This window comes from Peribacillus frigoritolerans, assembly GCF_001636405.1.
GTDB lineage: Bacteria > Bacillota > Bacilli > Bacillales > DSM-1321 > Peribacillus > Peribacillus frigoritolerans.
Genome location: NZ_KV440950.1, coordinates 4,349,551 through 4,407,221, shown reverse-complemented (window position 1 = coordinate 4,407,221; position 57,671 = coordinate 4,349,551). Strand labels below are relative to the sequence as shown.

The following is a 57,671-nucleotide window of genomic DNA, read 5'->3' as shown; positions in this document are numbered from 1 at the left end:
AGCCGGAAATCGCCTTCATGCCCAAAAGGCGGTCCTTGTGGACTTAATGTCTTAACCAAAAAAGCTTACCTCAGAGATCAGTCACTCAGTTTGTAGAAAAAAAGGTTTCGGAATGGTCTCATTCCGAAACCTTTTTGATTTTATCTGTAGCAGTTAGAGAATAATAACTGGATCAATACTTGGGCACCCTACCTCTAAAACATATCTCCCATCAAGATTAAATGAAAAAGACACTAATTGTTGCCTTCATTTTACGAAACCAATGGTTCTATGGTACCAGTTGATTTAAAGTAATCATTTCAAATTGATCTCGCTAAAATAGAACCATGGTTAGAAAAGCATCTCTATACCTCGAGTTTTAATCCATCTATATTAAAACAAAAAAGACTGCAGGTTAAAACAAAGTTGATTGGAGCGGGTGCTCGAGATTCCTGCGGGAAAAGCGCGTCCAAGGGAGACTCCGCAGTCGCAATGGCGCCGAGGGCGGACCGCCCCGGAAAGCGAGTGCCCTACGTTCCAATCGACGGTCAATTTTTAAAAACTTAAAAAGACGTCTGCTCAGAGAACAGACGCTTTTTAATTCAGCCGAATTTCCTGTATGTTCCTAATTTTTCTGACATGAAAGGTAGGAACCTGGTAATAATAACAGGGAAAGCATGTAAAGGGGTGAAATCTATGGGGCAAAATCGTCAATTTAAGCCAGGTCAGAAGGCACCGAATAATGGGACATACGTAGAAATCGGTGAAACGGGCAGCACGGTAGTGAATCCGAAAATGGTAAAGCTGGATGCAGGGGATTCTTTTCCTGAAACATCCAATCATAATCGGATATGGACCTATAAGCGAAAGCCATGAAACATCAAAAAGCAGGAAAAAGGAATGGTCGCCATCCTTCTTCCTGCTTTTTTTCTATTCAGCGGAATAACCGAATATATTCGAGATTTCCAAACAGCTTTTCCTTAAATAGACGCTTAAAGGATCTTCATAATGATCAGGAATGTTTTCGGTGAACCCAACGGCAGTGATTGCTCCCAACAATTCCGAATTATAATTAAAAACCGGAATGGACATGGAGGAAACGGATGGTACAAGAGGCTCTTTGGCAAAAGCTATTTTGTATGTCCGAATTTCATCATATTCATTCGTTTCATTAAGGAACGAGCCCGTAACATTACGATCTTTTTCAATCCATTCCGCCGTCAAGGAAGGATCCTGAAATACAGTGAATACCTTTCCGGAAGAGGATGATGGCGGAAGTCGTGTACCTAACTGTGCCCCAATGTTTAAGTTTTGATTGGAATTCCATATTTTTGCCGTGATTGGTCCATCATATGTCCAAACGGAAAAAAGGACCGTGCAGGAAGTATGATGACTGATTTCCTGTAAATAAGGAGTTATTCTGCTCGTTATATCCTCATTTCCTATCGCTGCCATTCCGTATTGAATCAATTTGCTCCCAAGGTGATACATACCGGTTGTCTTATCGCGATATAGTAACTCTAGTTGAGTCAAAGTATTCAAATACTTATAGAGGTTACTTTTCGTTATCTCCGTTAATTCCTGAATATCAGAGAATCTTAAAGGAGTTCTGTGGGAAGCAAGTAAATCTATGATGCTCATCCCTATTTGTAATGATTGAATCGTCGAACCGGATTTTACGATTTCCATAAATCAATCTCCCTAATCTGTTTTAATTTAGGTCTAGTATATCAGAATATGTAAAATATACATGAAAATCAGCAGAAAAACGGCCGGATGCTTGAAGCTATCAATATACGTTCCTATTAAATGAATAACGAACTTTTTGATTCCGCAGTACTGATAATGGTGTAGATGATAACATTTGCACAAAAATTTGCAATACTTTCTTGACAATATTCCGAAAATTAAGTTATCATTTATATAAATAGTGAACAAAGTTATCTATTAGTGAAATTAATAAGGTGTACAACCATTCAAATTCTGGTTTGCGAAGCGAGCCCAGCATAATTAGGATGTTGGCATCAAAAAGAGGTTTTAAAAAAATCCAGATTAATAAAGGAGAATGAATATGAAATTAGTAACGTTCAGCAGTCAAGGATTTAAACGCATCGGTGCAATTTACCCGGAAAATGTAGTCGTTGACTTGAACTATGCCTATCAAGCGCTACTTCAAAGCGAAGGGAAACTTCGCAGTGAACAAATTGCTGACGCTTATGTCCCTGCAACAATGGAGGAGTTTTTACAGGGAGGGAATGAAAGCCTTTCCATCGCGCAAAAGGCTGCGGACTACGCTATTAACAATCGTGATTCCTTCAGACATCAATTGGTACATGAAATTGAAAATATAAAGCTTGAGGCCCCTGTCCAAAAGCCAAGCAAAATTATTTGTGTCGGCCATAATTACCGTGAACACATAGCTGAAATGGGCCGTGAACTGCCGCCATTCCCTGTAGTATTCGCAAAGTTCGCCAATACAGTTATCGGTCCCCAGGATGATATACCGTTTTTCCCAATCTCGGAACAACTGGATTATGAAGCGGAATTCGCTTTTGTTGTCGGACAAAGGGCACGTAATGTTTCAAAAGAAGATGCTCTTGATTATGTAGCTGGTTATACAATTGCGAATGATGTCACTTACCGTGATATCCAACGGCGTACACTTGAGTGGCTACAAGGGAAAACGGTTGAAGGAAGTGCTCCAATGGGGCCTTGGTTAGTCACTTCCGATGAACTGTCCGATCCATCGGGCTTGAATGTCCGATTAACGGTAAATGGTGAAGAACGCCAAAAAACGAATACTTCCAACTTCGTATTCGATGTGAAGTATCTAGTTGAATTCTTATCGAACTTAATGACTCTTGAACCAGGTGACATCGTACTAACAGGAACACCGGGTGGGGTAGGAGTAGCCCGTGATCCACAAGTGTTCTTGAAAGATGGTGACGTTGTCAAAATCGAAATCGACAAAATAGGTTATCTTGAAAACCGTGTGAGACGTGTCGGGGAGGGAGAATAAAATGGCTTATCAGGAAATCGGGACATCAATCCAATCAGTGCAACGATCCATCGACCATATTCTTGAGACAACGGCAAACCTACCGGAAGAAACGATCCGATTTAAACCGGCAGAGGATGAATGGTCAATCATGCAGATACTTTCCCATTTAGCTGAAGCCATTCCTTATTGGTTAGGTGAAGTGGAAACTGTAATAGCGATGCCTGGAGCCGGATGGGGGCGTGGATTGCAAGATCCAGCCCGATTGGCGGCGGTTACCGATACTGACAAACTTGCTGTGGATGATGTCATGAAGCAAGTGGAGGAGCTTAAATATAAAGTGGAGAGCGGTCTCGGGAATTTAGATGAAGAAACACTATCCAAAGAATCACCACACCGGAATTTCGCTAAATTCGGAAACAAACCAGTTTCTTATATAGTCGATCACTTCATCGATGAGCATGTTTCAGGACATTATGATCAAATTAAGCGAAATCTTTCTAAAATCCATTGAGGCAAGATAAAAAAGAAAGTAGGGATTAATATGGCTGAAAAATCGGAATACATGAATAGTACAATCGTAAAAGATTTTACAAAGGATATTCAGCAGTATAACCTTGGACCGCTGTGGGAAGCCATTCCCGCTCTGATGGACCATGAACCTAAACCCCATGCGCATGCTTATTTATGGAAAGAAGAGCTTTTGACAAAAAAATTGATGGAAGCGGCTGAAATCTTCACACCTGACCGAGGCGGGGAGCGCAGGGCGATTTATTTTCAAAACCCTGGCCTTACTTATCGCCAGCCTTGGGGATGGGCTTCGACAACACAAACGCTTTATGCAGCGGTCCAGCTACTGTTGCCAGGTGAAGTGGCCCCTTCCCACCGTCATTCCCAAAGTGCACTTCGTTTCATTACGGATGGTGAAGGTGCCTACTCCATCGTGCAGGGAGAAAGGATCTTCATGGAAGAAGGCGATTTTTTGATCACGCCCAAAAACTTATGGCATGGTCATGGACATGTTGGGGAAAAACCAATGATTTGGATGGATGCCCTTGATATCCCAACCATCTATTCCATAGGCGGCACTTTCTTTGAACCATATCCAGATCGGATTGAAACGCCTATGCGGCCGGATAATTTTTCAGAGCTCCGTTATCAAGGCGGAATGGTTCGTCCAGTATCCGACCGTTATTCACAAGTGGCACCGCTTGCCAACTACAAGTGGAAGGGCACCAAAGCAGCGATAGAAGGATTGATGAATTTCGAACCGGATCCATATGAAGGTTTTGCCGTGGAATATATCAATCCATCAAATGGCCAGACGGCCAATCCGACGATGGGGGCATGGATGCAGAAACTTCCTAAAGGTTTCCATACGAAAGCCCATCGCCATACCCATTCCACGATTTATCAAGTGCACCAAGGATCAGGATATACGGTCATTAATGGAGTGCGTTTTGACTGGTCCAAGGGAGATTATTTCGTCGTTCCGAATTGGGCATGGCATGAGCACGTTGCAGAAGCGGATTCTTACTTATTCTCGGTAAACGACATACCAATAATGGAAAGATTCGATTTGGAACAGCAACAAGCATTAGACACAAACAATGGGTACCAAAAGGTTGAAAGTGAATTCAAGCCTGTTTTGGTATGAAAATAATCGGTTTGGAATCTTCAGCTAAGATACTAGTGAATAGATGAATGTCATTCAAATGAAAACGCTTACCGTGAGAGTGGTCCGCAACTTTGGCTAAAACAACTAATATAGGGGGAATTGATGATGAACACAGAAAAAAAACCATTCATCGTTATCGGTGGGGGAATTGGCGGATTGGCAACTGCTTTAGGAATCGCAGAAACAAAACAGTATGTAAAAGTCCTAGAACAAGCTCCCGAATTTGGGGAAATTGGTGCAGGGATTCAGCTTGCAGCAAATGCCACCAACGTATTGCTGCGTTTAGGTGTCATGGATAAAATCAATGATATTGCAGTATTTCCAAAAAGATTGGTTCTGATGGACGCCTTTTCCGGAAAAGAGCTTTCCGCTTTGGATTTAGGTGATGTTTATAAAGAAAGATATGGAGCTCCGTATGTTGTTTTGCATCGTTCCGATTTGCATAAAGTATTGGCTGAAGCCTGTGAAAAGAACCCGTATATCGAACTGGTCACGAATCAAACCATTATTGAGACAGTAGAGTATGAAGGTGAAGTGACGGTTACTTCTGCCAACGGGTACCAACATTCAGGAACTGCTGTCATTGGAGCCGATGGATTATGGTCCAAGGCACGGAAACTTTTTGTGGAAGATCAGCCGGTCTGCTCTCAATATGTTGCATACAGGGGAGCGATTCCGATGGAGGAGGTTACGAGCCATGGGGATTTAGATGATGTATACATGTGGATTGGGCCAGACCTTCATCTTGTTCAATATCCGGTTAGAAGGGGAGAACTTTATAACCAAGTAGTGGTTTTTAAAAGTTCTCAATATACGGAAGAAAACGAAAAAACAGATCAATGGGGAAAACCGGAAGAAATGGACCGTGTATTTGCCGGAACTTGTGAGCTTGTTCAGAATGCGATTTCATTCATTCAAAGACAACGCCGTTGGCCGATGTATGACCGTTTACCAATTGATAATTGGACAAAAGGAAGAATTACGCTTATGGGCGATGCGGCACATCCGATGCTTCAATACTTGGCACAAGGCGCTTGCCAGGCTTTAGAAGATGCAGCTTATTTGTCTGATATGCTCCATAAGCATGGGAATGACATTGAACAGGCATTTTTGGAATACCAGGAGGAACGCATTCCACGTACGGCTAATGTTCAAACAAGTGCAAGAATGTGGGGGGAAATCATCCACAATACGACCGATGCAGGCATTCTGCTCCGAGATACGATCCTTGCAGGTCGGACGGATAGGGATTTCCAATTCGTCGATGAATTTCATGGTTACAATAAAACGGCCGTGAAAGCATAACCATTTTGTTTCATCCATAAAGGAATGTATCCATGTTACAAATGGGTCTGCCTTTCTTCTATATGAAGAAAGGCTCAGTTTGTAGACAAAAGGGGTTCGGAATTAAAAAATTCCGAACCCCTTTTAAAATTCCCTTGAAATTTTGACCAAAGGATAAGAGATTTGGGCTCTCGAGCCATTATGATAAGCCATATTAGTACCTTTCCATGTCCAAGTGGATCATCTGCGTCATCATCAAGATGTAAAACCAACGCAAAGAAACGATTGAGCGTGTATTCGCAGATGCAAAAGAAAAGCATGGTATGCGTTGGACTACTTTAAGGGGACCCTGAAAAATTGTCGATGCAAGCGATGCTTACTTTCGCTGCCATTCATTTAAAGAAGATGGATCCTCATCACCTCAAGTTTTAATAGTTCTATTTTAAAACAAAAAAGACTGTAGGCAAAAGGAGTTCTATCTGAAATTTTAAACATAGTCGATTGGAGCGGGTGTGCGAGACTCCTGCGGGAATAGCGAGTCCAAGGGAGACCCCACAGGCGCAAGTCTCCCGGACCGCCCGCGGAAAGCGAGTGCCCTACGTTCCAATCAACGTCCAAATTTGTACAGTCTGAGCCTTTCTTCTATATGAAGAAAGGCTTTTTCCGTTTATTTTCCAAACTACTGCATTTCTTATAACTTTCCTTTACATGGGGAGAATTAGAAGTATAATGAAAATATAAAGGTCAAAATTGGTCAAACCAAGTGGGGATTCGTTCATGATATAGATGAATGGGAGGTTTCAAGATGGATATTAATAAAATGACGGAGAGAACCCAACAGGCATTCACTGGCGGTCAGGAACTAGCCAATGAAAGAGGGAATCCCGAGCTGACGGAGCTTCATTTATTAAAGGCCTTAATGGAGCAGGATGAAAGTTTATTAATCAGGATTTTATCGGAATCTGGTAAATCGGTGAATCTATTTGATATAGAGCTGAATAAGGAATTGGATAGATTACCGGAAGTGAGCGGGGGTGTTTCCCAGGTTTACATGTCATCCTCCCTACAGCAAATCCTGACGGCTGCCGAAAAGGAAATGCAGATGTGGGAGGATGAATACTTATCTGTCGAACATATACTGCTTGCGTCTTTGCAAGTCAATAGAACGAATGTAAACAGGCTATTTTCATCATATGGAATTGATTATGATAAAGCAAAACGGGTTATAAGCGATATAAGGGGGAATCAGCGAGTGACTAGTCAAAATCCTGAAAGCACTTATGAAGTACTGAAAAAATACGGCAGAGATCTCGTTGCTGAGGTTAAATCGGGTAAGGTCGATCCAGTAATCGGTCGAGATACGGAAATCCGTAACGTCATCCGGATCCTTTCACGGAAAACGAAAAATAATCCTGTTTTAATAGGAGAACCTGGAGTAGGTAAAACAGCGATTGTCGAGGGGTTGGCTCAAAGGATCGTCAGGAAGGATGTGCCGGAAGGTTTAAAGGATAAGACCGTTTTTTCACTCGATATGAGTGCACTTGTCGCAGGGGCCAAATTCCGAGGTGAATTTGAGGAACGCCTAAAAGCGGTGTTGAATGAGATCAAGAAGAGTGATGGAAAAATTCTCTTATTCATTGATGAATTGCATACAATTGTCGGTGCAGGAAGAACGGATGGCGCCCTTGATGCCGGAAATATGTTAAAGCCGATGCTTGCGCGCGGTGAGCTGCATTGTATCGGTGCAACGACCCTTGATGAATATCGGCAATATATTGAAAAGGATCCGGCTCTGGAACGCCGTTTCCAACAGGTTCTGGTTCCTGAACCGGATGTTGAAGATACGATTTCAATTTTGCGGGGATTAAAGGAACGGTTTGAAATTCATCATGGCGTCAGGATACATGATCGGGCAATCGTTGCAGCCTCTGTCCTTTCGAACCGATATATAACGGAGCGATTTTTACCGGATAAAGCGATCGATCTAGTGGATGAAGCTTGTGCGATGATCCGCATGGAAATCGACTCCATGCCATCCGAGTTGGATGAAATCACGAGAAAAGTCATGCAACTTGAAATTGAAGAAGCGGCCCTGAAAAATGAAGACGACCCTCAAAGCAAAGCAAGGCTGGAAGTGCTTCAAAAAGAACTATCAGAACTTCAGGATCAAGCGAATAGCATGAAATCAAAGTGGCAAATGGAGAAATCAGCGCTTCAAAAGGTGCAGGACAAACGTGAAGAGCTTGAGAAACTGCGTCATGAACTGGAACAGGCAGAGAATGACTATGACCTTAACCGGGCAGCTGAACTTCGGCATGGAAGGATTCCGCAGCTTCAAAAAGAATTGGAAGCAGTGGAAGACGAATTGGAAAAGGAAAAACAGGAATCACGATTGCTTCGCCAGGAAGTGACGGAGGAGGAAATTGCCTCGATTGTGGCAAGGTGGACAGGGATTCCGGTAAGCAAGCTGGTGGAAAGTGAAAGGGAGAAGCTGCTTCGCCTATCAGATATCCTGCATGAACGCGTAATCGGTCAAGGAGAAGCGGTGGAACTCGTATCCGATGCTGTTTTAAGAGCAAGGGCTGGAATAAAAGATCCAAACAGACCAATCGGTTCATTCATTTTTCTTGGGCCGACTGGTGTCGGTAAAACCGAATTGGTAAAAGCTTTGGCAGAAACATTATTCGATAGTGAGGAACATATGATTCGAATTGATATGTCGGAATATATGGAGAAACATTCCGTGTCCCGACTTGTTGGTGCACCTCCCGGTTATGTTGGATTTGAGGAAGGCGGCCAGCTTACGGAGGCAGTTAGGAGAAACCCCTACTCGGTCATATTATTGGACGAAATTGAAAAGGCGCATCCGGAAGTCTTCAATATTTTACTGCAAATGTTGGATGATGGAAGAATAACAGACTCCCAAGGCAGAACAATCAACTGTAAAAATACGGTGATCATCATGACTTCCAATATCGGTTCCCATTTCTTATTGCAATCCAACCGGGTGGATGGTGGCATTGAAGAAGAAATAAAAGATCAGGTCTTTAAAGAATTAAGAGGGCATTTCCGTCCGGAATTTTTGAATCGAGTTGATGATATTGTTTTATTCAAACCTCTGACAAAACAAGAAATCGTTGAAATCGTAGATAAAATGGTTCATCAATTACAAGTGAGGTTAACTGAACAAAATATAGTCCTCAACGTCACAAAAGCGGCTAAGGAATTCATTGCGGACCAGGGATATGATCCGGTATATGGAGCAAGACCGCTGAAGCGTTTCATCCAAAAGCATCTCGAAACGAAAATCGCCCGTAAAATCATAGCTGGGACTGTTGAGCTTAAAGAAGGAATCACGATTGATTATGATCATGATGAATTGGTCCTCATATAAAAACGTCGCCATGCAGTTTACCCGTAAGCAAAGTATGGTATAACAAAAAGGACATCCTAAAAAGGATGTCCTCTTTTGCTTCTTAATGTTGATGGGAGTCTTTAGCTGGCCCAGCAGGCAAGATAGCAGGGATGATAAGAATAAGGATAGCAGCAGCCAATCCTAAAATAGTTCCCTGCGCAGCATCGTATGAAACTCCGATCATGGAAGAAACAACATATACAGTCATATGCACTAATAAGAATGTCCAAAAAATTGTCCAAGCATAACGCATCGAATTTCACCTCATTCCACTACATTCATTTTTATCTTACCATAATTAATATACAGTTAAAACGTGTTTTTAATAATAACCTTTAAATTATTCAATACATTACATCATAAGAGAATTTTTTTTGGCATACAAGTTGGTTCAAAACTTCAAAAAGGAAATTATAGGGGAAAATAAAAGCAAAAATCGTCCCTGCTTGGTTAATTTAAGATAAGAAGTTAGGCGTTTCCACTGACCCTTTCTATTTTTCGTCATAAATTAATATAGTAGTAGTAATATTCCTTAAAGGAGTTAGAACGATGGAACAACGAACTTTTCAAATTGATGACCAGTGGAATATCATCTATTATCCAGAGCGGCCCAGTGGTTTTTCCGTAATGGTAATTGGAGACCGTAGTCATTTTGTCGAAAAAGACAGCAGCTTTTGGCTGCAGCATCCTGGGAGGCTGCAGATATTGGAATATTTAAAGGAATACGGATACACGCTGTTTTCATCCAATTTTCACGGAGCCAACTGGGGCAGTCCTAAAGCACTGGACCTTTCCCTTAACCTATATATTCTTTTCATGAAAAAAGAAATAGTCAATCAAAGGGTTCATATATTGGCAGAGGGGACAGGCGCACTTCTTGCCCTAAAGTTAATGAATGAACTTGGAAATAAAATTCGGTCTGTCGTATTGATTGATCCGGTTTTTTCCTTGAAAGCACAATTGGAGAAAGAAAAGGAAAATAAGTTCTTCTATAAAAAGTGGCTGTCCGAGGTTGCTGCTGCATATGAGCTTGAACCTGCAGAATGTGAGAAGCATATCCTGGACACTGAAGATTCAGTAATCGCAGAGAATATCCCCATGAAAGTGATTCAGGTTTTTGGAAGCTTACGGAAAGAGCAAGCCTCCCTTTATCGGCAAATCCAGCTGGCAAGAAAAGCAGAACTGCAGCTGACGTATATATTGCCCGAAAAACGTTATAAAATCCCCTATCAAATACAAAAGTTTTTCAATGAGAATGAAGAGATTTTATGAGAAGAGATATATTTTTACAATAGTTTGCATACGATACAGCATCTAAAAAAACTAGACGTGCCGGGTGAAGTGGGCTTGATGGCATACGAGGAGGCTGTATTTATGCAAACAAACATTGTCATTGGCACTTATCGATTTGTGGGATTCTATGTGACTCAATATTTTTTGAACCAAGGGAAAGAAGTAATTGGAATCGATTGGGATGATTCCGAAGCAAATCAATATATTATGGAAGAAAAAGAACTTGAAATAGGAAGGAATTCAAATTTTATATACTTTCCGATAAATAAACTTAAATTATTGGATATTTCACAGGAGGACACGGTGTTCATCTCTTGCTACGATATTCAAAGCGGCAAAATGGGGAAAATCGATTTTCTGATAGGCGAAATCGTTTCCTTCATTGAGAAATTCAAAAATGGCAAGAATGAAACGCCCAATTTCGTTCTTTTCATGCCCATTGAAAAAGATGTCAGTATTTTCCATTCCATATTAAGCTCGATTCGTGAAATCGATTCCGCAAAAATCATATTTTTACCGACGATTTATGGACCTTGGCAATCGGAAGGCATGAGCTTTGAAGCTGGAATCAATCAGCTTGGGCAGTCTGATATCAAAGCGGCAATTGCTGCCGAATATACCTTTGATGCTCTCTATATCACTGATTTTGTTAATGCCTTGGAAGCGGTGCTAACCTCAGGTTCTGATAGGGACATCCAATTGTGCAGCTCTATTGATGATCATTGGAATGAATGTGCCAAGCTAATATTTGGTGAAAGCATGGATTCATTCACTCCCCAACAATCAACAACTAAAATCAATAAAGGAACAATATTTGAAGTGCAATGCAAAATGGAACCGGAAGAAGGCATTGCATTACAAAAAAAACATAATAAACGATTAAACTTACTTAAAAAGTGGAGAAAGCGTGATTAAAAAAATATTTTCGTTATTTGAGAAGAACAAAACGGTATATTTGCCTCTAATCTATATGTCTTGTACTATAATGTACAAGGGTAGGAAGAACATCAAAAGATATCCATGATTTTATATGTGCGCCCTTTACGAAAGGGTTCTGTGGAATTATGATATTATTGAGCTTTATTTGGGCATCACAAATCAATTGATGAATATTCAAAAGATTGGGGGGAAACGCGAATGAGTTCAGATAAAACTCTTGAATTTATGGGAATCGCCATGAAATACTTCCCAGAGGCTAAAGCGAAGCTTGAGGCAAGCGGGATTCCATTTTCAATGGAGATGGCAGAGCCATTCATGGAGCTCTTTAAAAGCGTAATGCAAGAAGCTTATGAGCTTGGCAAACAAGATGCTCAGCGTTAATTAAAGGCAGGCTGTCCCGATAAAGGGCAGCCTTAATTTTTTTATTCTTTTTTCAAGAACTTGGCAATCAATGGATCCAGATTGATTTTATCAATGGCCGGTTTGTATTGACTGTACAAGCCCATCAATGTTTCAACGCTCGCCAACAATTGCAAGTAATCAACCTTCGATTCCTCTTGCTCCGGTTCGGGTTTCCTGCCAAACATCAAATTCGAAAAATGATCATCCGGGTTTCTTTCGCGGTTGCGATTGAAAATGTCCACAATGAGTCCTCCTTTACTCCTTTTATTTATAATGTATGTCCCTGAATTTCCCCTGGCATAGGCGGTTGACCGACTTCCGAAAGAGATTTCTTTAGCCTTTCAAATTGTTAACTCTTGCAAGGAAGTCTTTTTTTATATAAAATTAGTACCAGGTAATAATAGATGATTATAATAACTCATTAAAATATAAGGGGATGGCAAGATGAATGCTGGAATACTAGGGCTTGGCCGCTACTTACCCGACAAAATCGTTACAAATGCGGATTTAGAAAAAATTATGGACACTTCTGACGAGTGGATCCGGACCAGGACGGGTATCGAGGAAAGAAGAATTGCAAATGATGATATTGATACATCAGATATGGCTTATGAAGCCGCAAAGGCTGCATTGAAAAATGCGGAAATTTCGGCTGAAGAGATAGATATGATTCTTGTGGCTACCGTTACACCTGATCAGTCGTTTCCTTCTGTCGCTTGCATGATTCAAGAGAAATTGGGAGCGATGAAGGCAGCTGCAATGGATGTAAGTGCGGCATGTGCCGGATTTATGTATGCAATGATCACGGCACAGCAATTTATTAAGACAGGTGCATATAAGCATGTGTTGATTGTCGGTGTTGAAAAACTTTCGAAAGTAACCAATTGGGAAGACCGTAATACTGCTGTCCTTTTTGGTGACGGAGCGGGTGCAGCTGTACTTGGACCTGTATCTGATGGCAAAGGGGTCCTTTCCTTTGAATTAGGCGCAGATGGAACCGGCGGGAAGCACTTATTACAGGAAGGAGATTTCATTCATATGAATGGACGTGAAGTATTTAAATTTGCTGTCCGTCAGATGGGGGAATCCAGCCTGGGCGTATTGGACAAAGCTGGTTTGACAAAGGAAGATGTGGATCTGCTTGTTCCGCATCAAGCAAACATACGCATAATGGAAGCCTCAAGGGAACGCCTGGGTCTCCCGCTTGAAAAAATGACAAAAACGGTGCATAAATATGGAAATACTTCATCAGCGTCCATTCCAATGGCCCTTGTGGAAGAAATGGAAGCAGGAAGATTAAAGGACAATGACTTAATCGTCATGGTCGGTTTTGGTGGTGGCCTTACATGGGGAGCGATCGCTCTTAGGTGGGGTAAATAAAAGAAGAAACAAATCGTAAGAGCTTTAAAAATAGGAAGGAGCCATTTTCAATGACTAATCGTCGTGTAGTTGTAACAGGTATTGGAGCAATCTCTCCAGTTGGTAATGATGCAGAAACTGGATGGAAGAATATAATCGAGGGGAAATCGGGAATAGGGCCTTTAACTCGTTTGAATGCTGAAGAATATCCCGTTAAAGTGGCTGCTGAAATCAAGGACTTTGATATAGAAACATATATAAATCGTAAAGAAGCTCGCAAAATGGACCGTTTTACGCATTATGCAATTGCAGCTTCCGTTATGGCATATAATGATAGCAAGCTGGAAATAACCGATGAAAATGCTGCACGTGTCGGGGTCTGGATCGGTTCGGGTATCGGCGGGCTGGAGACACTTGAAACACAGCATGAAAACTTTTTAAACAGGGGATATAAACGGGTTAGCCCATTTTTCGTTCCAATGATGATACCGGACATGGCAGCCGGCCAGGTTTCTATCTTACTGGGTGCAAAAGGAATCAATTCATGTACGGTAACAGCCTGTGCAACAGGAACAAATTCAATTGGTGATGCGTTTAAAGCCATTCAACGGGGTGATGCCGATGTCATGATTACAGGCGGGGCCGAAGCGCCAATCACAAAAATGTCGGTTGCAGGCTTCTGTGCAAATACGGCTTTATCGACAAATCCTGATCCACAAACCGCTAGCCGTCCTTTCGATCTTAACCGTGATGGTTTCGTAATAGGTGAAGGAGCTGGAATCATCGTTCTGGAAGACCTTGAACATGCATTGAATAGAGGAGCCAATATTTATGCTGAAATAGCTGGTTATGGCTCAACTGGAGATGCCTTCCATATTACCGCTCCGGCACCAGGTGGAGAAGGCGGTGCAAGAGCCATGAAAATTGCAATTGAGGATGCAGGTTTGAATCCGGAAGACATCCAATATGTGAATGCCCATGGAACGAGTACGCCATACAATGACAAATACGAAACGATGGCAGTCAAAGAAGTCTTTGGCGACCATGCTAATAAACTTGCGATAAGTTCTACTAAATCAATGACAGGACACATGTTAGGGGCAGCAGGCGGTGTGGAAGCAATATTCACGATTCAGGCAATCAGGGACAGCATTTTGCCTCCAACCATCAATATTGAAACACCAGACCCTGAGTGTGATTTGGACTATGTCCCGAATCAAGCAAGGAAGGGCGAAATTAATGCAGCCATCAGCAATTCACTTGGATTCGGTGGACATAACGCAACGATTCTTTTCAAGAAATATCAATAAGTTTTGAATGAAGAGCAGATCATTTTGGGATCTGCTCTTTTTTAGGTTGAAGTGAAAAGGGATATATTGTGTCATCCGCCTTCATTAAATCATACGATAGTCAATAGAAGCGGAGGTGTATGGGGAAATGGGAGTCATTTCAACCAATGAATGGATGAGGAAGGATTTCAACCGGCCGATCCAGATGATGGAAAGACTTAAAAGCACTTTCAACGATACCCTTGATGCTGAAATGATTTATCATCATTTATTGAAGCATGGCATGTATTCGCCGAATCAAAAAACAAAACTCACATGGGAAGACTTACAGGAAAACGATGTATGGGAAAAAACACAAAGCTTGTTTACAGCTTATAGGAAGCTATGGGGAGGGCCAGATGTTCCCATATATATTTTCCCGCTCATGTCTACAGGGATATGGAATAAAAAAGTTGAAACGAAGTCAGGGTTGGCCTTTAAAGATAAACTATTCCTTTTTTACGGAAAGGGGATAGCCGAAAAGGAAATGGAGGCCCTGTTGATTCATGAATACCATCATGTTTGCCGTCTGCATCATTTGAAAAAGGACCAAAAAGAATTCACTCTCCTTGATACGATGATCATGGAAGGACTGGCGGAAAGAACGGTGGGAAAATATTTAGGAACAAAATATTTAGCGAATTGGACTAAGTTATATCAGGAAGATAAACTACGAGAATATTGGAGAAAGCATTTAGAGGAAAAGCACACGATAAAACGTACAGATCCTCTTCATGATGTACTTCTGCTTGGGACGAAAGGATATCCATATATGCTTGGATACTGTAGTGGCTATTACCTGGTGAAAAATTTTGAAAAACTCTCCGTGAAAAGATCATTCATTATTCAATCTGAAGAATTCTTATCAAAATAGAGCTATTATATACGTTCTTTTTTTCTTAATCTGTTTTCTAGAATAGGAATAAATTGTATGGTTCCTGCCTATACTGATTGACAAACAGAAATTTGTTTAAGTGAGGGATGAATGATGCTATATCTTCATGATGTATGGGTTAACTGGTTTGAAGGAGAAGAAAACGGCTATAATATTTGTCATTTTCATGAATGGAGGAAAGATGACGGGATCGAACTACTAGATCAAGTTCCTTTGTTGAAAGTGTCATCAACATTGTTCCACTACATAGAAAACGACTTGTCAGAATTACCTAAGCCATTGCTGAATGATGTTTATCAAAAAGCATATGCAAGGAAAAATCATGAGCGAATTCAGCTTGACTATTGTTTTATCGTGACTGACGGAAATGGAATTTTAGCTGTTGATACGATAGGTTATCATATTCCGATTAGGAAAAGCAGAATAATTCCCCGGCAGGAACAAATTGTTTATGACATGATAGAAAACCATGATGAGATGGATTACACCTTTACTGAAAAACCTACATCTGAGAAAGAATATCATATTTTGTCGCCGTCTCCCTTATTCATGAACGGTTTGACAAGAAAAGAAAGACAGCTTAAGCAATTGCTATTCATGGCCATGGACCAATTATTCACGGCGAAAAACACTGCTGAAATCCGTTATTGGTACACAGAATGGGCCCCTGAGAAATATGAAAGCATTCAAGAAATGGATTTTCAGATAGCTTGGCTTGAGTTATATGAAGAAATGAAGGAAGGCTGGTCAGAGAAGCACCTTCAACTTTGTGAAAACCTTGTGAAGGGGCAGCCTTTTTTTGAAAAGCTTTGGCAAGTGGAGGCTGGCGATAGCCCATCGATTTTATGAACAAAAAAGACGATCCGTTGAGGATAAGTCTCAGACTGTAGACAGACTTGATGAAAATCGAATCTGTCTACAGTTTTTTATGTACAATTGAAAATTTGCCTGAGCCCGCGGAGGAGTGACATATTTGGTGAAAATGTGAGAAAGAATCAAGAGAAGTTAATTTCTCCAAACAAACAAAAGGTTTCGGAATGATACCATTCCGAAACCTTTTTGTTTACACACTGAGACGATAAGGATTGTCTTCCTTTATCTCTTTCTGCCAAGTCCCATGCCATTATACATTTTTCTGATCATTTTATTGGCTTCAATATTCGCCTTTTCTGCACCGCGGTCCAGAATTTCATCCAATTCAGGTGAATCGATCAATGCATTATAGCGTTCTTGGATTGGTAGGATTTCTCCAAGAACCACCTCAGCCAAATCACTTTTAAAGTCACCATAGCCTTTGCCCTCATACATCTCTTCAATTTCTGAATAGGATTTTCCACTGAAAATGGAGTATATGGACATCAGGTTGGAAACACCTGCTTTGTTTTCCTTATCGTAACGGACAATTCCTTCCGAATCGGTAACTGCGCTCTTGATGTTTTTTTCGATTTGTTTCGGATCATCCAATAAGGCAATCGTCGCCTTTTTATTAGGATCGGATTTGCTCATTTTCTTGTTTGGTTCCTGAAGGGACATGATACGGGCCCCTTCTGTAGGGAGGCTGATTTCCGGGATTTTAAATATGTCATTATGCTTTTTATTGAATCGTTCAGCCAAATCGCGTGTCAATTCTAGATGCTGTCTTTGATCTTCCCCGACAGGGACCACATCTGTACTATAAAGGAGAATATCGGCAGCCATCAACGGCGGGTAAGTGAGCAGTGCTGCGGATACCCCTTCTTTGCCAGCGGATTTGTCCTTGAATTGTGTCATTCTCTCAAGTTCCCCGATATAGGATATACTCTGTAAAATCCAGCCTGCCTGTGCATGCGCTGGTACTTCTGATTGAATGAAGATGGTATTCTTTTCAGGATCCAGGCCAATGGCCAGATATAAAGCAGCCAATGTTTTAATGTTTTTCCTTAACTTGATGCGGTCTTGTGGAACTGTAATTGCATGTTGGTCAACAATACAAAAGAAACATTCATATTCATTTTGTAAGTTAACGAATTGTTTCATGGCTCCAATGTAATTTCCTAAAGTAACGGAACCGGATGGCTGAATGCCGGAGAAAATCCTTTTCAACTGCTAGTCACTCCTCTAAATACGTTTATTGATAAATGGATATTCGTTCTTCATTATTGTAAGGATAAATAGAAAATGAATCCACATTCTTTGAAAGAAATGTGCATGTTCCTTTGTGGGGAAACGCTCATTTGAATCTTGTGGAGGGCCGTTTTGTCCTGTATCGATGCCATTTTGAGAATACGAAATGTCCACTATACTGTATTTTAGCATTTATTCATATTAAATGTATAATCGAAACGGAAATCAAGCCAATAGAAAGGATTTTCCGTTTCTTTTTTTTGACATGGAAGAAATGAAGGCTTCAAGGAAAATCAAACCGTTTAACATATATCACAATGAGCAGACCATTTTAGGGAAGGATACTCACAAGGGAATACAGGATTGTGAACGTATTCTTAAGCTGAAAATTTGTAAAGCAGTTTTTTTAATTATTTATCATATATAGGAGTAAAGTTAATTGTTTGTGGTATTAAAGAAAGGGGTTTATTATATTTGTTGAATATTGATGACTGATGGCGAATGGGGTGGAGAAAATGAAACCAATGTGTAAATGGTTGATGACAGGTATGTGCATATTCCTGATTCAACCGCCAGTTCATGCGCAAGGCATGAACGAAACCAGGCAGGTAGCATTAGAAAATAAAGAATTGCCTGCGAGCGTACCGCGTTTTGTTTTTGATTCGGGGTTGAAATTCGACTATCCGGATGCTGTACGCGGAATATATGTGACAGGGCCTGCTGCGGGTGGCAATAAACTGAATGAACTTATCAAATATGTAGATGAAACCGATTTGAATGCGATGGTCATTGACATTAAGGATGACAAGGGGAACGTAACGTATAAAACGGAAGATCCCGACTCTCCATATGCTGGGATTGGTAAAGACTACATAAAAAACCCAAAGGCAATGCTGAAAAAATTTGAGGATAAACAGATTTATCCGATTGCAAGGGTTGTCGTCTTTAAAGACTCCCTTTTGGCCAAAGAGAAACCTGAGTTGTCTTTTTTAGATGGTGAAAAGGTATGGAAGAATGGTCGAGGGGAAGCCTTCGTTAACCCATTCTTAAAAGAGGTGTGGGATTATAATGTCGGTATTGCCATTGAAGCGGCAAAGATGGGTTTTAAAGAAATTCAATTTGACTATGTCCGTTTTCCCGAAGGATTCGAAAATAAAGAAGATGATTTGAAATATGATGTCGGTGAATATGATGAAGCGAAAATGAGTCATACAGCCAAAAGGGTTCAGGCAGTTACGGATTTCGTAAGTTATGCGAGGAAGCAACTGGAGCCATACGATGTCGAAGTTTCGGTGGATATTTTTGGATATGCTGCTACATTGCCTGAAGCTCCCGGAATTGGGCAAAACTTCACAAAAATCTCTGAGAATGTTGATGTAATTTCCTCGATGATCTATCCGAGCCACTGGACATCTTATTTTGGTATCGAAAAGCCTGATTTGGAGCCTTATAATCTCGTTAAGGAATATGCGAAATTGGAGAACGGGAAGCTGAAGGAATTAAAAACACCACCTACTTCAAGGCCTTGGCTGCAAGATTTTACTGCCTCATATTTAGGTGATGGTAATTACCAAAGGTATGGTAAGGAAGAAGTGGAAGCCCAAATAAAAGCATTGAATGATAATGGTATTGATGAATACTTATTGTGGAATGCAGCAAATCGATATACAAAGGGAGTAGACTATACCCCATGAAAAAAAGGATGACCTAGGAAGTTCCTTCCGGTCATCCAAATTCTCTCTGAATTACCGCTTTTTATTCCCGCCAACTTGACTCCACCCTGACTGAATTCGTTTCGATTGATCGAAAATATGAGAGTGACGTTTCCCGCCAAACCATTTTTCGCCGATGCCATTCGTCACAACGCCATTCACAGCCGTAATGCCAATAACGCAAGCGGCGACTAAAAAAAAGTCCAAAAAGTAGCTGATCATCAAAACCCTCCTAATATTTTCAAGCTATTCAAGTTCCATTGTAGTGGATAAGAAAAAATCTGGAAAGTATAAACTAGCAAATGAGGAGATTAAATTATGAATTGGTATGAAAAGCTAAACCAGTATTTCCCTATTGAAGAAATGAAGTCAAAAGAACACATAGAAGTTCTTTTAGAAGATAAGCAGGAAATATATAAAAAAGATGAAGGTCCCGACCATGTTTTATTATATGTGGAAGGGGACGAGTTTATATTCGTTGATTACCTTTTCGTATCAAAGAAATCAAGGGGGCAGGGACTTGGTAGGAAATTAATTCAAAAATTGCAAAAAAAGCAGAAAACGATCTTGCTGGAAGTAGAACCAGTACAAGAAAATGATGATGATACATTTAAAAGGCTGAAATTTTATAAAAGGGAAGGATTCAAGCACGCCTCTTCGATTTCCTACAGCAGAAAATCGCTTGCCACCAAGGAGAATACGCCTATGGAAATCTTGTATTGGCCGGCAAATCCATCTATTGATGAAGAAGATGTATTTGATTTCATGAAAGAGATTTATTCTGAAATCCATACTTACAAAGATGATGATCTTTATGGGAAATCTTATCAAGATGTAGATGATGTACTTAGCTTGAATGCAGGTCAGGAAGCCGATATTTTTAAAGAGATGGAAGTTTGAGTAAAAAGGGCCGGTTGTTAACCGGCCCTTTTTAGTTTGTCGAGATCATGTTTTTTAAAAGGATAATTTGGTTAATATTCAATAAAGTCATATTGGATGTAACCTCCAATATATTGAGAATTTGCGACACACCTGCCGAGATGCTGGCTAGTCGAGACCCTGCAGACGCTTGCGTAGAGGAGGCATGGCAGACAGTCGGCGGAAAGGGAGCGGGTATCTGGAATCAACTGGAACGAAATTTTAAGAAAAAACTGTAGGCAAGACTCACCCGAATCAAATTTAAGACTAGGTGATCCTTGATGTTTTTACTGTAATCCTTAAAGGATGGAAGAAATATGCGACACTCCTGCCGAGATGCTGGCTAGTAAAGACCCCGCAGACGCTAGCGTCGAGGAGGCTTGGCAGACAGTCGGCGGAAAGGGAGCGGATTTCTGGAATCAACTGGATCGTTTTTTAGACTGAAGACTAACTGTATTTTATTGGCATATTCTGCAGGGAAATGAATATCCATAACTTCTTGGATGGTAGATTACTCCCTTATTGCGGACTCTTTCGAATTACCTTTTTCACTTTTGGAAATATATGTGCTAAAAGAATGGTTTTTCTTGTAAAAGGAGGAATTTGCTTTTTATTAAAGAAAATATATTAACATGATCTTGTTTATTGACAAGGATTGGGGGTAAATAAAATAACGAGATAATTAAATAATCATGTGGGCCGAATTGAGAGTTAAATGAGAATGGCAGGTATGTTTTTTCAATTAGAAAATGTGGTCTTAATGTATTACATAAAAAAATGAAATAGCTATAGTACAGCTTGAACAGGAAGTTTTAAAGGATTTTTTCAAATATCAAAAAGGGTATTCATTTTAAAAAAATTAGTGTATAATAAGGAACATGAAATACTTATTTAAAATTATTTCAAATTAGAGTGGTACTTATGAATACTAATAGTAGATTTCCCCTCATAGATCACCGATTCTATATTTAGGGAGTGTGAGTAAGCATGGTAACATTATATACATCACCTAGTTGTACTTCATGCAGAAAAGCAAAAGCATGGTTAGAGGAACATGAGATTGGATATAAAGAAAGAAACATTTTTTCAGAACCGTTAACGATTGATGAGATTAAAGAAATTCTTCGAATGACAGAAGATGGAACCGATGAAATCATTTCAACACGGTCAAAAACTTTCCAAAAGTTAAACGTAAATTTAGAGAGCCTGCCTCTTCAAGAATTATATAAATTGATCAAGGAGAATCCTGGACTGTTGAGACGTCCAATTATCCTTGACGAGAAACGGCTTCAAGTTGGTTATAATGAAGATGAGATAAGACGATTTTTACCACGTAAAGTTCGTACCTTCCAATTACGGGAAGCACAACGTATGGTCAACTAATAAGGTCTTTCAAGCTCTGCCAGGAAATGTGCAGGGCTTTTTCTTTATACATATCCGATTTTCCGCTGATTTTTTTAACTTAATGACGGGGAACATAACAGGAATGATAGGCGACAGCGGTCGTTTCTTAGCTGCAACAGGTCCCTTGAACCGGTCATCATTTAAAGAAAAAATAAGAATGCAGCTCATCATGCCATGTATATAATATGACATTGACGGCAGTAAGAGTGAAATTTAATAAAGCATTATGATAGTTGCATGCGGATGTATTTTTTTATAGAATGAATGGAATATTAGGCAAACAATTGTTTTTTAGATAAGTAATGTTTTTTATTTCCCTTCTTCAAGGTTTTGTCATAAAATGATGTAAAATAGTCTGTTTTAATGACTATCATGATTTACAGTATTCACTTACGGGTAAAGAGCTTTTAAGAGCAATTTTCGCTTGGGGGTTATTATCCCTTCAAAATGAGAAAGGAAGGGAGAGGGGAATCATGGAAATCGAACGCATTAATGACGATACAGTAAAATTTTATATTTCCTATATAGATATTGAGGAAAGAGGCTTTGATCGCGAAGAAATTTGGTACAGCCGCGAGCGAAGTGAGGAACTTTTTTGGGAAATGATGGATGAAGTGCATCAGGAAGAAGAATTCATGATTGAAGGACCTTTATGGATTCAAGTTCAAGCCCTTGAAAAAGGCTTGGAAGTTTTGGTCACAAAAGCCCAGCTTGCCAAAGATGGTCAGAAACTCGAGCTGCCTCTTTCAGATGATAAGTTAAGGGATTTGAATGTATCAGACAAGATGGATACGCTTCTTGATCAACATTTTCATGGTAAAGATGAAGAAAGCGGTATGACATTCGAAGATGGCATGATTGAATTCATCACGACTTTCGAGGATTTCGAAGATGTCATTTCATTAAGCAAACGTCATGGCTTGGATGATTGGACGACTAAACTTTATGTTTATCAGAATAAATATTATCTTTATATCGAATTTTCCGAAGCGGAGATTGATGAGGAAGAAATCGATAATGTTCTAAGTCTTTTATTGGAATATAGCCAGGAGTCGCCTATAACGGTGCACATGCTTGAAGAGTACGGAAAGATAGTTATCGAAAATGATGTATTCACAACGGTCGATAAATATTTCGCATAGACTGTTGAGGCCGATTTCAGTAGAAATCGGCCTTTTCGTCTAAGGGGGGTTTTTTAGTGTTCCTGTGTTTGTTAATTGGAGGGAGTCTAGGTGAAGAATATAGTTGGCATCGGTCTGCTTATTCTCATGTTGGTCAGCACTTGGCATTTTCTATTAAATGGCGTTGATGGCGGGCTGATTTTTTATTCTAGCCTTATTTTGACCATTTTCCTGGTGATAATTGGATTCAACATTTTCCTCGAAAATCGAGATCCCATCCAGACCATAACATGGCTTGTTATTTTTTGCGCTTTCCCATTCATCGGTTTCATTTTTTACTTTTTGTTTGGCCGTAATTTTCGGAAAGATAGGATATTTCGCAAGAAGTACTTTTTGGATAAACAGACTTTCGTGAAAATAAACGGCGAAGCGGGATATAATGAACGAATTAAGGAAATGGGCGAGCACCCTCAGCAGTTAATCACTCTTGCAAATAGGCTGGGGAATAGCCCTGTATCATTTACGACCGAAACCAGGGTTTTACGGAATGGTGAGGAGACATTTTCCAATATCATCGAAGAATTAAAAAAAGCAAGACATCATATTCATTTAGAATATTATATTGTTAGGGATGACCGCATTGGCGGACTGCTAAAAGACATCTTGATACAAAAAGTAAAAGAAGGGGTAAAGGTCCGTTTTCTCTATGATGCGGTTGGTTCCTGGAAGTTAGCTCGATCTTATATCGATGAACTGAAGAATGCGGGAGCCGAAATGGTGGCCTTTGGTCCGTTGCATCTCCCTTTATTAAATAATAAATTCAACTTTCGCAACCATCGTAAAATAATTGTAATAGATGGCTCTGTCGGTTTCATCGGCGGCCTCAATATAGGGGATGAATATTTGGGACAAGACCAGAAATTCGGTTCTTGGCGGGATACGCATCTCATCATAAAGGGGGAAGCGGTCAGGACGTTACAGCTCATATTTCTGCAGGATTGGTATTATAGCACCAACAATAGTTTTTTAAGCGATGAATACCTCATGCCCGGAATGCCGAACCATCACGGATATGGCGGAGTTCAATTGATTGGCGGAGGGCCGGATAGTGAATGGACGATCATTAAAAGTATTTTTTTTAAGATGATCACTTCAGCAGAAAAGTCCGTCTGGATTGCCTCCCCGTATTTCGTTCCTGATGACAATATCTTACAAGCATTGAAGGTGGCTGCTTTAAGTGGTTTGGATGTCAGGCTTCTCGTCCCGAAGAACCCCGATAAACGTATCGTATTTCATGCTTCGAGAACTTATTTTCCCGAATTGCTTGCTTCTGGAGTTCGTATATTTCAATATAATGAAGGCTTTATGCATAGTAAAATCATCATAGTGGATGACCAAATGGCATCAATTGGGACAACCAATATCGATATGAGAAGCTTTCACCTGAATTTCGAAGTCAATGCATTTCTTTACCGGACGGAAAGTGCTCAGCAGCTGGTGAATGATTACATGGAAGATATAAAGGTATCCAAGGAAGTGGAGATTGATGAGTTTTCCAAACGGAATTTCGGTTTGAAATTATTGGAGTCCACATGCCGATTGCTTTCACCCCTTCTTTAGATAGTAACTCTCTTTTATGCCGATCAGGCATTTTTTTTTTCACATTAAAAGGAATCCTAAGCAAACCAGGCGAATGTAGTGGGTGAGGAGGAGATGTATGCTAACTGCGATAAATAAAGATGGGACTTGGATTACCCTCCCTGAAAAGATACCGGCAAACATGATTGATGACTGGAGAAAGTCAGCAGATTATTACTGTCCATGCTGCAAGATGGAATTGACCATCAAAGCGGGCAGTGTAAGGGGTCCGCATTTCGCCCATAAAAATAGTTCTTCATGCCGTGCTTCTTCAGAACCGGAATCCGCCTATCATTTAATGGGAAAAAGAAAACTGTTTCAGTGGTTTTTATCACATGGTTATCAAGTGGATCTAGAAGCCTACCTTCCCGAAATTAAGAAAAGGACTGATATTTTAGTGAGGATAGGAGGTAATCGTTATGCGATAGAATTTCAATGCTCAGTTATCCCCGAGGTGGAATTCATGGAAAGGTCAAGAGCCTATCAAAGCATAGGCATTAAACCAATCTGGATCCTCGCTGCAAAAAGCTTAAAAAGGAAAAGCTTTTATGAATTCAGTATATCCCGCTTCCAATGGCTCTTCGTCACCGGCAGCTTCCATCATCCGTTTCTTTGGATGTATTGCCCGGAAACTGATCATTTATCAGTATTGAAGAACCTCACTCCTTTTACCCCTAGAACCGTCTTTGCCGAATTGACAACAGCTTCTCTAAAGCTCCTTCCCCCTAGTCGGGCATTGCCCCAAAACTGCTTTCGTTTCCCCTTTTTGCCTGTATGGAGATATAAACGAAATGGCTGGTCGCTACATCGAGTGAAAACAGCACGCAGATGCGATCCTTTTTTCGAAGCCCTATATTTACATCATATTTCACCTGCGACACTTCCAATTGAAGTGGGTGTTCCCGTCAGAGGGATGCTGTTGATCGAAACTGCCTCAATCGAATGGCAGGCATGGTTATACATGGATGCGTTTCAAGAGAAAAGAACAGGGGAAAAGATTTATATGGCTGATATTATCCGCATTTTTAGAAAGCGTTCAAAAAAAGGGGAAATAAAGTTCAGACCGTTGCCATTGCTTCATGAAAAAGCCATCGAGTACCCTATAGATCAATATATCATGCTTTTGGAGCAATTGGGTTATCTATCAAAGCTGGAAGAAGGGGTTTTTATAGTTGAAAAGGAATTTCCCCTTCCCTTCACCAGTGATCAAGCTCAAATTTTGGAAAAAGATTTCTATGATAAGCATAAATTGATGATGGAAAAGGGGAATATCCAGTATAATCAGTGATAACATCTCAATTTATCTTGAATTCAGATGAAATGGCAGGATTATTTTTGTAAATGGAGAAATAGTAATAAGAACTGGGAATTAAACAGAATGAAGCATTGCAGTGTTCAATCCGGTTTAATGAGTTAGCCCAATGGCAAGTTTCTATAGAATGGGGAGGAATTTTTATGGTACAGGAAACAAAAACGAATACATTACCTTCAAGAAGTGAAATAGCTCCTGAAGATACGTGGAGACTGGAAGATATCTTCGCAACCGAGGAAGATTGGGAAGCTGCCTTCAAAGCGGTAAAGGAAGACCTCAAGAAAGCGGAGGCGCATAAAGGGACGTTGGGAGAAAGCGCAGAAAAGCTATTTGCGGCCCTCCAACTTCAAGATGAGGTTTTCGAGAAGCTAGGGAAAGTTTATTCTTATTCACACATGCGCAATGATCAAGATACAACCAATCCATTTTATCAAGGGATGGAGGATCGGGCAAAAGCTTTATACGCACAGGCAGCGGCTGCGTTTTCATATATGGTTCCTGAACTATTGAGTATTGACGAAAGTAAAGTGGAAGGGTTTTTGGAAGAAAAAGAAGAATTGAAATTATATAAACATTCTTTAGAGGAAATTAATCTTCAGAGACCCCATATCCTATCAGCAGAACAGGAAGAACTATTGGCACAGGCATCAGAAGTACTCGATGCATCGGGTAATACTTTCGGTATGCTTAACAATGCCGATCTAAAATTCCCGACCATCAAGGATGAAGAGGGAAATGAAGTGGAAATTACTCACGGAAGGTATATCAGATTTCTTGAGAGTGAAGATCGCCGTGTACGTGAGGAGGCATTTAAAGGGGTATACAGCAAGTACGGGGAGTTCCGTAATACATTTGCTTCAACCCTGTCAGGTGAGGTGAAAAACCACAACTTCAATGCCACGGTTCGAAAATATGATTCAGCACGCCAAGCGGCGTTAAGTAATAATAACATTCCGGAGACCGTATACGATAATCTCGTTAAAACGGTCAACGACAACTTGCCATTACTGCACCGTTATCTTGATTTACGTAAAAAGGTGCTGGAATTAGATGAACTTCATATGTATGATTTATTCACTCCTCTTGTTAAAGAAGTGAAGATGGAAGTGACATATGACGAGGCCAAAGATTATGTCCTTAAAGGTCTTGCTCCGCTAGGGGAGGACTATTTGAACGTTTTGAAAGAGGGATTTGAAAACCGTTGGGTCGATGTGCATGAGAACAAAGGGAAACGAAGCGGTGCCTATTCTTCGGGGACATACGGGACGAACCCTTATATTCTAATGAACTGGCAAAATAACGTCAATAACTTATTCACGCTCGTTCATGAGTTTGGGCATTCGGTCCATAGCTACTATACACGTAAACATCAGCCATATCCATACGGGAATTATTCAATATTTGTAGCGGAAGTTGCATCCACTTGTAATGAAAACCTGTTGAATGATTATTTACTGAATTCGATCGAAGATGAAAAGAAACGCATCTATTTACTGAACCATTACCTGGAAGGCTTCCGTGGCACATTGTTCCGACAAACGATGTTTGCAGAGTTTGAACATACCATTCATTTAAAAGCTCAAAATGGGGAAGCGTTGACGGCGGATATGCTTACTAAGGAATATTATGGGCTGAACAAGAAATACTTTGGCGAGAACGTGACCATAGATGAAGAAATTGGTTTGGAATGGGCTCGTATTCCACACTTCTACTATAATTACTATGTTTATCAATATGCAACTGGAATCAGTGCAGCAACAGCATTGAGCAAGCAAATCCTTGAAGAAGGAGAGCCTGCTGTCAAAAGGTATCTGGAGTTCTTGAAATCAGGAAGTTCCGATTATCCGATTGAAGTACTCAAAAAGGCCGGCGTCGATATGACAAAAGCCGAGCCTGTACAAGAAGCCATGAATGTATTCGAAGAAAAATTAAATGAGTTGGAAGAACTTTTGAATAAATAGGATGTGGATAGGACCCGAACACTTCGGGTCCTTTTCATTTTTATCTGGATGTCCGTCATAATCCTTTAAAACGATTTCTCTGATTTAAGCTATGAAGAATTATGAACAAAACAAAAAATAAAATAGGGGAGGTAAAATACAGAGGAATGAGGTCCATGATACCGAGTAGCTGGACAAATAGCGACCCTATCAAGAGTATGAGTAGAATAAAGCCTTTCAATTTGGTCACCTCCAACCTGGCAGCAGTAAAAACTCATCTGCTCATTATTAGATAGTATGTTTTAGAATAAGCAGTATTCTAAGAATATGACAATAATGTGAAGTTGCGCACAAAGTTCTTGCAAATAAGGTGTGTAATCTGCTATAGTACAGATATAGAAGTTATCACATCCCAAACATATACCCCTTTGTTTGTTCGTCGTGAAATTTCTCCTATCCCCTTAATCGTATAAATAGGTGAAAACCCCAGCAAATTTCGTGATTTGCCGGGGTTTTTCATGTGCATGAAATATAATGGTACCGGTAGTAATAAAAGTTGAACGTAAGCTGAATGAATAAAAAGAAATGTTTAGTTATTATTGTGACACATTTCACAAATGGACTCAATCCCATACTAAATCAGCTATCAAAACACGTATGGCCTAAAAATTAAAACCGTCTCTTATTTAGCTATATATACTAGAAAGGATAATAAAAGACAAAAAATATATATTGTGAACAATTTGTGAAAAGTTACACATATGGTTGAAACATAAATGGGTTATCTGTTATATTATATATTGTGAAGTGAATCACAAACAAACTTATACCCCTTTGTTTGATCGTGAAAAATTTCTCCCATCCCCTTATTTCTTATAATAAAAAAAACCATGCAATCTTTTGATTTGCATGGTTTTTCCTTTTTAATATATAACAAAGAAGCAGTCAAATTCATTACTGTTTCTTTGTGTATCTCCAAAACGTTCCGTATTTAGCAGGAATTTTCTCTGCCAACTGTTTTAAAACAAGCTTTTTCATTTCCAACTCAACGGTATTCTTACTCATATTATAAACCGTTTCAATCTCCTTTGTGGCCACTAGTTTGAAACAGCTTAGAAATTCTTCGAGAGAGGGAGGGGGTGCGGGGGCTGGAAGACCATTCAGCATATCTTCTAAAATTTGAACATATACCTCGTAAGAATAGACACCTGAAACCTTTATTCCCTCTTCTTCAATATTTTGATTGAAAAAGACAAGGGAAGGTATTTCAGTCACTTCCATTTCACTTGTGATTTTCATGTCACATTGAAAGCCTTTTGCTGCACTGGAAGAATTGATGTCATAAAGGAATTCCTCCACATCCAAACCGACCATTTTGGCACATTCGGTCAAGACCTCGATATTGGATATATCCTTTTTACCTATGAATACATATTCTTGAAGCTGCCTTAAAAAACGAATGGCCAATTTACGGCCCTGCAGTTCCGCTGCCTTTATTGCGATGGAAGCTGTATATGGAGAAGAGATTGGGTTTTCAGACCAAAGGCTCCCGTCGCAGGACATTCCCGAGCGGCTGGCTGTCTTTTCCCAAACTTGAGCAAGGTTTTCATAATTTTTATTTTTCCCCATATTAAGAGAATCGATTTTACCGCTTAAAACATGGCGTAAACTGAACAGTTGGCCATATTCTATCTGTAATTTCCTAATAATTGGTTCTAAGCCCCAGCATTCGGGACAAAGCGGATCAACAAAAACATAAATTTCAATTGGCTTTTTTCCTATTTCATAGCAATGCTGCGTCTTGATCCAATCGGAAATATTGAAAACTGGTTTTTGTGCGCTCAACTGTCTTCTCCTTTCCCGTCAGTTCCGGATGTATTGATCATATGCTGTGCCGTCAAATAGAGGCGGTGATAGAAAAACTCCCTAATCTCACCTTCAAGGCCAACTTCGTCCATGGCTTGATACATGCATGAGAGCCATGCTTTCGCACGTTCTGGTGTAATTTCAAATGGTATATGTCGAGCCCGCAACATAGGATGGCCATGCTCTTCGGTATATAAAGAGGGACCGCCTAAATATTGAGTCATAAATTGTTTTTGCTTACGGACCGTTTCAGTTAAATCGTCAGGGAATATTGGCTGCAGATCCGGGTGTTGACTAACGTTGGAGTAAAACACATCAATTAATTTGTGTAATTGCCCTTCTCCAATTAATTCATATGGTGTAGGGTTCCCTTGCATCATGTTGATTACTCCTTTTAAAGAAAGATGGTTGATATTTAATCATATTTTATCAATGACGTACTGATATAACAAATATATAGCTTAAAGAAAATTTTACATCTGTAGTATGACACAGGGAAATGATCGAAGATGACAGCATTTGAGGAGCTTTACCATTTGTTCAAGGTGCGTGGAAGAAGCAAATATAGACATGAAAAAACTGACCCATAATAAATAAACTGGGTCAGCTTGCTTTAGCTTGAAAATGTGCCATAAACTTTTTGGACATAGTTCTGAGTTTCTTTAAAAGGAGGGATGCCGTTATATTTATCGACATTTCCTGGCCCAGCATTATATGCAGCAAGGGCAACCTGAATGTCCCCGTCATAACGAGCCATCATTTGACTTAAATATTTACTCCCGCCCATGATGTTTTGTTCTGGATCGGTTGCATCATCCACCCCAAGGCTTTTTGCAGTTGCTGGCATTAACTGCATAAGGCCGGTTGCACCCGCATAACTGGTGGCTTCAGGGTTGAAGTTCGATTCTTGTTTAATGACAGACTTAATCAGTTTTTCCGGGAGATTATATAAACTTGCCGCCTGGCTGATGATATGATCATAGTTTGTTGCGTTTCCGCTGCTCTGATTGTTATCATGGGCAGCGGAAATCGGGTTGATGTTCGATGTCAGGCCGATGGGTTGAAGAAAGGACTTCTTCGCTTCCGTTTCCACATTGGATAATAAGGAACCCAATGTCTGCGAAGCGCCTTCTAGAGCATCACCTGAAACCAATGCCGAGAGCATGTCCTGGAAAACGGATCGAGATGAATTTGTATTTTTGATGTTGCCGTTCGTGAATTGCTGGATTGCCTGCAATTCCATAAACGTTTTGAAATCTTGGATTTTCAAACTCTCCACCTCCGAATGGGTTCAAACAGGATTATTTTTGGAATTTGGCACGATAAAACCTCTTAACCTTATTTTCGGTTTCCCTTACCGGAATTTTAAGGGTTTCAAGGAGGGTCAGGAAGTTTTTTTTCCCGGCTTTTGCATCCGACACTTCATATTCAAGCTCAAAGTCTTCCTGATTCAAATACGAACTATGGTCTAAAACGAGCAGACCCTCTTTGTAAGGAAATTCAAAACGGTCTGTCTGTAGTGTCCCAAAGCAGGTAAAGTCTTTTGGATCAATTCCGCACTCGAGGATAAGATGTCGGATCTCGCCATCAGGGAATATGTTATGTTTCAGGAAGCCATATGCGATTTCTTCAGGAATATCTTGATTCGTTTCCAATAATCCTTCTTTAGCGGGCTGTTTTAAAGTCAGCTCGTATCGCCCATTTTTCTCCCTGATCCTAAGTGCAGAGTCTTGCTGTTTCAAAGAGAATCCAAGTGTATCGAAGTAATGGTTTTTCTGTGTTTTAAAGTTCGATGCCCCGACATGAAAGTATTCGATCAGTTGACGAAATTCTTTTTCGCTTAAGAGGTTTTTAAATTCAATTTCAATATGCTGGTTCATGTGTCCCATCCTTTTTCGCTGATTCTTAGGTTAATCATATAAGAACCATTCCAGCTGTCAAATTGAATTCAATAATTTTTTGCTATTGTACTTGAATTTTTAGGAATCAATTGCAGGATATGATAAAATATAAACGTTGAGCACGAGAATTGGTCAATCGTATATATAGAAATTTAATACATATTCTTTGCTAGAGAAAGATTTAATAGGATCCAGTGGTGAATTGGCATAAAGTCATTTGGCTGCTGGGTTTAGGAGAGCGTTCTGCCCATACCAGAGTTGAACAGGCGCTTTTTAGATAGATATAGGTGGTGTGGCAATGGAGAGTTGGGACGATTTCTTGGCGCCTTATACTCAGGCTGTCGAAGAATTGAAGGTTAAGCTAAAGGGTTTACGGAAACAGTTTGAGAGAGAGAATATTCACTCACCGATCGAATTTGTAACAGGCAGGGTAAAGCCGATTGTCAGCATATTGGATAAGGCGAGCCTAAAGGACATTCCCATTGATAAATTGGGAACTGAGATCCAGGATATTGCAGGGCTTCGCATGATGTGCCAGTTCGTGGATGATATCGAACAGGTGGTTGAACTTTTACGAGGTCGAAATGACTTCGAGATAGTCGAGGAGAGGAATTATATTTCCCATAAAAAAGCTAGCGGCTATCGTTCTTATCATGTTGTAATCCGCTATCCGGTCCAGACGATCCATGGTGAAAAGAATATCCTTGCCGAAATTCAAATCAGGACTCTTGCGATGAATTTTTGGGCGACGATTGAACATTCTTTAAATTATAAATATAAAGGCATTTTCCCGGAAGATATTCAACTGCGACTCAAACGTGCAGCTGAAGCGGCCTTCCTGCTTGATGCAGAGATGTCGCAAATCCGTACGGAAATCCAGGAAGCACAGCGTCTTTTTTCCCGGAAGAAAGATTCTTGAACAAATAAATGGGTAAACGAGAAGAAATCTAAATTGAAGGTGGGATTACATGAAATTTGCGATTACGTCAAAAGGAGATGCGAAATCGAATACTTTAATGCAAAGGATGCGAACGTATCTTCAGGACTTTCATTTGGAATATGACGAAGATCAGCCGGATATTGTCATTTCTGTCGGTGGTGATGGCACTTTATTATATGCTTTTCACCGTTATAAGAATCGATTGGATAAAACCGCCTTTGTTGGAGTACATACAGGACATCTTGGGTTTTATGCAGATTGGACCCCTGATGAAATTGAAAAATTGGTGATAGCTTTAGCGAAAACCCCATTTCAAATAGTGGAATATCCACTGCTCGAAACGATTGTCCGTTATCAGCATGGAGGACGGGAAAACAGATTTTTGGCTTTGAATGAATCGACAGTCAAAAGTGTTGAAGGGACGCTCGTAATGGACGTTGAAATACGCGGCCAGCATTTCGAGACGTTCCGTGGAGATGGTTTATGCATTGCGACGCCATCTGGAAGCACGGCGTATAATAAGGCGCTTGGCGGGGCCATCGTCCATCCATCAATCGATGCCATCCAGATTACCGAATTGGCATCCATTAATAACCGGGTGTTTAGAACGGTAGGATCTCCACTTCTGCTGCCGGCACATCATACATGTATGTTCAGGCCGGTAAATGCGGTCAATTTTCAAATTACGGTCGACCATTTGTCCCTGCTTCAGGAAAATGTAAAGTCGATACAGTGCCGGGTGGCAGATGAAAAGATCCGATTTGCCAGATTCCGCCCTTTTCCTTTCTGGAAAAGAGTGCATGATTCATTTATTGCTAATTAAGGAGATAGACTCACCTCATGTCAAATCAAAACTTTTCTTTGACCTGGTCGGTTTCTGAAGAGGATTCTGGCTCTTTATTGCGAGAGTTTCTCAGCAAATGCGATATTTCAAAACGAGCATTAACGGATATTAAATTTAAAGGTGGATATATCCGGTTGAACGGCGAAGAAGTAACCGTAAGGGAACGGATTGAAACAGGTGACACCGTCACCGTCATATTCCCGCCGGAGCAGGCAAGCGAAGGCCTTTTACCGGAACCGATCCCCCTGAATGTCAGGTATGAAGATGAGTTTGTATTGGTGGTGGCCAAGCCCCCTTTCATGAATACCATTCCTTCCCGCGAGCATCCCAACGGCAGTCTGGCGAATGGCTTGGCGGGTTATTATAGGAAGACGGGAGTACAGGCGACGATCCATATAGTTACACGTCTTGACCGGGACACATCAGGTCTGGTTTTAATTGCCAAGCACCGGCATATCCATCACCTATTAAGTGAACAGCAAAAATCAGGACAGGTTAAACGGAGATACCAAGCCATAGCTGAGGGGATCGTTGAAGGACCTGTAGGAGAGATAGTGGCGCCAATCGGACGAAAATCGACCAGCATCATCGAACGGGAAGTTAGGGAGGATGGCCGGCATGCCTGTACCCTATTTAAGGTATTGGCACACACAGAGTCCCATACATTCCTTGATTTGGAACTCCAAACAGGGCGTACACATCAAATCAGGGTCCATATGGCTCATATTGGTCACCCGCTGGCTGGTGATGATTTATATGGAGGGAACAGGAGAGGTATACCTCGCCAAGCCCTGCATTGTTTTGAGCTGAAATTTTTACATCCTTTCACAAAGAAGATGATGTTGTTTCAAGAAGAGTTGCCAGAAGATATGTCCCGTTTGCTCGATGGAAGTAAAGGATGGGATTCCTGATTTTTTAACGGGGCACATTAAAACGAACGATTCAGGATTTTGAAAAAAATCATGGACGCAAAAAAACTCACCAAGATGGCGAGTTTTTTTGGTTAATCAAAAGATGTCCTGAATTTTTCCGCTATATATGGCATGGTTGAAGGCACTTCTTGAAGATCCATTTCGGGATAACGGACAGCCGTCAGTTTTCCACCGAAGACGCAGCCTGTATCAATATTGTATGTATGATTGACTTGTCTAGCTTCAGGGACAGGTGTGTGGCCATATACGATCCAAGATTCCCCTTTGTATGATTTGGCCCAGTCTTTCCTGACCGGAGACCCATCCGGATGTTTGGAGCCATTTATATCACCATAGAGGACAAAGGTTTTTACTTTACTGCTATATTGACCAATATAGTCACTGCGAATTCCTGCATGGGCAATGATCAATCGCCCTTCATCCATGATTTGATAAAGTGGGGAGCGTTCATATAGATCCATGAATTTTTTTCGGATTTTCTTCTGCTCCCGACTGTTCAGTGATTCATATTCAGCTACAGTAGTTTCTAAACCGTGTGATATTTGTACTTTATTGCCTGAAAAATAACGATACAATTTATTGCAGTGGTTACCTGGGGCATACCTTGCTATATTTTGGTTAATGACTAGTTCATGGACAACCTCGATTACTTGAAGGGAATTGGGGCCGCGATCGGTTAAATCCCCTACAAAGCCGAGAATCCTTCCAGAGGGATGTACAGGAATCCCAGTCTCCCATGTATAGCCCATTTTTTCGGTCAGCTGCCTGAATTCAGCGAAACATCCATGAATGTCCCCTATGATATCGATGTTCATTTGACACATCCTTTGTTTGTTTTGTATATGTTTATGGTATTAGTATAGTATTATTTAAAAAATAAAATATAAACGAAGAAATGAAAAATTTGTTTTAGGAGGTGTATGGTTATGGAGGAGATGAAGGACCGGGAGAGGGAGAGTAGTCAAGTGAATAACGAGTTTTTGCTTGAAGCGCTTAAAATGGAAAATCTAGATCAGTTCCGTACGGAGTTCCTCGAAATGCATCCTTATGATCAGGCTCAATTTTATACAAGCTTGTCAGATGAATTCAGATCCGTCATTTACACATATTTGTCACCGGAAGAAATGGCGGACCTTTTTGAGAATATAGAAATAGATGAAGAGGATTATGAAAGCCTGTTAGCTGAAATGAATCCTTCTTACGCAGCCGATATGCTTTCCCATATGTATGCGGATGATGCTGCTGACGTCCTGAATGAAATCAATGATGAGCAGGCCGTCAGCTATTTGACCATCATGGATGATGAAGCGGCAAGCGAAATCCAGGAACTTCTGAATTACGAGGAATCTACGGCAGGAAGTATCATGACGACAGAGTTCATTGCCATTGAAGCAAATGAAACGGCTCGATCAGCCATGCAGATCTTAAAAAGGGAAGCTCCGGGTGCGGAAACGATATATTATGTGTTCGTTACCGATCAGGAAAAGAAGCTGCTTGGTGTTTTATCGCTCAGGACTTTGATCATTGCAGATGAAGATGCTTTAATTGGTGATTTAATGGATGACAGGGTAGTTTCCGTACCTGTATCTGAAGACCAGGAAGAGGTGGCACGAAAAATAAGGGACTATAACTTCCTTGCCGTGCCGGTCGTCGATTTCCAGAACCATTTGTTAGGGATTATTACGGTTGATGATATCATTGATGTCATGGATGAAGAGGCATCCGATGATTATTCTAAACTCGCCGGTATATCTGATCTGGATCATGTTGATAAGAGTCCATTTTCAGCTGCAAAAAAACGGCTGCCATGGTTGGTCATCCTCTTGTTCTTAGGCTTGCTGACTGCGAGTTTGATCGGGCGATTCGAAGAGACACTAAGCCAAAAAGCGATTCTGGCTGTATTTATTCCATTGATTGGCGGCATGGCTGGAAATACAGGAACACAAGCATTGGCAGTGGCGGTCAGAGGAATCGCAACAGGTGAATTAGAACAGGAAAGCAAGTGGAAACTAGTCCTTCGAGAGGCTGGAACTGGCCTTATTATTGGTCTGACATGCGGAATTGCCATCATTTTCATCGTCTATTTTTGGCAAAAAGATTTAATGCTGGGGTTATTGGTCGGTATTTCGATTTTCATAACTCTGATCGTTGCCACACTTGCCGGTTCAATCGTCCCGCTTCTCATGCATAAAATGAAAATCGATCCAGCAGTAGCTTCAGGTCCTTTCATTACAACTATAAATGACCTTATCAGTATTCTTATTTATTTCGGATTAGCAACATTATTAATGGGCTATTTACTATAAGTCAAAGATGGCCCTCCTGAAGGGTCATTCCCAGAGGACTTTAGAAAACGGTGTTTTTATCAAAGGAAATTTGATATACTGTCATTAGTAGCAGGTACTAATAACTTGTATTAAAAATAGGAGGTCACATACGATGACTTTTTCATTAGAGGGAAAAACGTTTGTCATAATGGGTGTTGCGAATAAAAGAAGTATTGCTTGGGGAGTTGCCCGTTCCTTACATAAAGCAGGTGCAAAAATGATTTTCACTTACGGAAAAGACCGTACGGAAAAAAGCGTTAGGGAACTATCTTCTACATTGGAAGGGGAGCCCTCCATCATTTTACAATGTGATGTAACGAAGGATGAAAGCATTGAAAAATGTTTTGCGACGATTAAGGAAGAAACAGGTATCATTCATGGCGTGGTACACAGTGTCGCATTCGCTAACAAGGAAGAACTGGACGGTGAGTTCGTCAATACGAGCCGTGAAGGGTTCTTGCTTGCCCATAATATCAGTTCATTTTCTTTAACGGCTGTAGCTAAAGCGGCGAAAGAAATCATGCCGGAAGGCGGCAGCATTGTCACAATGACGTATCTTGGCGGTGAACGGGTCATGCCTAATTATAATGTAATGGGAGTGGCTAAGGCTTCACTTGAAGCCAATGTCCGTTACCTGTCAAGTGATCTTGGCAAAGATAACATTCGAGTGAATGCTATTTCAGCGGGACCTATCCGTACCCTATCCGCAAAAGGTGTTCGCGACTTCAATACCATTTTAAAGAAGATTGAAGAAGAAGCACCGCTTCGTCGTACAACGACACCAGAAGAAGTAGGGGATACGGCCGTATTTTTATTAAGTGACATGTCCCGCGGGATTACCGGGGAAAATATCCATGTGGATTCTGGTTACCATATAATCGGATGACAGTAAAAGAAGGGGACCGATATCGGTCCCCTTTTTTATTGATTTTCCACTCCTCAGGAATCCTAAATTGCTGCATCCTCATTTGAAATCTATCCGATTTTTTCATCTTCAAATGTTTTAGTTTTCTCCATAAATGCCCAGCATATCCAAGCTTGGTTGATGTCCTTTTTTGAAGGAGTGTCACATCTCCAGCATAAAGAAGGGTGAGTTTCATATAAATGATACATAGAGCGGATATTCATTGTTTGCGAGAATCGGCATAAAGCGGCTTTCAACCCTATTCGAGAAAAAGAAGGAGGGGTATCATGGACGTGGAAAAAGTTGGTGTGCCTTGTGCTGATGGAAAACAAACTATACAAAATACGCTGAAGAGACATATCAATTTACATGGAAAAAATATCAGTACTTCATATACCGCCGAGGAATTGGTGGAGCTATTGTCCCGACTTCCAGCCTTTGCACCTAAGCCTGTTTGTAAATTCATCATCAATGACCGTACACTATTCGGGAAATTGGAACAAAAAAAAGAATCCAGTTTGTTCATAAGGCATAAATTCGGGAAAAAAGTTGTCCAATACCAAATGGAACAGCTGCAGTCCGTGGATATTCTGAAATATTAAGGAGGGTTTTCATGTCAGGGAAAAATGGCGATAAGGAATCCAAACCACTTATATATGTCGATCAAGCAAAAATATCAGATCTGCGTGGAAATATGCAAAGTGATTTTAGAACGAAAAAGGCTAAACCTCAAGACAGCGCTGAGCCGGAACTTCAGGAAGAAGCCGAGCATAAAGAAGAAAAAATCGAACAGGTCAAACGCGAATTTGGTGTTTATGATGCCATGATGGAAATTGAAAAAGAGATTACGGGATTAAGGAAAATCACGGAAGAATATGTCCCTGAGCAAGCTCCGGTTGAAAAAATGGAACATCCTGAACAAATTGAACAGGAAAATGAAAAGCCAGTTAAGAGAAAAAGGAAAAAGGTGGAGAAGAAGGAATCTTCCCGTGACATCATTTCCCGCCTATCCAATCATCAAGGTTTTCCAAAACCATTATGTGAGGCTGTAATTAACGGAGAAAAGCTTCGGTTTCATGTGATGGGCATGAGAGGGGAATCAGTGAAAATTAAAAGAGGGAACCATATCCGTTTCGTGGGTCTGCCGGATATCATCGATGCCAAAATAATTGAAGAATCCAAGTGAAGGAGCAATATTAAATGTTTCTCCCACAAAGTGAATTTACCTTATTTATCATATTAGGCTTGGCTTCCTTCAGGCTGACACGCTTGATCGTTTTCGATAAAATCATGGAGCCGCTGCGCAGCCCCTTTTTTAAAGAGATAGAGGAAAAAAATGAAGAAGGAATTGTGGAAATATTTTTAATGCCCAAGGAAAAGGGTCTGCTGGGGTGGATTGGTCAATTGCTAAGTTGTTTTTGGTGCGTGGGTGTCTGGGTCAGCCTTTTTCTGGTTTTCCTTTATATCCAACATTGGTTTATAGGCGACGTACTGATATTAATCCTTGCCGTTGCAGCAGTAGGAGCGATAATTGAGGTCATAATCAGCAAAATTATGGACATTTGATTGGAAACAACTTGTCTAATCATTCATATAGTATGATATAGATCTTAAAGGAGGAGTCATGAATTGAATCAGAAACAGAATAATCCATGGGCATATGCAAAACCGATAAAAAAAGATCAGCCAATCAAAATCAAGAAAGATTGTGGCTGTAATAATAACAATAAAAATAAAGGCTATTGAGTGAAAAAACCTTTCCATTTTGGAAGGGTTTTTTTATTTCCTAATCCTACCATTCATAAAAAAACCGTTAAACAAGAAAATAACAATAGAACGATAAATTAGGATGTGATTCTATGTTCAGACAAGGAAGATATTTTAAGGGAAGCTGGCTGATTTTTATAGTTGTTTTGTGTGTGCTTACGGGGTGCAGCAATCAGAATGATGGAAAAACGGAGAATTTCGCAATGATTAAACGTACGAATCCTGAACCGATGGATATCATTAATGGAATGGATGAGAAGGATGAAAAGGGACTGATCTCAAAGGTAAAGGAAACAGTTGCTAATGAAGACACCATCTATGACGTGATCGTCGTGAAAAACGACAAAAAGATTATCGTCGCTTATAAAGTTAAGCACCTACAACGTTTTCATATGAAGAAAATTGAAAAGACTGTGACTGAAAATCTGGAAGAGAAGTTTCCCAAAAATGATTTTATCGTATCTAGCGATTATAAAATCTTTTTGGAATCGGTAAGGTTGAACGAGTTACTTAAGAAAAAAGATGTACCCGAGAAAAAGGCAAGGAAGAAGTTCAAGGAAATTGAAGAACTTCAAAAAGAATTAATTTAGAAGAGAGGTTCAACAATATGAGCGGCAAGGATAAAACGACCCCAATACAGGATGCGTATCAAGAGCTTCAAGGGAAGCATGAAATTAAAAGACCGATAGTGAAGAATTGTTTGAAGGCCTTTTTAGTAGGTGGTATTTTCTGCATAGTGGGACAAGCCATTTCCTACTTCTATATTTATTTTTTTAACTTTACGGAGCAGACAGCAGGAGGTCCGACAACGGCTACCATGGTGTTTCTGGCCCTTTTGATGACCGGTTTCGGGTTTTACGACCGCATTGGCCAGTTTGGGGGGGCAGGGAGTGCCGTCCCTGTCACTGGGTTCGGTAACGCAGTCATTTCGGCAGCAATCGAACATCGGACGGAAGGTTTTGTACTTGGAGTTGGATCCAATATGTTTAAATTGGCCGGATCGGTCATTTTATTTGGAGTATTTTCAGCCTTTGTCGTGGCGTTGATAAAAACGATTTACCTAATGATTGGGGGCTAAGCGGTGTTAAAGGGAAAACAAACATGGATGTTCACCAATAAACCGGTCATCTTGGAAACAGGGGTAACAGGCGGGCCATTTGAAGCTAATGGAGAAATCGCTGGTGATTTCGATATTTTATACGACGATTTGTGGATGGAGCAGGATTCATATGAGAAGGCTCATCGCCATTTGATGGAGAAAGCGGTAGAGCTTGCATTGGAAAAAGGTAAGATTGGCAAGGAGCAGGTGCAATTTTTCTTGGCGGGTGATTTAATCAATCAGGTTACACCGACAAGCTTTGCAGCGAGAACCAATGGAATTCCATATTTCGGCTTGTTTGGAGCCTGTTCCACATCGATGGAAGGGCTTGCTCTAGCTGCCTTCATCACTAATTATGGCGGGGCTAACTATGTGTTGACAGGTGCCTCGAGCCACAATGCAGCTGTTGAAAAACAATTTCGCTATCCAACTGAATATGGCGGGCAAAAACCACCTACAGCTCAATGGACGATAACGGGAGCGGGGGTGGCGCTGGTTGCACCTGATGGAAGCATGCAAGGGGAATTTCCCCATATTGTCTCCGCCACTATCGGAAAGGTCATTGACATGGGATTGAAAGATCCTTTCAATATGGGGGGAGCGATGGCCCCGGCGGCCGCCGATACGATACTTGCCCATTTCAAAGATACTGGTTTGACCCCGGATGATTACGATTTCATCATTACCGGTGATTTAGGTCAAATAGGGAGGGAGACAGCTCTTGACTTATTGAAGCAAAAGGGCTGTGATATCAATCAGGAAAAATTCAAGGATTGCGGATTGATGATTTTCAAAAAGGACCAGCCTGTTTTGGCTGGCGGGAGCGGTGCGGGATGTTCGGCAGTGGTATTATACGGTCATATACTGAATGAAATGATTTCCGGCAAATATAAAAAAATCCTGCTGGTCGCAACAGGAGCATTATTGTCACCGCTTTCCGTCCAGCAAAAAGATACGATTCCGTGCATTGCCCATGCTGTAGCCATTGAATATGGGATGAATTCATGAAAAAGGAGAGATTTCGATGTTAGCAATGTTTTTTTGGGCCTTTGTCATCGGTGGCTTGATTTGTGTAGTCGGCCAGCTTCTTTTCGATGTTGCTAAGCTGACACCGGCACATACGTTAAGCTTGTTCGTTGTAATAGGGGCTGTTCTCGGCGGATTTGATTTATATGAGCCGCTTGTTAACTTTGCCGGTGCCGGAGCAACCATACCGATCGTTTCGTTCGGGAACTCGCTGGTGAACGGGGCGATGATGGAATCGGAAAAACATGGTCTAGTCGGCGTACTGACAGGCATGTTTGAAATTACAAGTTCCGGTATCTCTGCAGCAATCGTCTTTGGATTCATCGGAGCATTGGTTTTCAGGCCAAAAGGATAAAATAATCGAAATAGGCAGCCTTGGAATGGGACATGGCCTATACATATTTGTCCAGACCTACATATGTTATCAGTAAGCTTTAGCGAGAGCGAGGTGATATGTATGTTTGGTTTTGGTGGCTACGGTTGTTGTGGCGGCAGCGGTTATGGATACGGCGGCGGTTATGGCGGAGGATACGGTGGCGGCGGTTCCACTTTCGCGATAATCGTTGTATTGTTTATCCTATTGATCATTGTAGGGGCTTCTTTCTGCTAAGGCGTAAAAGGAATGGGCAGAAGAAGCCTATTCCTTTTATTTTTTTTGTATGGGCCTAGCACTTTTTTCTGATAATGCCATAGGATAGGTACAGAAAAGGGAGGGGCTTAGGTATGGATAATAACTTTTTTAAAAACATAGAAGGTAAAACCGGCGTAAATATGAAAGATGTATTAGAATTGGCAAACTCGCTCCAAGGAGCCAACTTCAAAGATGAAACAACGGTTAGAAACGTCATTAAGCGTGTTTCAAAAATAGCGAATAAGCCGGTCAATAAGGAAACGGAAGATAAAATCGTACATTCCATCGTAGCTGAAGGGAATAAACTTGATTTCGGGACGATATCCAATATGATTAATAAAAAATGAAAAAGGGCCTGCTATCATGCAGGCCTTCAGACTGCAGACAAACTTGAAAAAAAGCAAGTTTGCCTGCAGTTTTTTAATTTTAAAAAGTCCATTTGCAAGATTTATAGCGTCGGCTTTTGGTCAAAGCTTCAGGAAACGTGATGGATGGGCAGTCCGTCCGCGTCTAGTTTGCAGGATGGAAAGGTAAAGATCCTTTTTAGCCCTGGTTGCCGCTACATAGAGCAATCGTCTTTCCTCTTCAAGAGGGGATAGTTCCCCTTTTCGGTAAGATTCAAGTGCGAAATCATGAGGAATGCTGCCATCGACAGCAGCAAGGACATATACGGTTTGATATTCAAGCCCTTTGGAACGATGTATGGTGGTAAGCTGTATGGCATCCTTAAAGTGTTTCGATAGCTGTTTAATCTCTTGGACCATCGCAGTCATATGATCGACATGTTCAATGAAAGCGGCAACGGTTGGAAAACGATTTGCCGCCACCTTTAAGTCACGGATGTCATCGGACCCTTTTTCCAGGTTCGCATCATTACCGCGTTTTTTTACATATTCCTGGTATCCTAAATCTTTCTCGATGATCTCTAACGCTACGAGTGGCGACATAATTTTTAAAGACCGAATCTGTCCCGGAATCGTTTTTAATTTTCGTTCTTGAAAAGCATGTCCAGTCTTAACAAAAGCAAATGCATCGATGAAGTCACAATCCTGCAATATTGTCATTGCTTTTAACTCTTGTAATATACTTTGCTTTAAGAATAGGGAGGAAAGGACATCAGATGCTGCCTTGCTGTCATGCGGGAACAAACTCAAGCGCAAAAAGGCAAGCATGCCGCGAATGACCTTACGCTGATAAAACGAATCCGCATCCTTTTCAATGACGAATGGCAGATTGGAAGCGGCAAGCCGTTCAAAAATGGCCCTGGACATCGTGTGTGTCCTGTACAATACTGCAAAGTCCCCAGGGTTTGCTCCCTTGGATATTTTCTCTTGGATATCGGATACAATCATCGTCGCTTCCAATTCTTCATCATAAGGATAAAATAAAACAGGTGGATTTCCTGAATCATGCTGTGCCCTCATCTTTTTCTCCATCCGGTTCTGGTTTCGCTTGATCAAGCGGTTCGCTGTAGCGACAATTTCGTGGGAAGAGCGGTAATTCTCCGTCAGCTTCACCACTTGGGATCGAGGGAAGTCATGATTGAAATTCAAAATATACTTCGGATCGCTTCCACGGAATGAATAGATGGATTGGTCATCATCTCCAACCGCACATACATTTTTTGATTCAGCAGAGAGGAGTTTTATCAATTCATATTGAACTTTATTGATATCCTGAAACTCATCTACCAAAAAATAGTTAAACCTTTGCTGATATTTCTTTAAAAAATCTGGGTGATTTTTTAAAAATACATAACAGCCTACAAGCATATCATCAAAATCATACTTCCCTGTTTGCTGTTTATATTCTTCATATTTCTTATATAAAAATAAACACGATTTCTCCCAATCGTCCTTAGGGTGAATATCTTCTGGAAAAGCCAAAGAGTTTTTCCAAAGCCCGATTTGTTGAAGGGCCTGATCATATGCAAATTCCTTATCATCAAGTTCCAATTCCCTGCCAGCCTGTTTCAATACCTTTTCTTTTTCCCACTCCCACTTCAATAGGAAATCGCGCTGCCATTTGGCTGGTTCGTGGAAAATCAGGATTTTATAAAAGATGCTATGAAAGGTCCCGCTAACGATTTGAGAAACAAGGGAGGGCGTCATATAGGGATAACCGAGCAGACGCTGCTGCATTTCCTTTGCGGATTTCGCCGTAAATGTTACAAGCATGATACTTTTTGGATCAATCTTTTTCACTGTGAGCATATAGGCAGTGCGTACCGTCAATACGCGGGTTTTCCCGCTACCTGCTCCTGAAAGGACAAGGATGGGTCCATCGATCGTCATTACCGCTTTGAGTTGCTCTGCATCGAGAACAACCCCTGAAGAGGATAATTCTTGAAAGTATGGTTCCTCTGATTGTGCCATGTCATATGGCTTATCTGAATATTTCGGATTGCCGGTTATGGGGCGGCTTTTAAGGAAAGGTTCGGTAATGGTTTTCGTTTCAGTAATGGTTCGTGATGTTGGAATCCTAAATCCATTCTGTTCCATATATTCTAAGGGCTTATCTTCATTTATGGATTCTGAAATTGGCATTTCACAGGGTCCCTGCGATGGGTCGCTATGATAAAAATAAGGTGTCTCATGGATTCCAATAAATAATTTCACTGGTTTATGACAAATGATACAAGAAAGCTGATCACGTTTTCCTTTTTCAAAAAGTGTCTGCAGCTCACCAGCTGAAACGGTATGTAAATGTACGATTTCATTGCCAGATTTTGCTTGATTCATATAAATGGATACCTCTAATCTATTAAAAATATCGGCAATACTCATCATACCAGAAGATTAGGAAAAAAGAATGTGGAAATCATGTTTAAATATTGTTCTGGCAGGGTAATTAAATGACAACATAACTATTTCAATATAAGGAGGGGTTACTATGGGATATATAGCACCTGTCACACAATTTGATTATATTCAATATGCCAACCGGAAGGTCGAAGCTGCAGGGAAAGTAAGAATTGTTAAAGGAGCGGCACCCATTCAACCCATCCGTTTTGATCAGGTGTTGGAAAGGGAAAGGGAAAGGGAAAGGGAAAGCGTTGAAGGATTAAATCAAATTCAAGATAATGTTCGGGTAAGTGCATATGGAGCAGGCACATATCAACATGAAATGGGCAGGAGCGTCAGGAAGGATTTAACGGCTGGAATGACAGGAAAAGGCAGGTTCATCAACGAAATTGTCTAGTTCCTCCAGAAAGACAAAAGAGGACACGTGAAGTGTCCTTTTTGTGCTGACTTCTTAAAGAATGTCTATTTCCACGATTAGGGCTAACAATAGTTGCAATAAAAGTTGGATGTTAAGAGCGATTTGTGCATCAGTTGTTGTAATGTCGATATCACGGCTGTTTTCAACAATTGTTTTTTGGCGCGTGATTTGTTTAACATTAGAAGATTGGATTAATTGTTGAGTGATCTTATCAGCATTATCACCATCTGCAACGGAAATGCTTACGATGACCGCAATTGCAGCTTGTAGAGCAGCTTGTAGTGAGAGGGCCGCTTTAACATCCGTTGAAGTGATATTTACATTACAAGAATCTTTAATGTAAATAAGTTCTTCAGAAAGCTGAACTTGATTATTATCCTGTCTTGCATCTTGGTCAATCTTTGTGTCATCGTCGTTACAGAATCCTGAAAGGGGATGTCTGGAAGCGGAATCTAGAGCCGACCATGACCTTTCAGAGTCATCATGTGTGTTACAATTGCTACGATATACATTTTGGTTCATGTTGTTTTTTCCTCCTTAGGTTTTATTCCCTATTAAAATATGCTTTGATGGTTAATCGGGTTGGACGAATAAATCAGTTCATTCGTCTATTTTTTAAATACTTAGAGAAAGTATTAGTGTGTGGGGGATGAATAATAAAGAAGCTGGAGCTTTAGGAATGAAATGTAAGTGCTGCTATGTCTCGGTTTACTTATTTCTCGCCAGCAAGTAAGGTGATTAGGTGATATGGTGCGTCATTTATTTTTGGAATCCGTGAATTTGTTGTGAATGGAATTGGTAACTGGATTAACATCATGTTCCGTGATGTTCTTTTCTTGGTTTATGATTTTTAGTGATTGCTCTTGTAAATAACGAACGGTTTCTTTAAGGTTGTTTCTCTCTTTTTCAGTTAGATCGACCTTTTCCTTTTTGAAACCATGTTTTCTCAAAGTCCTCGAAACCAGCAGCTCCATCAGTCTTTTTTGAGACTCATCCAGGTTAAAATCATTGTTACCCATAAAATTTTCCCTCCTTCTTGCTTTCTATATATAGACTATGTATTTTTGATGAGATTGCCATTGAACGGAAATGGTTTTTTTCATAAAACGATAATTTAAGTCCATGAACGAACAAAAAAAGCTGTCCAATCAGAAGACTGAAAGGACAGCTTTTTTATATCAAAAAATGGTTTTCTTCATCGTTTTATGAGGAATGCCAGCATCCATGAATTCGTCGGAAACGATCTCATAACCTAATTTTGAATAAAAAGGGATGGCATGCACTTGGGAATCAAGCTTTAATTGAGGCACTTCCTGCTGGATTGCGTATTCCTCAATAGCATTCATGATCATGGCGCCGGCACCATTCTTACGGCCCGATGACAGTACACAAATGCGCTGTACTTTACCGATGTTGTCAATGACCCTGAAGCGGCCGGCACCGATTGGCAGATGCTGCTCATCATATAAAACGAAATGTGTGGAATCTTTTTCATATTCATCGATCTCTTCTTCAAGAGGGACGTTTTGTTCTTGGACGAACACTTTTCTTCGAATCATATATGCGTTTTCAAGCTCTTGGCTGTTCTCTGCGATTTTTACAAACACGAAATCATTCAGCTCCTAATCTAAATGTTTCATAAACGGTCCATGCCCCATCTTCAAGTTGATACAGCAAGTGAACTCGTTTCACCTCTTCTTCATGGCTGATGTCAAGCATGCTTAATTGGCCTAAAACATCAGAATGCTCATTATCGGATAAATCTTGAGCGATTGTAATATGCGGGACAAATGCATGTTCACTTTCACTTTTTATGAAATCCTCATTGTTAAGCGCATCATGCAGCTCTTGAAGCCCTTCGGATAATTCTACTTTGAAATAAATAGTATTACTTACGGGTTGGAAAGACTTCGTTTTGGTTACGCTCATCGTAAAAGGTCTGCACTTTTGAGCGATGCCTTTTAATTGTTCCGCGATTGTTGAAATTTCCATATCCGTCGCTTCGAACGTTGGTTTAAGCGTTAGATGCGGTGGTATGAAAGCATACTTCGTATCATACCGTTTGCGATAGGAGTTAGCTAAATCTTGAAGTTTTTTTGAAGGGAAAATTGCAACACCATATTTCATAAATAAAACCTCCTGATATTTTTTATTGTTGTATTATAGTTGGACATGTTTTTTGCTTGAAACCATCCCAAACAGGTGATTTCGAGTAATTAGAACATTTCCAATAGTGCTCGTTTCAAATCTGCCTGCCAGAATTTCCAGGTATGATTACCTTCAAATTCTTCATAGAAGCAAGGAAATCCTTTTTGGTTTATTAATTTATGCAATTCCCTATTTGGTTCTATGAAGTTTGCCTTATTGCCATCCGTCGTCGGTACATCCGTTTCACCCGTCCCGATCACATGGTAAAGTTCGAGGAGATGCGGATCCTCAAAATTACGTACAGCATCCATTACTGCTTCATTGGCAAGCGGGGACTGCATGATGCATTTACCGAATGTATGCGGATACTGCAAAGCGGCCAATAAAGAAACTGTACCGCCAAGAGAGTCACCGATCAAAGTTCGACCATGTCCCATTTGATAGGTTGGGAATTCATCATCTAAAAACGGAACTAGTTCATGGGCAAGAAAACGTATGTATGCAATATGCTGTTCCCCGTCCGGATGATATTTGCGCCTGCGGTCAAAGCGGTCTTTATAAGGAATGCCGACAATGATGATATTCTCGATCTCATCGTTCCCTAACAGTTCATCTGCTACCCGACCGATTCGGCCCATTTGAAAATAATCACGGCCATCCTGAGCAATCACAAGCGAATATTTATACAATGGCGAATAATTAGCAGGCAAGTAGACAAGCAATTCCAATTCTTCTGCTAAAGCTTCGCTTTTAAACATGTACTCTTTAATTGTGCCTTTGCGTAAACTCATTCTCCCGCACCTCAATGATAATTAATAATGAAAAACAACTTACTTGATTATTTTAGCATAGCCTTGCAACTTTTTCCCGCGACAAGAATTTGGAATATAAAATTTTCGTTATATTTTCTAAAAATTTAAATTATAAGGTGCTATAATACAAGGATATAGAAAAATAATACAAAAAAAGGTGGCGAATAAAATGGCAGATGTACACGTGCACAGCAGGGAAGTGACAAAGGCGGCTAAACGAACATTATTGGAGCGTGGTGTCAGTGTGGAGGCAATTGCAAAAATCGTATATGAATTGCAGTTCCCGTACAAAGCTGATCTTAAGCTGGAGGAATGCATCCACAGCGTTGAGCGTGTCCTGTTGAAAAGGGAAATTCAACATGCCATTTTAGTCGGTGTGGAGCTGGATAAACTGGCAGAGCAAAAAAAACTATCAGAACCCCTGCAATCGATTGTTGAATCGGATGAAGGGCTATTCGGAGTGGATGAAACGATTGCCTTTGGTGCAGTACTCGGTTACGGAAGCATTGCTGTAACAACCTTTGGCCATTTGGATAAAAATAAAATAGGCGTCATACACGAACTTGATAAGAAGCAAGAAGGAATCGTGCATACCTTCCTGGATGACATCGTTGCAAGCATTGCCGCGAGTGCCGCCTCAAGGTTAGCTCATCGTCTGAGAGATGAAGAGGAATCGTTAACTGAACAGGAAAAGGACATCCAGGAAGAAGAAGAGTTAATAGGTTGAACCTTGAAGAGCAATCTTCAGCCAGACCTGTAAAACCTGGCCTTAATGAGGCGGGCAGAAAGGATGTTGGCTACTTTAAATGTCCGTTTTGTCTGCCTTAGAAAACAGAATGCGTGAATATGGCCTGGATAAATTTCAAGCACTTGGATTTTCCGTTGTGTAATCTTACCTTGTTCGGAGAGATAAATCATTTCTAATGGAGCATTTTCTTCCATATGTTTACGAAGTATATATTTCATTCCAAGTCACTCCTTTGCTTACTTGCTTGCTATCATTATATGCGAACGTACGTTTTGTATGCAAGTGAAAAGCGAACATTTGTTCTGTTTTGTTGTGAGGGTAAATGGAAGAAGATGAAATTATAACTTTTTTAATATTATATGTAGAGTTTTTAACAACTAAACAAAAAACGATTTATGTACTCAATTTCTGACCTTTCTACTAACAGGTCTCTTTGAATCGCAGTAGCTTGGTTCTTCATCAAACAAAACTGAAGTGCGGTTATACCTCACCTCATTTTCATTGAGAATAAAGAATCTGTTTCCCCGATTATATCCACAAAAATCCCTTCCTTATTGTTAACGACCACCTTCTTAATAAGATATAAAATCCAGTAGATTTTTGCTGTTTGAGTTAGATTTATTTTCAAATTTGTAACATATGTACAAACATCTTTTCTTTTAATGAATAAAATAACCCGAAAATAAAAAAAGAAAAAGGTGATTATAATTAAAAATCATTATTCCATTTCACATTGTAATTCCTTTATAGACACCACATATCTTAATAAGAAATGTGTGCAAAAGAAACCGGATGATTGTCATAGCTGCCATAAGAAACACAATGACTGTATATGTCACCAAAAGAAACCGGATGATTGTCATTGCTGTCATAAAAAACACAATGACTGTATTTGTCATCAAAAGAAATCGGATGATTGTCACTGTTGTCATAAGAAACACAATGACTGTATTTGTCATCAAAAGAAACCGGATGGTTGTCACTGCTGTCATAAGAAACACAATGACTGTATTTGTGAGCAAAAGAAAGATGATGACTGTCATTTGTGCCATAAGAAACATAATGACTGTATTTGTCATCAAAAGAAATCGGATGATTGTCATTGTTGTCATAAAAAACACAGTGACTGTATTTGTGAGCAAAAGAAAACCGATGACTGTCATTTGTGCCATAAGAAACATAATGACTGTCACTGTGATAATAAGAAACATAATCTAGTAAGAGCATCTGCGTTCAGGGCTAATAAGAATACACCACAACTTTACGAAGCAGCGTTAACTCCCTCTGTAAAAGTTTTATTCCAAACTGAACAGTTTGATTTAGCGGATGAATATAATCCGCATATATCAACATTTATTCCAACTAAGGATGGAATTTATGAGATAACAGCAAAAGTCTCGTTTTGTCCGTCAAAAAGTAAAAGCAATGATTCCTCAAAAAACAAAAAAGATAATTGCAAATGTGATTATTGCAGTAAAAATAGTTGCAACTGTGATTATTGCAGAAAACATCATTCTTCTTCAAAAGACAAAAAAAGGAATTCTTCAAAAGAAGGATATGTCGCATCCATTTCCATTAACGTAAACGGAGATAATTTAGATATTGTTAATGACTTCTTGGAGAAATCAAGACCTATTGGACTATCCGTTACTACAATCCTTCAGTTACAAGCAGGAGATCGGGTACAAGTATTATTTAGCGCAGATGCAAACGGAGAAATTTTAGCAGAAGCATCTTTAACAAACTTTCAGGCTGCCAGATTCCCTTCTCCAATGTAAAGATCTTTCTGCTTTAGTCTTAGATTGAGTAAATGGACATCATATTTGTTAATTAAAGTTGAGTAAACGTATGATTAGGAGCCTTGGATTCTCCTTGAAAAAGGTGAGGCGGATTCTATTCCGAGAAATTTTGGGTGTCAGATCCAACTTTCAGGGATTAACGCCTAAGACCACACTTTACGGAAAAAAACTTTTTTAGCAAAACTACTTGTTTTATTTTGAATACCACTATATAATAAATCTTGTTCAGAAAAGAAGTCAGCAACTAAGTAAGTTTTAAACCAAGCTCTATAGAGCTTGATTACATACGACTTGTTAGCTCAGTGGGAGAGCACTTCCTTGACAGGGAAGGGGTCGTGGGTTCGAATCCCTCACAGGTCATCAACTAACAAAGGCTCAAATCCTTTATGTAACAAGGATTTGGGCCTTTTTTTGTTTATAAATATATAGTTCATTTTGTATTATTTACTGGATTGGTTGCGGATAGAGCAGCATTTAAACCTAATACATGTCAATTATTTGTAATGATTGATATTTCAATGAACTGTAGGCAAAGCCTTTCGCTTATTCAGCTCACGATGGAGGTTAAAAAGAAGACCTTTTTTTTGGCTTTTCTTTAAAAGGTACATAATCATATTCTTCGGTAAAATCCACTTTACTATAATGTGTTGGATTACTCACTACTAAATACCATGCACGGGAATACTTCCTGGAAGCCCTGAACATGACGCATGAAGACTATGCGAAATATCAGCAAACGATGGTTTCTTGGCTTGAAAAGTATAATACAATGCCTTCACTTAAAATGATGGTAGAACAATATAGAGAAGAATTACAACCCTTACCCTCCACTTCAGTATTATATAGTAAATATTACCTTTGTTTTTAACGGATGATTTTAATACCTCAACAGTTTATTATATTGATAAAGGATGAAGTATTTAATCTACTACTACTATAATTTGGTAAGTCTTTAAAAGGGAAGTGATTGTTAAATGCTTTATATAAGCGATATCGAAAAGGTAATTAATAACACATTAAATGAGCACAATTTGGATATTATTTATGAATTTGACAATAATCTAAGTGCACCTATGAGTTATAACGTATCGACCAATACTATAAAATTCAATTACCTTCAAGTTAACGGTTATAAAGGGAAAATTAGAATTAAAGAGACAGAGGAAGATTTTGTTAAAATTATTCTGTATCGTATGATTGGTTATTATTTAGATTTTAAGAAAAACAAACATGATTTAAGGATTTTAATGTATGGTCACGAAGAAGAAAAAGAAAAGCTGAAATCTGAAATAGAAACTAATGCTTGGGATTATGGGAGAACATTAATACCTGAACAACTATTGGAGTCATATGATAAAGTTCGTGAATTGGATAAAATGTTAATAAATTAATGTGCTCTAAGAAAATGGTGACCCGACTTTAAACTAAAACAAGGAAAGAAAAAGAGCCTCCTTGGAGAATCTCTCTTGGCTGAATTTTGAGTGAGCAATTAAACTGGTATTCAATAAGACAGACCCAGAGAAAGAGGGGGTGTCTTAGAAAGATTGATGAATAAACAAAGAGAAAATCAAGTTCAAAGTTTGTGCTCGGTTTTTAAGAGATATCGATTGCTTGACAAAAGAAATACACCGGACTGAACATACTTCTGAAGAGAGGTTTTAATGAACAACATATACTAGATAAAGAGGAAAGAGATTATTGGTCAAGCGGCTCCAGAGAACGATTGCGTAGATAATTATTATGACCTGCTCATCCAACGATTTGTTCATGGCAGTAATTTAGATACAGCAGACAAAATTACGATGTCTTTATCCAGCCAAACTTGAAGCAATTTAATCGAGAACAATTTCTTGCTATATATGATGGTATTAACAGGAACCGTCAATGTTATGCATAGATTTGGATGCTTAGTGCTATCATTGTAATTTCGGTTTTATTAATATTTCCTTTTGTATATTTGATTTTAGGAACTGAGATATTTGGTGTTTAAGTTTTTGATAATACTGATGATCTTTCTTCGATTAACAGGAGCTTTAGTACTATAGGTGTAATAAAAGAGAGTATAAGAATTAGTCTCTTTTATTTATACATAATTAACATTAATGTTTCACAAGCCTAAATAAATGGACAGTCAAAGGGGACACTCAATAGAGGTCCCCCTTTCATAATGTATTACGGTAATGAAGTTTTATATTGTTCCATTAAATCACCTGCATATAAGCTTGTTATCATTAAGAAAATGGCAAGCCCGATGTATAATGAGAACCAGATGACTTTTGTTTTGAGACTCGATGAGTAATAGGATTTCTCTTTATCCCTAATTTCAGTTTGTTCTTGCACTTCTTTAAAGAACTTTGCTGCTATTCGTTCATAGGTGCCTATATTTTCAAAATCGGTCGGTCCGTTCTGGTATTCATTCGTATTAGCAGCATCCATTAAGGATCTATAAATATTAAATTTTACCTCGGTCAGCTGTTTTTCTTTTAGCTTATTATCATCAAATAGCGGGATATGCCAACTCTTCATGTTGTTAAACTTTTCAAATTGTTGGCTTGATTCCATATTCCAAATATTAACCAGGCGAATTTTTTCTTCATCTGTTGCAGCTGCATATTGTTCTAGTTGCCTTAATCCAAATTGATTCAATTCAATGATGATGTCTCTTTGATTTCTGGTTGTCTCGCTACGAATTTCTTTCCACCACTTAGAAATGCCCAATAATAAGAAAAGAATTAAGAATGGATTTGGATGGAGAAATAAATATACAACCATCCCGATAATCCCTACTACCCAAAGCTTTGTGGAGATGACTCCCACTATACGTCCTCCATCAAGAGGATGCACAGGCATTAGATTAAATAGGTTAATCATGGCTCCAAGTGTAATAACTAAAAGCCAAAATGGATTTTCCGTCATCATAAATAGGGGGATGGCAGGTAGAAATGCTAATGTACCTAATAAAGGACCACCGAAGGCAAGATAAGCTTCTTGGTTAGCATTCTTGGGTTCTTCCTTAAGGGCAATTAATGCTCCGACAAAAGGGATGAAAATGGCATTGGATGTTTTGATGCCTTTTCTCTTTGCAGCAAGTAAATGCCCCATTTCATGGATGTAAATTAGATAGACTAGGGCTACGGCAAATTTCCAACCGTAAACCAAGGCATACGCACCTAATGAAACGAAAATAGAAATCAGGGAACCTACTTTTGCTATTTTCAATAGCGCAAACAACCATTTCATTTTCCCCAGGAAAAATAACCCGATGGCCCCCAAACCTACCCATCCTTTTTTCGATATAGATTCTTTCAAAATGTACCTCCTAGAGTAAATGGGAAAACAGATGACCCCAGTGACACTAAGTCTATCTGAGCTCCTTCTTGATTTATCACCTTACTAATATCCTTATTATATCGTATTGGGTAATCCAATTATTATCATCTTAGTGATATTTTTCTAGAATATTACCTTTCAAGTATTACATTTTATAATTAAGATAGAGTTCTGTCCTTAATACTTAGGGCCCTCACAGGAACTAACAAAGGCTCAAATCCTTGATATCAAAGCATATCCAAATATCATTCCTGTGTGTTTTTATGCATTGCACAAAGTTGCACAGAAACTGCATGTGAAGGTGAATCGTTCGTTGCATGACGCTAGCCACTTTGGTACACTATGCAGAAGTGCATTTCAGCTAGGATTGACTATCGAATGATAGATAAGATGCTGTCATCTTTACATAATTCATGGTCTTTTTAAGCGGTGGGGTGCTCCCGAACGAAATATGGTACAAAAGCTTAACAATATAAAAGTTTTTCTAAGAGGACCATCTGTTCCCTCATACAGCAGGAGTTGTATGGGGGCTTGTATTTTATTGAGAATTTTCTGTTTAGATGAAATAAGGAGGAAGCAATGAACAATTATAAATTGACCATTCAATATGATGGCGGGCGCTATAAAGGCTGGCAGCGACTTGGTAATAGTGATGATACGATCCAAGGGAAAATAGAAAATGTATTAACGGAAATGGCAGGGGAAAAAATCGAGATCATCGGATGCAGCAGAACGGATGCCGGTGTACACGCCCTTGCTCAAATCGCCAATTTTAAGATTGGTGAAAATCTGACTGAAGTTGAAATCATGGATTATTTGAATAGATATTTACCAAGAGATATCAGCATTGTCGAGGTTACGTTAGTCCCTGAACGTTTTCATGCACGTTATAATGCTAAGGATAAAACCTATTTGTATAAGATCTGGAACGAGCCATACACAAATCCTTTCATGAGAAAGTACAGTATGCATGTAGAGGAAAAGCTGGATATCACTAGAATGAAAAAAGCATGTCAACATTTTAGAGGTGAACATGATTTTACTGCTTTTTCAAATGCAAAATCCAAGAAAAAATCCATGGTACGTGAAATATATTCCATTGATATAGAAGAAGATGCCGGTTTCATCGAAATTACAGTACGAGGCGATGGATTTCTTTATAATATGGTTAGAAAGATTGTCGGGACGTTGATAGAAGTTGGGTTGGGTGAAATAGATGCTGAAAATATACCAAGTATTGTAGAGTCAAAAGAAAGAATCCAAACGGGCCGTATGGCGGAGGCAGCTGGGTTATACTTGGTAAAGGTTGATTTTTAGACCGGATATTGATGCATGTGTTAATGAATGTAATGTGTACAGGCAGTAGAAAAAGGGAAGTAATAGGGAAGAATGGTAAAGCGGAAAATACGAAAGAAGGAGAGATTTTCATGAGATTAGCAGGAAAGAAAATAATCAGTCTTGTGCACCATGATTTTGAAGATTTAGAACTCTGGTATCCGATTTTACGTTTAAAAGAAGAAGGGGCGATTGTTCATCTCGCCGGAGAAAAGGCGAATGAAACATATATTGGAAAATATGGTGTACCAGCTATATCTGATTATGAGTATGGCAGTATCAAGGCTGAAGAATATGATGCCATTCTTGTACCGGGCGGTTGGGCACCCGACAAAATTCGCCGGTTTCCTGAAGTGATATCACTTATCCAAAGCATGGAAGATAATAAAAAACCCATTGGGCAAATTTGTCACGCTGGTTGGGTGTTGATATCCGCGAAAATTTTACAGGGGAAGAATGTAACGAGTACACCTGGCATTAAAGATGATATGGAAAACGCAGGGGCAACTTGGATAGATGAGCCCGTCGTCGTAGATGGAAACCTTGTGTCAAGCAGGCGTCCGCCTGATCTGCCGGATTATTTAAGGGAATTGATAAACGTGATTGAAAAGGGTTAAATCCATAGTACGGTGAAAAAGTGTTTTTCCTTCTGGAAAAAACACTTTTTTATCCATACCCAAATTTATTTTAATAGTGATTATGATAAAGATCATTCCCTTGATTGATCCTTAATCAAATCAATATATAAATTTCCTTTTGTCCCTACGACAGCATAGGAGATATCAAAAACAACAAGGTTCCTTTTTTCGAGTTCAGCCATCAACCATCCTTCATTGTAGGTGTGTGTGGATAGGTTATCATATAAGATTTTTCCGTCATAGACCAGTTCAATCGGTACAGAACCTGCTGGGGGCAGTATTGGTAAATCCTGCTTGGCGGCATTTTGGTATTGTTCTTTTTTTAATACAGAGAGTGAACCATTTATCTCTAAAATGGCACATTCAACTTCATCTATGTTGAAGATATCTTTTCCCCGCAAAGCCTGTTGAAGAGAATCCAGTGAATACCCCATCCGTTCCATTGACTCTTCAAGAATTCTTCCTTTTTGAATTAAAGTGGCAGGTTCTCCGGCAATCCATTTCCCGAAACGCGGATTTCGAACCGCTAGAAGATTGAGCATGAAAACGACGGTACCCATAATAATTATGGAAATGATGAAATACAGGAATTTAATTTTAATATTGAATGCTAGATTTCCTGCAATTGTCCCCATCGTAATGGAAGCGATATAAAGGTGATAGGTCTTCTGGGCAATTGTCTGTTTACCGAGAATTTGGACAAATACCCACAATAAAATAAAAGAGGTAAAGGTTCGAAAGATGATTTCAACAGATTCCGACATGACGATTTCTCCCTTACAAAACTCCCGACATTCGTTTGTGATAGTATGTTCTTACACCTTGCCATTTATTTATTCTGTAAAGGAAACAGACAAGAAACCGTCTTTGATTTGGGAACCCCTCTTACATGAATTAATAGATTTAAACGATTGGTGCGATACATAAAAAATGAATTTCCATAAACCAGCATTCATATTAGTGAAATATAGGAAGCAAGCCGCCCTTTACTTGCTTCTTTTTTATTTGATTTGATAAATCCATGGATATGTTTACTTAGTATCGATTAAGAAATTTCTACGAATAATAGTATCAAAATACATTTGCACGGGGGTATGTTTTGAGAAATATTCAGGAAATTTTCATTGACGATATAAAAAGCATTTATAAAAATTTCTTTGTTTGTATCGTGGTCGTCTTTCTCATGTTCATACCTTCCATTTATGCGTGGTTTAATATTGTTGCATCATGGGACCCGTATGCAAACACGGAAGGAATTCTTGTCGGTGTTGCCAATAATGATAAAGGTGCGGAGTTAAATGGCAAAGCCGTGAACATAGGCAAGGAAGTAATGGAAGGGTTAAAGGAGAATAAGGATCTGGGCTGGAGGTTCACATCGGAAAAAGAAGCGATAGAAAAGGTGGAAAAGGGTGATTATTATTCATCCATCATCATTCCGGAGAACTTTTCCGAACATATTGCGACGATCATGACCGATGACCCTAAGAAGGCGGGGATTGATTACTATGTAAATGAAAAAATCAATTCCATTGCTCCTAAAATTACGGCAGCGGGTGCCAACAGCATTGTGGACAATGTGAGCAAAACCTTTATCAAATCAGCCAGTGGGAGTATCCTTGCAATCTTTAATGAACTGGGAATCACCCTGCAAAACGAGTTGCCGACGATTCAAAAAATGAAGAAT

At 39.8% G+C, this 57,671-nt stretch carries 63 protein-coding genes, 1 tRNA gene and 2 pseudogenes (2 of these 66 only partly in view); 44 read left to right on the top strand and 22 right to left on the bottom strand.

The genetic code is table 11. The annotated features are described in order from the left end of the window. Window positions 1–55: the final stretch of an ornithine carbamoyltransferase gene (gene argF / locus A6755_RS20815; protein WP_063591830.1), read on the top strand. The gene continues 905 nt to the left of window position 1, outside the view; 55 of the gene's 960 nt are visible here — the last part of the coding sequence; its start codon lies off the left edge, out of view; its stop codon occupies window positions 53–55. Between the two features lie 620 nt (window positions 56–675). Beyond that, window positions 676–855, top strand: a complete 180-nt coding sequence (locus tag A6755_RS20810; RefSeq protein ID WP_034314546.1) for a YjzC family protein — start codon at window positions 676–678, stop codon at window positions 853–855. A 54-nt stretch (window positions 856–909) separates the two neighbouring features. On the opposite strand, the gene A6755_RS20805 is transcribed toward A6755_RS20810, so the two are convergent. After that, complete coding sequence (locus A6755_RS20805; RefSeq protein ID WP_034314544.1) at window positions 910–1,668, bottom strand: IclR family transcriptional regulator; 759 nt, start codon at window positions 1,666–1,668, stop codon at window positions 910–912. Window positions 1,669–2,050: 382 nt separating this feature from the next. On the opposite strand from A6755_RS20805, the gene A6755_RS20800 reads away from it, so the two are divergent. The 6 genes and pseudogenes from A6755_RS20800 to clpB all read left to right on the top strand — a co-directional run bounded on the left by A6755_RS20800 (window position 2,051) and on the right by clpB (window position 9,333). After that, entirely contained in the window at window positions 2,051–2,998 is a 948-nt protein-coding gene (locus A6755_RS20800) for a fumarylacetoacetate hydrolase family protein (protein WP_063591829.1), read from the top strand. A gap of 1 nt (window position 2,999) precedes the next feature. Then, the gene (locus tag A6755_RS20795) at window positions 3,000–3,491 is read left to right on the top strand and encodes a DinB family protein (protein ID WP_063591828.1); all 492 of its coding nucleotides are present in this window, start codon (window positions 3,000–3,002) and stop codon (window positions 3,489–3,491) included. A gap of 30 nt (window positions 3,492–3,521) precedes the next feature. Further along, window positions 3,522–4,634, top strand: a complete 1,113-nt coding sequence (locus A6755_RS20790) for a cupin domain-containing protein (protein WP_063591827.1) — start codon at window positions 3,522–3,524, stop codon at window positions 4,632–4,634. Between the two features lie 126 nt (window positions 4,635–4,760). After that, on the top strand, window positions 4,761–5,960 hold the full coding sequence (locus A6755_RS20785; protein ID WP_084738010.1) for an FAD-dependent monooxygenase: 1,200 nt from the start codon (window positions 4,761–4,763) through the stop codon (window positions 5,958–5,960). Between the two features lie 248 nt (window positions 5,961–6,208). After that, window positions 6,209–6,371, top strand: a pseudogene (locus A6755_RS26380) (transposase); the annotation flags it as partial. Between the two features lie 373 nt (window positions 6,372–6,744). Beyond that, window positions 6,745–9,333, top strand: coding sequence for an ATP-dependent chaperone ClpB (gene clpB / locus A6755_RS20780; RefSeq protein WP_063591825.1), 2,589 nt, complete (start codon window positions 6,745–6,747; stop codon window positions 9,331–9,333). A gap of 82 nt (window positions 9,334–9,415) precedes the next feature. Here the strand turns inward: clpB and A6755_RS20775 are convergent, their stop codons facing one another. After that, complete coding sequence (locus A6755_RS20775; protein ID WP_034314532.1) at window positions 9,416–9,607, bottom strand: YjzD family protein; 192 nt, start codon at window positions 9,605–9,607, stop codon at window positions 9,416–9,418. Window positions 9,608–9,903: 296 nt separating this feature from the next. Between A6755_RS20775 and A6755_RS20770 the strand changes: the two genes are divergently transcribed. From A6755_RS20770 to A6755_RS20760, 3 genes are all read left to right on the top strand, one after another. Next, on the top strand, window positions 9,904–10,626 hold the full coding sequence (locus A6755_RS20770; RefSeq protein ID WP_063591824.1) for an alpha/beta fold hydrolase: 723 nt from the start codon (window positions 9,904–9,906) through the stop codon (window positions 10,624–10,626). Between the two features lie 102 nt (window positions 10,627–10,728). Next, window positions 10,729–11,562, top strand: a complete 834-nt coding sequence (locus A6755_RS20765; protein WP_063591823.1) for a hypothetical protein — start codon at window positions 10,729–10,731, stop codon at window positions 11,560–11,562. A 222-nt stretch (window positions 11,563–11,784) separates the two neighbouring features. Beyond that, window positions 11,785–11,967: a ComZ family protein gene (locus A6755_RS20760; protein WP_034314525.1), complete on the top strand. Its 183-nt coding sequence runs from the start codon at window positions 11,785–11,787 to the stop codon at window positions 11,965–11,967. A gap of 41 nt (window positions 11,968–12,008) precedes the next feature. Here A6755_RS20760 and A6755_RS20755 read toward each other — a convergent pair whose 3' ends face one another. After that, window positions 12,009–12,230 (bottom strand): hypothetical protein, encoded by a 222-nt coding sequence (locus tag A6755_RS20755; RefSeq protein ID WP_063591822.1) that lies wholly within the window; start codon window positions 12,228–12,230, stop codon window positions 12,009–12,011. A 202-nt stretch (window positions 12,231–12,432) separates the two neighbouring features. On the opposite strand from A6755_RS20755, the gene A6755_RS20750 reads away from it, so the two are divergent. The 4 genes from A6755_RS20750 (at window position 12,433) to A6755_RS20735 (ending at window position 16,419) form a co-directional block, all read left to right on the top strand. Beyond that, window positions 12,433–13,368 carry a beta-ketoacyl-ACP synthase III gene (locus A6755_RS20750; RefSeq protein WP_063591821.1) on the top strand — a complete coding sequence of 312 codons (936 nt, stop codon included), beginning with the start codon at window positions 12,433–12,435 and terminating at the stop codon, window positions 13,366–13,368. 50 nt (window positions 13,369–13,418) lie between these two features. Continuing rightward, window positions 13,419–14,657 carry a beta-ketoacyl-ACP synthase II gene (gene fabF / locus A6755_RS20745; protein ID WP_057275861.1) on the top strand — a complete coding sequence of 413 codons (1,239 nt, stop codon included), beginning with the start codon at window positions 13,419–13,421 and terminating at the stop codon, window positions 14,655–14,657. A gap of 127 nt (window positions 14,658–14,784) precedes the next feature. Next, on the top strand, window positions 14,785–15,549 hold the full coding sequence (locus tag A6755_RS20740) for a DUF2268 domain-containing putative Zn-dependent protease (RefSeq protein ID WP_063591820.1): 765 nt from the start codon (window positions 14,785–14,787) through the stop codon (window positions 15,547–15,549). A gap of 114 nt (window positions 15,550–15,663) precedes the next feature. Next, on the top strand, window positions 15,664–16,419 hold the full coding sequence (locus tag A6755_RS20735; RefSeq protein WP_034314514.1) for a YjbA family protein: 756 nt from the start codon (window positions 15,664–15,666) through the stop codon (window positions 16,417–16,419). A 246-nt stretch (window positions 16,420–16,665) separates the two neighbouring features. Here A6755_RS20735 and trpS read toward each other — a convergent pair whose 3' ends face one another. Beyond that, the gene (gene trpS / locus A6755_RS20730) at window positions 16,666–17,652 is read right to left on the bottom strand and encodes a tryptophan--tRNA ligase (protein WP_063591819.1); all 987 of its coding nucleotides are present in this window, start codon (window positions 17,650–17,652) and stop codon (window positions 16,666–16,668) included. A gap of 569 nt (window positions 17,653–18,221) precedes the next feature. Here trpS and A6755_RS20725 point away from each other — a divergent pair. Continuing rightward, complete coding sequence (locus A6755_RS20725) at window positions 18,222–19,367, top strand: putative glycoside hydrolase (RefSeq protein WP_063592641.1); 1,146 nt, start codon at window positions 18,222–18,224, stop codon at window positions 19,365–19,367. A gap of 51 nt (window positions 19,368–19,418) precedes the next feature. Here A6755_RS20725 and A6755_RS20720 read toward each other — a convergent pair whose 3' ends face one another. After that, a complete protein-coding gene (locus tag A6755_RS20720) occupies window positions 19,419–19,607 on the bottom strand; it encodes a hypothetical protein (RefSeq protein ID WP_034314508.1) in 189 nt (62 codons plus the stop codon). Between the two features lie 96 nt (window positions 19,608–19,703). Between A6755_RS20720 and A6755_RS20715 the strand changes: the two genes are divergently transcribed. From A6755_RS20715 to pepF, 6 genes are all read left to right on the top strand, one after another. Further along, complete coding sequence (locus A6755_RS20715) at window positions 19,704–20,285, top strand: GNAT family N-acetyltransferase (RefSeq protein ID WP_034314505.1); 582 nt, start codon at window positions 19,704–19,706, stop codon at window positions 20,283–20,285. A gap of 1,005 nt (window positions 20,286–21,290) precedes the next feature. Then, a complete protein-coding gene (spxA, locus tag A6755_RS20705) occupies window positions 21,291–21,686 on the top strand; it encodes a transcriptional regulator SpxA (RefSeq protein WP_034314502.1) in 396 nt (131 codons plus the stop codon). Window positions 21,687–22,180: 494 nt separating this feature from the next. Then, on the top strand, window positions 22,181–22,849 hold the full coding sequence (mecA, locus tag A6755_RS20700; RefSeq protein WP_034314498.1) for an adaptor protein MecA: 669 nt from the start codon (window positions 22,181–22,183) through the stop codon (window positions 22,847–22,849). Window positions 22,850–22,939: 90 nt separating this feature from the next. After that, window positions 22,940–24,448 carry a cardiolipin synthase gene (gene cls / locus A6755_RS20695; RefSeq protein WP_063591817.1) on the top strand — a complete coding sequence of 503 codons (1,509 nt, stop codon included), beginning with the start codon at window positions 22,940–22,942 and terminating at the stop codon, window positions 24,446–24,448. A gap of 97 nt (window positions 24,449–24,545) precedes the next feature. Further along, on the top strand, window positions 24,546–25,754 hold the full coding sequence (locus A6755_RS20690) for a competence protein CoiA (RefSeq protein WP_063591816.1): 1,209 nt from the start codon (window positions 24,546–24,548) through the stop codon (window positions 25,752–25,754). A 167-nt stretch (window positions 25,755–25,921) separates the two neighbouring features. Then, window positions 25,922–27,739 (top strand): oligoendopeptidase F, encoded by a 1,818-nt coding sequence (gene pepF / locus A6755_RS20685; RefSeq protein ID WP_063591815.1) that lies wholly within the window; start codon window positions 25,922–25,924, stop codon window positions 27,737–27,739. 55 nt (window positions 27,740–27,794) lie between these two features. On the opposite strand, the gene A6755_RS28450 is transcribed toward pepF, so the two are convergent. The 5 genes from A6755_RS28450 to A6755_RS20665 form a co-directional block, all read right to left on the bottom strand. Then, window positions 27,795–27,968: a hypothetical protein gene (locus tag A6755_RS28450; protein ID WP_048686550.1), complete on the bottom strand. Its 174-nt coding sequence runs from the start codon at window positions 27,966–27,968 to the stop codon at window positions 27,795–27,797. A gap of 704 nt (window positions 27,969–28,672) precedes the next feature. Further along, a complete protein-coding gene (locus A6755_RS20680) occupies window positions 28,673–29,563 on the bottom strand; it encodes a ClpXP adapter SpxH family protein (protein ID WP_084738008.1) in 891 nt (296 codons plus the stop codon). Further along, entirely contained in the window at window positions 29,560–29,964 is a 405-nt protein-coding gene (locus A6755_RS20675) for a globin domain-containing protein (RefSeq protein ID WP_053534150.1), read from the bottom strand. Before A6755_RS20675 ends, A6755_RS20680 begins: the two co-directional genes overlap by 4 nt. Before the next feature lie 233 nt (window positions 29,965–30,197). Further along, the gene (locus A6755_RS20670) at window positions 30,198–30,863 is read right to left on the bottom strand and encodes a lytic transglycosylase domain-containing protein (protein WP_343929448.1); all 666 of its coding nucleotides are present in this window, start codon (window positions 30,861–30,863) and stop codon (window positions 30,198–30,200) included. Between the two features lie 22 nt (window positions 30,864–30,885). Next, complete coding sequence (locus A6755_RS20665; protein ID WP_034314487.1) at window positions 30,886–31,464, bottom strand: CYTH domain-containing protein; 579 nt, start codon at window positions 31,462–31,464, stop codon at window positions 30,886–30,888. Window positions 31,465–31,783: 319 nt separating this feature from the next. Here A6755_RS20665 and yjbM point away from each other — a divergent pair, with 319 nt between their 5' ends. From yjbM to A6755_RS20650, 3 genes are read left to right on the top strand one after another with little or no spacing between them, the layout of a single operon-like run. After that, window positions 31,784–32,404 (top strand): GTP diphosphokinase, encoded by a 621-nt coding sequence (gene yjbM, locus A6755_RS20660; protein ID WP_034314484.1) that lies wholly within the window; start codon window positions 31,784–31,786, stop codon window positions 32,402–32,404. 49 nt (window positions 32,405–32,453) lie between these two features. After that, window positions 32,454–33,248, top strand: coding sequence for an NAD kinase (locus tag A6755_RS20655; RefSeq protein WP_034314482.1), 795 nt, complete (start codon window positions 32,454–32,456; stop codon window positions 33,246–33,248). Between the two features lie 17 nt (window positions 33,249–33,265). After that, window positions 33,266–34,180 carry an RluA family pseudouridine synthase gene (locus A6755_RS20650; RefSeq protein ID WP_063591814.1) on the top strand — a complete coding sequence of 305 codons (915 nt, stop codon included), beginning with the start codon at window positions 33,266–33,268 and terminating at the stop codon, window positions 34,178–34,180. 92 nt (window positions 34,181–34,272) lie between these two features. Here the strand turns inward: A6755_RS20650 and prpE are convergent, their stop codons facing one another. Then, complete coding sequence (gene prpE, locus A6755_RS20645; protein ID WP_063591813.1) at window positions 34,273–35,016, bottom strand: bis(5'-nucleosyl)-tetraphosphatase PrpE; 744 nt, start codon at window positions 35,014–35,016, stop codon at window positions 34,273–34,275. A 120-nt stretch (window positions 35,017–35,136) separates the two neighbouring features. Here prpE and mgtE point away from each other — a divergent pair, with 120 nt between their 5' ends. The 11 genes from mgtE (at window position 35,137) to spoVIF (ending at window position 42,302) form a co-directional block, all read left to right on the top strand. Beyond that, complete coding sequence (mgtE, locus tag A6755_RS20640) at window positions 35,137–36,507, top strand: magnesium transporter (RefSeq protein ID WP_063592638.1); 1,371 nt, start codon at window positions 35,137–35,139, stop codon at window positions 36,505–36,507. Window positions 36,508–36,640: 133 nt separating this feature from the next. After that, window positions 36,641–37,414, top strand: coding sequence for an enoyl-ACP reductase FabI (fabI, locus tag A6755_RS20635; protein WP_034314473.1), 774 nt, complete (start codon window positions 36,641–36,643; stop codon window positions 37,412–37,414). Between the two features lie 305 nt (window positions 37,415–37,719). Continuing rightward, window positions 37,720–38,034 (top strand): hypothetical protein, encoded by a 315-nt coding sequence (locus A6755_RS20630; RefSeq protein ID WP_034314470.1) that lies wholly within the window; start codon window positions 37,720–37,722, stop codon window positions 38,032–38,034. Between the two features lie 11 nt (window positions 38,035–38,045). Beyond that, complete coding sequence (locus A6755_RS20625; RefSeq protein WP_063591812.1) at window positions 38,046–38,618, top strand: hypothetical protein; 573 nt, start codon at window positions 38,046–38,048, stop codon at window positions 38,616–38,618. Between the two features lie 14 nt (window positions 38,619–38,632). Continuing rightward, window positions 38,633–38,998: a DUF1360 domain-containing protein gene (locus tag A6755_RS20620; RefSeq protein WP_063591811.1), complete on the top strand. Its 366-nt coding sequence runs from the start codon at window positions 38,633–38,635 to the stop codon at window positions 38,996–38,998. 404 nt (window positions 38,999–39,402) lie between these two features. Beyond that, window positions 39,403–39,789 (top strand): YhcN/YlaJ family sporulation lipoprotein, encoded by a 387-nt coding sequence (locus tag A6755_RS20615; protein WP_244889699.1) that lies wholly within the window; start codon window positions 39,403–39,405, stop codon window positions 39,787–39,789. 17 nt (window positions 39,790–39,806) lie between these two features. After that, window positions 39,807–40,277 (top strand): stage V sporulation protein AC, encoded by a 471-nt coding sequence (gene spoVAC / locus A6755_RS20610; protein ID WP_034314464.1) that lies wholly within the window; start codon window positions 39,807–39,809, stop codon window positions 40,275–40,277. A 3-nt stretch (window positions 40,278–40,280) separates the two neighbouring features. Then, window positions 40,281–41,306, top strand: coding sequence for a stage V sporulation protein AD (spoVAD, locus tag A6755_RS20605; RefSeq protein WP_063591809.1), 1,026 nt, complete (start codon window positions 40,281–40,283; stop codon window positions 41,304–41,306). A 16-nt stretch (window positions 41,307–41,322) separates the two neighbouring features. Then, window positions 41,323–41,679, top strand: coding sequence for a stage V sporulation protein AE (gene spoVAE / locus A6755_RS20600; RefSeq protein ID WP_048686576.1), 357 nt, complete (start codon window positions 41,323–41,325; stop codon window positions 41,677–41,679). Between the two features lie 102 nt (window positions 41,680–41,781). Next, window positions 41,782–41,934 (top strand): YjcZ family sporulation protein, encoded by a 153-nt coding sequence (locus A6755_RS26375; RefSeq protein WP_072272578.1) that lies wholly within the window; start codon window positions 41,782–41,784, stop codon window positions 41,932–41,934. A gap of 113 nt (window positions 41,935–42,047) precedes the next feature. Continuing rightward, window positions 42,048–42,302 (top strand): sporulation-specific transcription regulator SpoVIF, encoded by a 255-nt coding sequence (gene spoVIF / locus A6755_RS20595; RefSeq protein ID WP_034314458.1) that lies wholly within the window; start codon window positions 42,048–42,050, stop codon window positions 42,300–42,302. Window positions 42,303–42,422: 120 nt separating this feature from the next. Here spoVIF and A6755_RS20590 read toward each other — a convergent pair whose 3' ends face one another. Continuing rightward, window positions 42,423–44,696 carry an ATP-dependent helicase gene (locus tag A6755_RS20590; RefSeq protein ID WP_063591808.1) on the bottom strand — a complete coding sequence of 758 codons (2,274 nt, stop codon included), beginning with the start codon at window positions 44,694–44,696 and terminating at the stop codon, window positions 42,423–42,425. A gap of 151 nt (window positions 44,697–44,847) precedes the next feature. Between A6755_RS20590 and A6755_RS20585 the strand changes: the two genes are divergently transcribed. Continuing rightward, window positions 44,848–45,156 (top strand): hypothetical protein, encoded by a 309-nt coding sequence (locus A6755_RS20585; RefSeq protein ID WP_063591807.1) that lies wholly within the window; start codon window positions 44,848–44,850, stop codon window positions 45,154–45,156. A 54-nt stretch (window positions 45,157–45,210) separates the two neighbouring features. Here the strand turns inward: A6755_RS20585 and A6755_RS20580 are convergent, their stop codons facing one another. The 5 genes from A6755_RS20580 to A6755_RS20560 all read right to left on the bottom strand — a co-directional run bounded on the left by A6755_RS20580 (window position 45,211) and on the right by A6755_RS20560 (window position 48,116). Further along, window positions 45,211–45,699 carry a spore coat protein gene (locus tag A6755_RS20580; RefSeq protein ID WP_063591806.1) on the bottom strand — a complete coding sequence of 163 codons (489 nt, stop codon included), beginning with the start codon at window positions 45,697–45,699 and terminating at the stop codon, window positions 45,211–45,213. A gap of 233 nt (window positions 45,700–45,932) precedes the next feature. Continuing rightward, window positions 45,933–46,196 carry a hypothetical protein gene (locus tag A6755_RS20575; protein WP_034314453.1) on the bottom strand — a complete coding sequence of 88 codons (264 nt, stop codon included), beginning with the start codon at window positions 46,194–46,196 and terminating at the stop codon, window positions 45,933–45,935. A 159-nt stretch (window positions 46,197–46,355) separates the two neighbouring features. Then, entirely contained in the window at window positions 46,356–46,784 is a 429-nt protein-coding gene (locus A6755_RS20570) for a GNAT family N-acetyltransferase (protein ID WP_063591805.1), read from the bottom strand. Between the two features lie 4 nt (window positions 46,785–46,788). Beyond that, window positions 46,789–47,304, bottom strand: coding sequence for a YjcG family protein (locus tag A6755_RS20565; protein WP_034314450.1), 516 nt, complete (start codon window positions 47,302–47,304; stop codon window positions 46,789–46,791). A gap of 89 nt (window positions 47,305–47,393) precedes the next feature. Continuing rightward, window positions 47,394–48,116 (bottom strand): alpha/beta hydrolase, encoded by a 723-nt coding sequence (locus A6755_RS20560; RefSeq protein WP_063591804.1) that lies wholly within the window; start codon window positions 48,114–48,116, stop codon window positions 47,394–47,396. Between the two features lie 190 nt (window positions 48,117–48,306). Between A6755_RS20560 and A6755_RS20555 the strand changes: the two genes are divergently transcribed. Further along, window positions 48,307–48,864, top strand: a complete 558-nt coding sequence (locus tag A6755_RS20555) for a phosphatidylglycerophosphatase A family protein (protein WP_034314446.1) — start codon at window positions 48,307–48,309, stop codon at window positions 48,862–48,864. A gap of 17 nt (window positions 48,865–48,881) precedes the next feature. On the opposite strand, the gene A6755_RS20550 is transcribed toward A6755_RS20555, so the two are convergent. Continuing rightward, window positions 48,882–49,103, bottom strand: a complete 222-nt coding sequence (locus tag A6755_RS20550) for a hypothetical protein (RefSeq protein WP_063591803.1) — start codon at window positions 49,101–49,103, stop codon at window positions 48,882–48,884. A gap of 510 nt (window positions 49,104–49,613) precedes the next feature. Next, window positions 49,614–49,997, bottom strand: coding sequence for a hypothetical protein (locus tag A6755_RS20545; protein WP_134402167.1), 384 nt, complete (start codon window positions 49,995–49,997; stop codon window positions 49,614–49,616). A gap of 51 nt (window positions 49,998–50,048) precedes the next feature. Here A6755_RS20545 and A6755_RS26795 point away from each other — a divergent pair, with 51 nt between their 5' ends. From A6755_RS26795 to A6755_RS20535, 3 genes are all read left to right on the top strand, one after another. Next, entirely contained in the window at window positions 50,049–50,663 is a 615-nt protein-coding gene (locus A6755_RS26795) for a hypothetical protein (RefSeq protein ID WP_134402166.1), read from the top strand. 309 nt (window positions 50,664–50,972) lie between these two features. Beyond that, window positions 50,973–51,044: transfer RNA gene (locus A6755_RS20540), tRNA-Val, on the top strand. Window positions 51,045–51,658: 614 nt separating this feature from the next. After that, on the top strand, window positions 51,659–52,075 hold the full coding sequence (locus A6755_RS20535; protein ID WP_063591801.1) for a hypothetical protein: 417 nt from the start codon (window positions 51,659–51,661) through the stop codon (window positions 52,073–52,075). Window positions 52,076–52,856: 781 nt separating this feature from the next. Here the strand turns inward: A6755_RS20535 and A6755_RS28365 are convergent. Then, window positions 52,857–53,330: a hypothetical protein gene (locus A6755_RS28365; protein ID WP_431188843.1), complete on the bottom strand. Its 474-nt coding sequence runs from the start codon at window positions 53,328–53,330 to the stop codon at window positions 52,857–52,859. A 70-nt stretch (window positions 53,331–53,400) separates the two neighbouring features. Continuing rightward, window positions 53,401–53,981 (bottom strand): annotated as a pseudogene (locus A6755_RS28360) (site-2 protease family protein); the annotation flags it as partial. A gap of 612 nt (window positions 53,982–54,593) precedes the next feature. Between A6755_RS28360 and truA the strand changes: the two are divergent. Beyond that, the gene (gene truA / locus A6755_RS20525; protein WP_063591800.1) at window positions 54,594–55,331 is read left to right on the top strand and encodes a tRNA pseudouridine(38-40) synthase TruA; all 738 of its coding nucleotides are present in this window, start codon (window positions 54,594–54,596) and stop codon (window positions 55,329–55,331) included. A 110-nt stretch (window positions 55,332–55,441) separates the two neighbouring features. Beyond that, entirely contained in the window at window positions 55,442–55,966 is a 525-nt protein-coding gene (locus A6755_RS20520) for a type 1 glutamine amidotransferase domain-containing protein (protein ID WP_063591799.1), read from the top strand. Window positions 55,967–56,058: 92 nt separating this feature from the next. On the opposite strand, the gene A6755_RS20515 is transcribed toward A6755_RS20520, so the two are convergent. Then, window positions 56,059–56,751, bottom strand: coding sequence for a DUF421 domain-containing protein (locus A6755_RS20515; protein WP_063591798.1), 693 nt, complete (start codon window positions 56,749–56,751; stop codon window positions 56,059–56,061). Window positions 56,752–57,086: 335 nt separating this feature from the next. Between A6755_RS20515 and A6755_RS20510 the strand changes: the two genes are divergently transcribed. Next, on the top strand, window positions 57,087–57,671 hold the 5' end (the start) of the coding sequence (locus A6755_RS20510; RefSeq protein ID WP_063591797.1) for a YhgE/Pip domain-containing protein. The gene runs 1,518 nt beyond the window's last position; only the first 585 of its 2,103 coding nucleotides appear in the window; the start codon lies at window positions 57,087–57,089; the stop codon falls past the right edge of the window.

Coding starts and splice junctions, on each gene's coding strand:
- A6755_RS20770 (WP_063591824.1), top strand. CDS start 9,904: ATGGAACAACGAACTTTTCAAATTGATGACCAGTGGAATATCATCTAT.
- mgtE (WP_063592638.1), top strand. CDS start 35,137: ATGAAGGACCGGGAGAGGGAGAGTAGTCAAGTGAATAACGAGTTTTTG.
- spoVAE (WP_048686576.1), top strand. CDS start 41,323: ATGTTAGCAATGTTTTTTTGGGCCTTTGTCATCGGTGGCTTGATTTGT.
- A6755_RS20560 (WP_063591804.1), bottom strand. CDS start 48,116: ATGAGTTTACGCAAAGGCACAATTAAAGAGTACATGTTTAAAAGCGAA.
- A6755_RS20655 (WP_034314482.1), top strand. CDS start 32,454: ATGAAATTTGCGATTACGTCAAAAGGAGATGCGAAATCGAATACTTTA.
- fabI (WP_034314473.1), top strand. CDS start 36,641: ATGACTTTTTCATTAGAGGGAAAAACGTTTGTCATAATGGGTGTTGCG.
- yjbM (WP_034314484.1), top strand. CDS start 31,784: ATGGAGAGTTGGGACGATTTCTTGGCGCCTTATACTCAGGCTGTCGAA.
- clpB (WP_063591825.1), top strand. CDS start 6,745: ATGGATATTAATAAAATGACGGAGAGAACCCAACAGGCATTCACTGGC.
- spxA (WP_034314502.1), top strand. CDS start 21,291: ATGGTAACATTATATACATCACCTAGTTGTACTTCATGCAGAAAAGCA.
- A6755_RS20795 (WP_063591828.1), top strand. CDS start 3,000: ATGGCTTATCAGGAAATCGGGACATCAATCCAATCAGTGCAACGATCC.
- A6755_RS20575 (WP_034314453.1), bottom strand. CDS start 46,196: ATGGGTAACAATGATTTTAACCTGGATGAGTCTCAAAAAAGACTGATG.
- A6755_RS20760 (WP_034314525.1), top strand. CDS start 11,785: ATGAGTTCAGATAAAACTCTTGAATTTATGGGAATCGCCATGAAATAC.
- A6755_RS20735 (WP_034314514.1), top strand. CDS start 15,664: ATGCTATATCTTCATGATGTATGGGTTAACTGGTTTGAAGGAGAAGAA.
- A6755_RS20665 (WP_034314487.1), bottom strand. CDS start 31,464: ATGAACCAGCATATTGAAATTGAATTTAAAAACCTCTTAAGCGAAAAA.
- A6755_RS20785 (WP_084738010.1), top strand. CDS start 4,761: ATGAACACAGAAAAAAAACCATTCATCGTTATCGGTGGGGGAATTGGC.
- A6755_RS20515 (WP_063591798.1), bottom strand. CDS start 56,751: ATGTCGGAATCTGTTGAAATCATCTTTCGAACCTTTACCTCTTTTATT.
- A6755_RS20805 (WP_034314544.1), bottom strand. CDS start 1,668: ATGGAAATCGTAAAATCCGGTTCGACGATTCAATCATTACAAATAGGG.
- A6755_RS20590 (WP_063591808.1), bottom strand. CDS start 44,696: ATGAATCAAGCAAAATCTGGCAATGAAATCGTACATTTACATACCGTT.
- truA (WP_063591800.1), top strand. CDS start 54,594: ATGAACAATTATAAATTGACCATTCAATATGATGGCGGGCGCTATAAA.
- A6755_RS20625 (WP_063591812.1), top strand. CDS start 38,046: ATGTCAGGGAAAAATGGCGATAAGGAATCCAAACCACTTATATATGTC.
- A6755_RS20740 (WP_063591820.1), top strand. CDS start 14,785: ATGGGAGTCATTTCAACCAATGAATGGATGAGGAAGGATTTCAACCGG.
- A6755_RS26375 (WP_072272578.1), top strand. CDS start 41,782: ATGTTTGGTTTTGGTGGCTACGGTTGTTGTGGCGGCAGCGGTTATGGA.
- A6755_RS20555 (WP_034314446.1), top strand. CDS start 48,307: ATGGCAGATGTACACGTGCACAGCAGGGAAGTGACAAAGGCGGCTAAA.
- A6755_RS20520 (WP_063591799.1), top strand. CDS start 55,442: ATGAGATTAGCAGGAAAGAAAATAATCAGTCTTGTGCACCATGATTTT.
- A6755_RS20620 (WP_063591811.1), top strand. CDS start 38,633: ATGTTTCTCCCACAAAGTGAATTTACCTTATTTATCATATTAGGCTTG.
- A6755_RS20725 (WP_063592641.1), top strand. CDS start 18,222: ATGTGCATATTCCTGATTCAACCGCCAGTTCATGCGCAAGGCATGAAC.
- fabF (WP_057275861.1), top strand. CDS start 13,419: ATGACTAATCGTCGTGTAGTTGTAACAGGTATTGGAGCAATCTCTCCA.
- spoVAC (WP_034314464.1), top strand. CDS start 39,807: ATGAGCGGCAAGGATAAAACGACCCCAATACAGGATGCGTATCAAGAG.
- A6755_RS20550 (WP_063591803.1), bottom strand. CDS start 49,103: ATGAAATATATACTTCGTAAACATATGGAAGAAAATGCTCCATTAGAA.
- mecA (WP_034314498.1), top strand. CDS start 22,181: ATGGAAATCGAACGCATTAATGACGATACAGTAAAATTTTATATTTCC.
- A6755_RS20790 (WP_063591827.1), top strand. CDS start 3,522: ATGGCTGAAAAATCGGAATACATGAATAGTACAATCGTAAAAGATTTT.
- A6755_RS20630 (WP_034314470.1), top strand. CDS start 37,720: ATGGACGTGGAAAAAGTTGGTGTGCCTTGTGCTGATGGAAAACAAACT.
- A6755_RS20715 (WP_034314505.1), top strand. CDS start 19,704: ATGAATTGGTATGAAAAGCTAAACCAGTATTTCCCTATTGAAGAAATG.
- A6755_RS20565 (WP_034314450.1), bottom strand. CDS start 47,304: ATGAAATATGGTGTTGCAATTTTCCCTTCAAAAAAACTTCAAGATTTA.
- A6755_RS20775 (WP_034314532.1), bottom strand. CDS start 9,607: ATGCGTTATGCTTGGACAATTTTTTGGACATTCTTATTAGTGCATATG.
- A6755_RS20750 (WP_063591821.1), top strand. CDS start 12,433: ATGAATGCTGGAATACTAGGGCTTGGCCGCTACTTACCCGACAAAATC.
- A6755_RS20810 (WP_034314546.1), top strand. CDS start 676: ATGGGGCAAAATCGTCAATTTAAGCCAGGTCAGAAGGCACCGAATAAT.
- A6755_RS20650 (WP_063591814.1), top strand. CDS start 33,266: ATGTCAAATCAAAACTTTTCTTTGACCTGGTCGGTTTCTGAAGAGGAT.
- A6755_RS20720 (WP_034314508.1), bottom strand. CDS start 19,607: ATGATCAGCTACTTTTTGGACTTTTTTTTAGTCGCCGCTTGCGTTATT.
- A6755_RS20535 (WP_063591801.1), top strand. CDS start 51,659: ATGCTTTATATAAGCGATATCGAAAAGGTAATTAATAACACATTAAAT.
- pepF (WP_063591815.1), top strand. CDS start 25,922: ATGGTACAGGAAACAAAAACGAATACATTACCTTCAAGAAGTGAAATA.
- spoVIF (WP_034314458.1), top strand. CDS start 42,048: ATGGATAATAACTTTTTTAAAAACATAGAAGGTAAAACCGGCGTAAAT.
- A6755_RS20675 (WP_053534150.1), bottom strand. CDS start 29,964: ATGATGCAAGGGAACCCTACACCATATGAATTAATTGGAGAAGGGCAA.
- A6755_RS20615 (WP_244889699.1), top strand. CDS start 39,403: ATGATTAAACGTACGAATCCTGAACCGATGGATATCATTAATGGAATG.
- A6755_RS20765 (WP_063591823.1), top strand. CDS start 10,729: ATGCAAACAAACATTGTCATTGGCACTTATCGATTTGTGGGATTCTAT.
- A6755_RS20580 (WP_063591806.1), bottom strand. CDS start 45,699: ATGAACCAAAATGTATATCGTAGCAATTGTAACACACATGATGACTCT.
- A6755_RS20545 (WP_134402167.1), bottom strand. CDS start 49,997: ATGACAACAATGACAATCATCCGATTTCTTTTGATGACAAATACAGTC.
- A6755_RS20690 (WP_063591816.1), top strand. CDS start 24,546: ATGCTAACTGCGATAAATAAAGATGGGACTTGGATTACCCTCCCTGAA.
- A6755_RS20800 (WP_063591829.1), top strand. CDS start 2,051: ATGAAATTAGTAACGTTCAGCAGTCAAGGATTTAAACGCATCGGTGCA.
- A6755_RS20585 (WP_063591807.1), top strand. CDS start 44,848: ATGGGATATATAGCACCTGTCACACAATTTGATTATATTCAATATGCC.
- prpE (WP_063591813.1), bottom strand. CDS start 35,016: ATGAACATCGATATCATAGGGGACATTCATGGATGTTTCGCTGAATTC.